The following is a 49153-nucleotide window of genomic DNA, read 5'->3' as shown; positions in this document are numbered from 1 at the left end:
TTCAGCAGCAGAGAAGCGAGATTATGAACCGTCTTTCTTCGCTCGTCAACAACTTTTTGAACTGCTTCGTTGCGACGGCGGGGGTTCAACTTCGTGTGCGCCGGGGCTCCTACAGCCTACCCTCGACCGCACCGCTTCCCTTCCCTCCCGTGCCGCGTTTCCGTTAGCGCGAAAGAGGCGTGATTGTAGGCAGCGTCCTCGAACTGCGCAAGGGGTTTGATGGATTTTTCTTCAACCCCGTCGATACGGCCTTCCGGCCATACCGGAGCACAAGGCCGCTTATGGTGCAAAGAACGGACTAGAATGTGAGGTTCTTCGCCCCTTTCTATACGTATTTAATATGCGCCAGCGAATCGCCAAACGCCTCCCCCCCGACGCCGACAAACTGGTCGGCCTGTCGCTTGCGCTCTTCGCCTCGGGCAGCCGCATCGAGGATCGCTTCTGGGAAGCGAAGCTCGACGCGCTGCTCGCCAAGATCGTTCGCAACGGCAACCAGACCACGCTCGACGCGGCACTCGACCATCTGCAGCAGAACCACCCCGATGCCTATGGCGCGCTCGCCGACATGGCCGAGACGCACAGTGAGTCGATGGTGATCGAGCACGACGGCCAGCCGTACGATGCGCTGCTGGTAGCCGTGCCCGTTCTCGCGTGGACGCGCTACATGATTCCGTCGGGCCCGCTGAAAGGCGACGTCGCCGACGCACTGCGCACGCAACTGCAGGCGCACGTGCTCGCAACCGGCACGCTCGTCGGACTCGCCCCGTTCCTGTACAGCATCGACCAGTTGCCGCGCCACCACGTCGAGACCTACCGGCTCGCCCAGCAGCTTGCGCATGCGGCAATCGGCCAGCACGCCGCCAAGCTGAGCTTCGGCGACCTGCCCGAAACCTCGCCGATCCTGGCCGACCCGCGCTTCCTGCTCGCCGTGGTTGCCGCGCCGGCCGGCGCACCGCTGTTCCGCTGGCAGGAAGAAGAGCACGGCAACCGGATCGAACGCGGCCAGTGTCTCGAGCAGTGGACCGCCCAGGGCGGCCCGAACCTGTCGGTCGCCCTCCCCGGCTGCGAGTTCGAATGCCTGCTTCCGGACGCGTACTATTCGGCCTGCCGCGATGCGGACGAGCGGATCCGTCCGCACACGGTCCGAACGGCCATCCGTTATCTTTTCGACACACTTGGTGCGGCACCGCAGGAACTGCGCGCCGTGGTCGCGGGCTTCGGCGAGCGCCGGATCGACGAGTATCGCGTCGGCTTCACGCGACGTGCCAGCAACGACGTGATCTATGGCGTCGTGTGGCCGCTCTACGGTCGCGAGAACGGCGACGTGTCGATCGACAGCGCGACGCTCGAAGGCGAAGCGCCGATCGAAGGGCCGATCGAGGAAATCGTGAGTCTGCTGAAGGAATGCGGCGTAACCGACGTCCGCCGGCACGCAGGCCGCTTCGAGCCCGAGTACTGCGACGACTGCGGCGTGCCGCTCTATGCGGATCCACTCGGCGAGATCGTCCATGCGGAAATGCCGGAAGACGCATCGCCGGCCCAGCCGCACTTTCACTGATCGCGCACCGCGGGCTCGCCGAGCCTGCCCGACAAAGCCGCTCCCGGTTCCCGCCGGAGCGGCTTTTTTCTCGCCCGCATTTTCCTCCACTCAAAATTTCGGACTTTTCCTAAGCCTTTCAGCCAAGCAGACATCGTGTAAGGTCTTTGTCATGATCAAACCCAAGACATGCCGACGGCAGATCAATGACTCACCTTATGGAGGTTGAATATGCGGTTCCTGGTGCTGAACTCAGACGCCGAACGGCGTGACGGACTGAAGGCCCTGCTTCGGCAGATCGACCGTCACGCCAGCATCAACGATGCGCCCGACGGTTTCCAGGCGCGCCGGCTGCTGCGCACCCAGCGTTTCGACCTCGTCGCAATCAACTGGCTGGACGTCGGCCGGCTCAGCGAACTGCAGGCGCTCTGCAGCGCCTGCTCGCCGACGCCCGCCGCGGTGCTGATCGACGAATCCACGCCGGAAGCCATCCAGCGCTTCTACAACTATGGCATTGCGGGCGTCATCCCGCACTCCATGCGACCGCACCTGATCGTGCGGGCACTCGAAATGGTTCTGCTGGGCGGCCACTACATCCCGCCCATCGCGCTCAGCCTGCTGCCCTCCGCTGCCGCGGCACGCCACGACGCCCATTTCCAGACGCTCGCCGGATCGCTGCCGCGCCGCCCGGCAAGCCGCCTCCTGTCGCCGAGACAGGCGCAGATCATGCGCTTCGTCCATATGGGCAACACCAACAAGATGATCGCCCGCACGCTCGGCATCAGCGAAGGCACCGTAAAGATCCACCTCGCCAGCATCTTCCAGCAGCTTGGCGCGGCAAACCGCGCCGCCGCCGTCGCAATCTACAACGGCTGGCTGTCGCCGCATCTCGAGGTGCTGCTGGCGAACCGCGAGCGTGCGGACAAGCCGGCCATCGGCGAACGCGGCCCGGTTCCTCTGCGCACGCAACGGAACAACCGTCCGTACCCGCTGCCGGACGCGAACACCGACACCGCGGACCTGCCGCTCGCGGCCGAACCGCCGGCGAGGTTTCGGCGCGAACGCTAGTCGGACTAGTATCGATATTGCGACGGTCAGCAAGTGCGGATTCCCACCTTTGATGCTCAACGAGTAATATGGACGCATGGGTTTTCTTTTCACACCGCTTCCGCTCTGGGTTGGCATCGGCGGCTGGATCGGCGCCGTGGCTCTGCTCGCGCTCGCGCTCTGGAAGCGTCCGTTCGTCCGCCTGCAGGACGCAACGCTCCAGCATGTGTGGCTCGCGCTCGTCACTGCAATCACGGTTCTGTGGGCCTCGAATGCATGGCTCGAGGACGGCATCGTCATGCACCTGCTCGGCGCGACGCTGCTCGTCACGCTGTTCGACTGGACGCTTGCGCTGATCGCGATGGGTGCCGTCACGGGCGTCGCCGCGATCGTCTTCGACGCGCCATGGCAAGGCATCGGCCTCACCTATCTGATTTACGGCGCCCTACCGGTCGCCGTGTCCGCGTTGCTGCAGCGCGCCGTGATCGCGTGGCTCCCGCATAACCTCACGTCGTTCATCACAGGCCAGGGATTCCTGTCTCCGGCCATCGCGATCGTCGCGGTTGCCGCGGCCGCGGCCGGCGTCCAGCTCGCACTCGCGGACGGCGTGCCCGTCGTGATTCCCGCCGGCTATCTGCTCAACACCGCGCTGCTCGCGCTTGGCGAAGCGTGGTTCACCGGCATGGCCACCGCGCTCATCGCAGTCTATCGTCCGGCGTGGGTCACGACGTTCGACGTGCGGCGCTATCGACTCGGCGGCCCGCGCGCCTGAGTGCGCCTGTCCCGATGCGATCGGTGCATGCGGCGATCCGATTCCGCAGCGCGGGAGAGTGTGGCATCTACTGCCGCCCAACTTTTTTACGCTAAGATTGAACTCCCGTTCTTCATCGGGCATCTATACCTGCCCGATGCCTCATTCGCTCCTCACCAATAACCAGATGGACAGCTCTCCTGCCTCGCTCCGGATTTTCCGGGCGCTCGGCAAGCTGGCGGCCTGTGTCGCGGGCCTGTCGCTTGCGCTTCCGGCACCGGTATTCGCCGACCTCCTCGACCAGCGCTCCGAACTGATCAACAAATTCGTCAACGAGATGCATGCCGATCCGATCGTCGCCGATTGTGCGGCGCACGGCAGCTTCATCGCCAGCACGTCGTCGGCCTTCGACCGCGTCGACTTCGCGCCGAACGCGTTCGAAAAAGGCAACGCGACGATCACGCCGTGGAACGACTCGTTCGATCAGGGCAAGCAGCGCGTAAAGGTCGACAACATCGTCGCCGTGGACGGCCTCGGCATCCACAGCGACGGCAGCGAGCCGACACCGCTGAAATTCCGCTGCGGCTATGTCGGTCAGCAAATGCTTGCGTTCAGCTGGAACGATCCCGTGCCGCCGCTGAAGCCGCGCGTCGAGCGCTCGTCGTCGTCGACGAAGAAGTTCAAGGGCAAGTCGCACCGCGGCAAGGTCAAGGCATCCGGCCGCACCGGCAAGAAAGCCGCCGCAACGAAGAAATCAAGCGGCCAGAAGAAAACCGTGAAGACGAAAACCGCAAAGAAGTCCTGATACGACCGAAGCTGCAACGACAGAAGCGAAAAAGCCGGCGCATCGCACGATGCACCGGCTTTTTTCATGTCGACGGTGGTGCGCTTACGCGAACGTCTCGACGTGCACCAGGATTGCCGCCAGCATCGCGGCACCCAGCGCCGCGCTGCGTTCGCCGTTCCAGCCGACCCGCTCGTCGGGCAGGTTCGCGTTGTCCTTGAACGGCATCTCGAGCGTCAGCGACAGGCAGCCGAACTGGTGGCCGATGTACTTCGATGCGAGCTTGAGCGCGTCTTCCTTGTACTTGCTCGCCGCGTAGCCATGCTCGGTCTGGAAATCCGGGCTCGCGACCTTGAACGCATCGATGAACGCGGTCTGCTCCTTGCGCTGCTGCTCGGTGAAGCTCGGCAGCATCTCCGAACCCGCGACGAACACGTACGGCAGATCCTCGTCGCCGTGAATGTCGAAGAACATGTCGCAGCCGATCGCATGGATCGCATCGCGCACGGCCAGCACTTCGGGGCTGCGCTCGGCATTGGGCTCCATCCACTCGCGGTTCAGGTTCGCGCCCGCCGCGTTGGTGCGCAGGTTGCCGTGCACGCTGCCGTCCGGGTTCATGTTCGGGACGATGTAGAACGTCGCGCGGTCGTAAAGCTTGCGCGCCACCGGATCGCCCGCCCAATCGCCCCATCCGGCCAGCCGCTTGACGAGCCCTTCGATGAACCACTCGGCCATCGTCTCGCCGGGGTGCTGCCGCGCGATGACCCATACCTTCTTCTTCGGTGCGCCGTCGACTTCCGGCGTACCGAGCGTCAGCAACGACATCGGACGGCCTTCGACCGTGCGGCCAAGCTCGACGACGCGCGCCTGCGGCAACTGCTGGACCGCGCCGAGAAACGCCGCATGGCGCTCTTCCGAATACGGCTCGAAATACGCGTAGTAGATGCTGTCGAACTCGGGCGTATGGTCGATGGTCATCGTCTTGCCGTCGAATGTCGTCGGCACGCGGAACCAGTCGACGCGGTCGTAGCTCGCGACCGCGCTGTAGTTACGCCATCCCGACGGATACGCGCATTCGGCCGCATTCTCGAACGACATCACGCAACGCTCGCCGCGCGCGCCGGTCAGGCGGTAGTAGAACCATTGTGCGAATTCCGAGCGGTTGTCGCCGCGCACGCGCAGCCGGATCGCGTCCGGGCTGTCGCACGACACGACGTCGATGGCGCCCGCGTCGAAATTGCTGGTGATCGAAAGGGTCATCTGTCTCTCCTCTGTCGACCGGAGTTGGTGCTTCAGCACTTACTCCGGTCCCATGCAAAGCTGTCGACCGGAGTTGGTGCTTCAGCACTTACTCCGGGCCCATGCAAAGCTGTCGAGCGGAACGGGCGGTTTGCCGCCTGCCCGGCCTCATGCATGCGCCGGCCGTCTCGTGAACGGCCGCCGGGGTCACTCGCCGATTCGCCGGCGATATACGTAAGTCGAATCGTTCGATGCAGCGGCGTCGAACGCGTAGTCTTCCATCGCGAAATCCTTCAGCGCCGCCGGTTCGGAGATGCGGTTCTCGACGATATAGCGCGCCATCAGGCCACGGGCTCGCTTCGCGTGGAAACTGATGATCTTGTAGCGGCCGCCCTTCCAGTCCTCGAACACCGGCGTGACGACCGGTGCGGCCAGCAGTTTCGGCTTGACCGACTTGAAGTACTCGGTCGACGCGCAGTTGACCAGCACGCGCGCCGCACCGCTGCGCGTCTCGAGCTGTTCGTTCAGCGCACGCGTGATCCGGTCGCCCCAGAACGCATACAGATCCTTGCCGCGCGCGTTCGCGAAACGGGTACCCATCTCGAGCCGGTACGGCTGCAGCAGGTCGAGCGGGCGCAGCAGCCCGTACAGGCCCGACAGCACGCGCACGTGCTGCTGCGCGTAGTCGAGATCGGCGGCCGACAGCGATTTGGCATCGAACCCTTCGTACACGTCACCGTTGAACGCGAGCACCGCCTGCTTCGCATTGGCCGGCGAGAAGGTCGGCGACCAGTCCGCGTAGCGCTGGAAGTTCAGCCGCGCGAGCGGGTCGGAGATGTCCATCAGCGTCGCGATGTCCTGCGGCGACAGCTTGCGCAGGCCGTCGATCAGTTCCGACGCATCGTCGACGAATGCAGGCTTCGTGTAAGACGGGACGTGGGCAGGCGTATCGTAGTCGAGGGATTTGGCAGGAGAGAGAACGATTATCATAGAGGCTCGCTGGCACGCCGTGCCTTGCGGTCAGACGAAAACCACCGATTGTAACGAATGACCCGCTCCTCCGCCCCGCATGTCGCACATCGCGTCGTGCTCGACTCGAACGTCTGGATCGACATACTCGTATTCGACGACCCTGCCACACGCCCGATCCGGGCTGCGCTCGAACGCGGCACGCTGGCCGCCGTGATCGACGGCCGCTGCCTGAACGAACTCGAGCTCGTGCTCGACTACCCGCAATTCCGGGAGCGCGCGATCGACAAGGCCCAAGCGCTCGCGACCGTCGCCCGCCTGACGAGCCTCGTCGAGCCGCCGCCCGTCGACGCCGACGCGCCGCCGCTGCCGAAGTGCAAGGACCGCGACGATCAGAAGTTTCTCGAGCTCGCGCGCGCCGCGCAGGCCGATTGGCTCGTGTCGAAGGACCGTGCGCTGCTCAAGCTCGCAAAGCGCACCGCACGTGACTTCGGCTTCCGGATCGCGCAGCCCGCGCCGTTTACCGAAGCCTGCGCGCTCGATGCCGCGTCGGCCATCCCCACCACGCCGGCCTGACGGGCCGACGCAACACGCTGCGACCGTATCGATGAACGCTCCTTCCGACATGCCTACGAATCCCGTTTTCCCATCGCGCCTGCCGAACGTCGGCACCACGATCTTCACGGTCATGAGCGCGCTCGCCGCCGAGAAAGGCGCCGTGAATCTCGGCCAGGGCTTCCCCGATTTCGACTGTGACCCGCGCATCGTCGACGCGGTCGCGGCCGCGATGCGTAACGGCCACAACCAGTATCCGCCGATGGCGGGCGTCGCGCCGCTGCGCGACGCGATCGCCGACAAGATCGCGCAGGTCTACGGCCGGCGCTACGACCCGGCCACCGAGATCACGGTGACGGCCGGCGCGACGCAGGCACTGCTGACGGCGATCCTGTGCGCGGTGCATCCGGGCGACGAGGTGATCGTCGTCGAGCCGACCTACGACAGCTACCTGCCGTCGATCGAACTCGCCGGCGGCAAGCCTGTGTTCGTCACGCTGGAGGCGCCCGACTACGCGATCCCGTTCGATCGTCTCGCCGCCGCGATCACGCCGAAGACGCGGATGATCATGATCAACACGCCGCACAACCCGACCGGCACCGTGTGGCGCGAGGCCGACATGCGCAAGCTCGAGGAGATCGTGCGCGGCACCAACGTGCTGATCCTGTCCGATGAAGTGTACGAGCACATGGTCTACGACGGCGCCCGGCACGAGAGCGTCGCGCGCTACCCGGAATTGGCCGAGCGCAGTTTCATCGTATCGAGCTTCGGGAAAACCTACCACGTGACGGGCTGGAAGATCGGCTATGTCGCGGCGCCCGCCGCGCTGACCGCGGAGTTCCGCAAGGTCCATCAGTTCAACGTGTTCACGGTGAACACGCCGACGCAGATCGGGCTCGCCGACTACCTGCGCGATCCGGCACCGTACCTGACGCTGCCCGACTTCTACCAGAAGAAGCGCGACTTCTTCCGCGCCGGCCTCGAACGCACGCGCTTCAAGCTGCTGCCGTGCACGGGCACGTACTTCCAGTGCGTCGACTATTCGGCGATCAGCGACCTGCCCGAAGCGGAATTCTCGAAGTGGCTCACGTCGGAGATCGGCGTGGCGGCAATTCCGGTGTCGGCGTTCTATCACGAGCCGCACGAATCGGGCGTCGTGCGCTTCTGCTTCGCGAAACAGGAAAGCACGCTCGCGTCCGCACTCGAACGGCTCGCGCGCCTGTAAGTCCGGCACGGGCGGCCAGACGCGGCCCGTGCCGTGCCCGGGCCGCGCTTACGAACGCGCGGTGCCCGTCGCCTCGACATAGGCCTTGCGATCGGCCGCCACGCGCTGTGCGGCCGGCCGCTCGCCGACCAGCTTCGCATGTGCCTTCCAGTCGATGCCGGCGTCGAGCAGGAAATCGCGGCCGAACATGGCCTTCGTCGCCATCCCGATCACCGGCAGATGGACCGATGCGGCGATGTCCGCAAGACCGAACGTGTCACCGAGCACGTAGGGCGAGAATTGCGTCATCCGCTTGAATGCATCGATCGCACGCGGCAGGCGCTTCTCGACATGCGCCTTGATCCCGTCGCTGACCTTGCCGCCGAAAAACGCTTCCGTATAGACCTCGCGCGCGGTCCATTCGAGATACAGCTCCAGCGTCTCGACGAGTTCGCGCACCTTCGCGGCCGCGAACGGCCCCGCCGGGAAAATGGCCTTGTCGGGATAACGCGCTGCCAGATACTCGATGATCACCTGCGACTCGAACAGCGCACCCTCTTCCGTCTTCAGGAACGGAATCTTGCCGAGCGGCGAATCGGCGAGCAATGCCGGATCGCCGATCGGCAACCTGCATGTCGCTTCCTCGAACGGGATGTCATGTTCGAGCAGGACGAACTTCACCTTGTTGTAGTAGTTGGACAACGGAATACCGCACAGCTGTAGCATCGGAGTCTCCTTCGTTGCTGGAGCGCGGCCGCAGCGACGCCGGCCGCACCAGGATTCGTCGCGCTGAAAAGCACGTTCGTGCTAGTCTAAAGCAGTTTCATGTCCGTCACGACAACAATGCATCCGCTGCGGCAGCGCCCTCACGGGTATGCGCACGAGCCCGCGCAACGCGCGGCGCCGCAGCCTCGCCATCCGATGGAGACACCCTCGCATGAGTGCTGAACTGCTGGCCTCGCGTCCGCCCGAGAGCGAATCGACGCTCGTCCTCACGCTGTCCAATCCCGGCGCGCGCAATGCGCTGCATCCCGACATGTATGCGGCCGGCGTCGAAGCGCTCGCCACCGCCGAGCGTGATCCCGCGATTCGCGCGGTCGTGCTCACGGGGGCCGATCGTTTCTTTTGCGCGGGCGGCAACCTGAACCGGCTGCTCGACAACCGCTCGAAGGATCCGTCCTACCAGGCCGACAGCATCGATCAGCTCGGCGCGTGGATCACGGCGATCCGAGCATCGACGAAACCCGTAATCGCGGCGGTCGAAGGTGCGGCGGCCGGCGCGGGCTTCTCGCTCGCGCTCGCGTGCGACCTGATCGTCGCCGCGCACGACGCGAAGTTCGTAATGTCGTATGCGCGCGTCGGCCTCACGCCCGACGGCGGCGGCTCGTGGTTTCTCGCACGCGCGCTGCCGCGCGCGCTGGCCGCCGAAATCCTGTTCGAAGGCAAGCCCGTCGCGGCCGAACGCCTGCATGCGCTCGGCGTCGTCAATCGGCTCGCCGTGCCCGGTGCCGCATTGTCCGATGCGCTCGCGTGGGCCGACTCGCTTGCCGGCATCTCGCCGAACGCACTCACGCGCATCAAGTCGCTGCTCGACGATGCGCCCGCGCAGCCGCTCGAAACCCATCTCGGCACCGAGCGAGATCACTTCGTCGCCTCGCTGCATCACGCGGACGCGTTCGAAGGCATTACCGCGTTTCTCGAGAAACGCCAGCCGCGCTACAAGCGCTGATCCGCGCAATCCCGCTGTTCGAACGGCCTCGCCGTCGCCGCATCGACACGCGTGCGCCGGCGCGCGGCCGCGCCTTCCCGCCGCCTGCAACGTACGTCGATCCATGCTCTAATGACCGCCTGTCGCGGCGTCCTGCCGGCGCCGTTTTCGCGCATGCAACGAAGGAGTTGACGATGATCGACGTCTACAGCTGGGCGACCCCGAACGGCCACAAGGTACACATCATGCTCGAGGAAACGGGCCTCGCGTATCGTGTGCATCCGGTCGATATTGGTGCGGGCGACCAGTTCAAGCCCGAATTCCTGAAGATCAGCCCGAACAACAAGATCCCCGCGATCGTCGACGCGGACGGCCCTGGCGGCAAACCGATCTCGCTGTTCGAATCGGGCGCGATCCTCGTGTACCTTGCGGAAAAGACCGGCAAGTTCCTGCCGACCGATCCGGCCGCGCGCTACGCGACGCTCGAATGGCTGATGTTCCAGATGGGCGGCATCGGCCCGATGCTCGGGCAGGCGCATCACTTCCGCCTCTACGCGCCGCAACAGATCGAATACGCAGTCAACCGCTACACGAACGAAGCGAAGCGCCTGTACAACGTGATGGACAAACGCCTCGGCGAATCCGAATATCTCGCGGGCGACACGTACACGATCGCGGACATTGCGACGTTCCCGTGGACGCGTTCGTGGCAGAACCAGGGCATCGTGCTCGATGAACTGCCGAACGTGAAGCGCTGGCAAGAAGCGATTGCCGCGCGTCCTGCCGTGCAGCGCGGCGTCGAAGTCCTCGCATCGCTGCGCAAGGCACTGCAGGACGACAAGGCGCGCGAGATGCTGTTCGGCGCAACGCAATACGCGAAGCACTGAAGCAGCACGCATGGGCAACGCGGCGGCATCCGTCGATGCCGCCGCGCGCATCAGAAGTAGTGCAGCGTAATGAATTCCGCCGCGCAAACAAGCAACGGCGTGTCGGGACGCTCGGCCTGCACCGACACCGACCACGTGACCTGCACGCCGCCCTGCGCGGCCTCCGCGGTTTCCTTCACCGCGAACAGCGCGCGCACACGCGTGCCGACCGGCACCGGCTTCAGGAACCGCACGCGATTCAGTCCGTAGTTCACGCCCATCTTCTGCTCGAAGCGCATCGCATCGGCCATCAGCGCGGGAATCAGCGACAGCGTGAGGAATCCGTGCGCGATCGGACCGCCGAACGGCGACTCGCGCCGCGCGCGCTCGGGATCGACGTGTATCCACTGGCGATCGCCGGTCGCGTCGGCGAAACCGTCGACCCGACGCTGGTCGATCTCGACCCAGCCGCTTGCCAGCGGTTCCGCGCCGACGCATGCATGCAGCGCCTGCGTCGACGCGATCAGCGGCAATGTCACGTCCGTCATGCGTCCGCTCCTTGCGGATGGCGCAGCCCGAAGATCACCTTGGTATGCACGGAGATCACCGTGTCGCCGGCGCCGTTGATGCCGATCCATTCCGTCGACACGATGCCGCGGTCGGGCTTGCTCGCCGACACGCGCTTGTCGTGGATCTTCTGGTGCATCGTGATCGTGTCGCCGGCACGCACGGGCTTGAGCCAACGGATCGAATCGATGCCGGGCGAACCCATGCTGGTCGAATCCGGCCCAAGCTTCTTGATGAGCAGGCTCATGAACACCGAACACGTATGCCAGCCGCTCGCGACCAGTCCGCCGAACGGCGATGCCTTGCCGGCTTCCTCGTCCAGGTGGAACGGCTGCGGATCGTAGCGTTGCGCGAACGCCTTGATGTCGTCCGGTTCGAACGTGTAGCGGCCGATTTCGGTCGTACTGCCGACTTCCAGGTCTTCGTAACTGATGCCCACAGTGTGTCTCCTCTGGCGCGCTCGCGCGTCGCCGTCATGCCGCGTCGGCCTGCGCGAAATCCGGCAGGGCCGCGATACGCGCAAGATGGTGATCGGTGTCGCCGAGTGTCGTCTCGATGATCGACAGCCGCTTGAACAGGTGCGCGGCGGCGACCTCGTTGGTCACGCCCATGCCGCCGTGCAGTTGCACGGCCTGCTGGCCGACGAAGCGCGCTGCCGCGCCGACCCGCGCCTTCGCGGCCGAAACCGCCTTGCGCCGCGCATCGGCATCGCCGCCCGCGTAACGCACCGCGGCCAGGTAGGTCAGCGAACGCGCCTGCTCCGCGTGAATCAGCATGTCGACCATTCGGTGCTGCAGCGCCTGAAAACGCGCGATCGGCACGCCGAACTGTTCGCGCGTCTTCGTGTATTCGACCGTCGCGCGGTTCAGTTCGTCGAGTGCGCCGACCGCTTCCGCACAGAGCAGGAAGGTCGCGTAATCGGCAATCTGCTCGAACGCGGCCGCGTCACGGCTGCCGCCCGTCAGTTGCCGCGCGGGCGTTTCATGCAGTTCGATCGTCGCGGCGCGCTGGCCGTCGATCGTCCGATAGTCGACGAGCTTCACTCCCGCGGCGTCGCGCTCGACGACGAACAGGCCGATGCCGCCGCCGTCGACCCGCGCGGGCACGATCCATGCGTGCGCCTGTGCGCCGTGCTGGACGACCGACTTGGTGCCGGTCAGCCGGTAAGAACCGCCCTGCTCGCGCGCCTGGGTGCCGAGTTCGTACAGGTCGTAGCGCGTCCGCGGTTCGTGAAACGCAACCGCCAGGCGCTTCTGCCCCTGTGCGACCGCTTCCAGCAGCGCGGCATCGTCGCCGGTGCCGGACCCGGCGACGCGCAGCGCCTCGATGCCGACCGCCGTCGCCCAGTACGGCTCGATCACGAGTGCGCGGCCGAGCTCCTGCATCGCGACCAGCATGTCGACCGGGCCGCCGCCGAATCCGCCCTGCGCCTCCGGCACGGGCAGCGCGGTCAGGCCCAGTTCCGCGAATGCGCTCCATTGCGCGTCCGACACGCCCGCCTCGCTGCGCACGATGGCCTGGCGTACGTCGAAACCGTACTGCTCGCCGAGATAGCGGCGCAGTGCGTCGGCGAACTGTTGCTGCTCATCGGTAAAGCTGAAATCCATGGTTGTCTCCGTTCCCTGATCACAGCCCGAGAATCATCTGCGCGATGATGTTCTTCTGAATCTCGTTCGAGCCGCCGTAGATCGACGTCTTCCGATAATTGAAGTAGTACGCTGCGAGCGGCGCGGCATCGTCGTCGCCCGCGAGGCTGTGTTCGCGCTCGCCCTCGAGGAACGGCACGTCGAATGGCGCCGCGAGCGGCCCGATCGCCTCGAACATCAGCTCGGTGAGCGCCTGCTGCACCTCGGTACCCTTGATCTTCAGCATCGACGCCTCGGGACCCGGCCCCTTGCCGCTCGTCTCGCGGCTCACGACGCGCAGCACCGTCACCTCGAGCGCCATCAGCTCGACCTCGAGCGCCGCGACCTTCGCGGCAAACACGGGATCGGCGAGCAACGGCTTGCCGTTCTTCTGCTGATTCGACGCCACGCGCTTCAGGAACACGAGCTCGCGCTTCGACGCGCCGACGCGCGCGATACCGGTGCGCTCGTGGCCCAGCAGGTATTTCGCGTAGGTCCAGCCGCGGTTTTCGTCGCCGACGAGATTCTCGACGGGCACCTTCACGTCCTCGAAGAACACTTCGTTGACCTCGTGATCCTCGTCGAGCGTGATGATCGGACGCACCGTGATGCCGGGCGTCGCCATGTCGATCAGCAGGAACGAGATGCCCTCCTGCTTCTTCGCCGCCGGATCCGTGCGCACGAGGCAGAACATCATGTCCGCGTGCTGGCCGAGCGTGGTCCAGGTCTTCTGGCCGTTGACGATGTAGTGATCGCCGTGGCGTTCGGCGCGGGTGCGCAACGAGGCGAGGTCCGACCCGGAGCCCGGTTCCGAATAACCCTGACACCACCAGTCGGTGCCGTCGAGGATGCGCGGCAGATAGTGACGCTTCTGCGCTTCGCTGCCGTATTTCATCAGCACCGGCGCGACCATCGATACGCCGAACGGCAGCACGGTCGGCGCGCCGATGCGGGCGCACTCCTCGTCCCAGATGTGCCGCTGCGTCGCGTTCCAGCCCGGGCCGCCGTATTCAGCGGGCCATGCGGGCGCGGACCAGCCGCGCTGGCCGAGAATCCGGTGCCAGCTCGCGAAATCCTCGCGGTCGAGTCGTTTGTGATCGAGTACTTTGGCGCGCAGGGCGTGAGGCAGATTGGCCTCGAGCCAAGCGCGGACGTCAACGCGGAACGCGTCGTCGGCGGGGGAATAATCCAGATCCATGCGCAGTGTCTCCTGACCGCGGCCATCCGGCCCGGCCAAGACCCACTGCGTACGTCATTGCAGCGGTTCTTTCAGCGCGGCAGGAATCGGCAGCGGCATCACGTCGATGCCTTCTTCAGCCAAGGATTGCGCATCCTCCGGCGTCGTGACGCCACGAATGCTGCGTGCCGGCGCCTCGTTGTAATGGATGCGCCGCGCTTCCTCAGCGAAGCGCTCGCCCACATTCTCAGTCTTCTCCAGCACCTCGCGCAGCGCGCGCATCACCTGCGCCTGCAGCGCACGCGGATCGGCCGGCTGCGCCTGCGTCGCGCCCGACAGGTTCAGGCGCGGCGCCGACGGCATCCGGTTGATCTCGGTCGTCCCGCACACCGGACATTCGACCAGCTTGCGGGACAACTGCGCTTCGAACTCATCGGCGGAAGCGAACCAGCCTTCGAACCGATGACCGTGCGGGCACTGTAAATCGAGGACCTTCATGCTGTGAATCAGGGCGTGTGACGAGTGTAGCGCAAAACGCGCTTTTGTGAACGATCGTGCTAAATCAGGATCGCGCAGCCGGAAAGCGGCCGCGTCACCGGATTGTAACGCGGCGCCCCACCCGCCGCTGACGCGCGGTCAGGGCTTCTGAACCGGGCCGAGCGGCCAGGTGCCGGACAGTACCTTGTCGAGCCACATCATGCCGATGATGGTCTTCACGTCGGTGATCTGGCCCGTGCGCACCCATTCCTGCAGGTCGGCTTGCGTCGCCGTGAAGGTTTCGAGGAATTCGCCTTCGTCGAGCTTGCGCTCGCCGGCCGTCAGCCCGCGCGCGAGATACAGGTCGATGAATTCGGTCGAGTAGGAAATGATCGGATGAATCCGGGCCAGGAACACGTATTCGCGTGCCGTGTAGCCAGTTTCCTCGCGCAGCTCACGCACCGCGCAGGCGAGCGCGCCTTCGTTCGGATCGAGCTTGCCGGCCGGGAACTCGGCCATGACCTTGCCGATCGGATAGCGATACTGGCTTTCCATCAGCACGCGGCCGTCGTCGAACAGCGGGATCACCATTACCGCGCCCGGGTGCTGAACGTATTCGCGCGTGGCCTGCTTGCCGTCCGGCAAACGGACGGTATCGCGCTTGAGCTTGAGGAATGAGCCTTCGAAAATCGCCTCGCTCTCGAGGCAGGTTTCGGTCAGTGCGGCGTCGTGATTGGGTAGTTCGGCCATCGGCGGCTCCGTGGATGAGCGCGACGACCAAGGGCCGGTCCGCGCTAATAACTAGCTTGCGCTGGCCGCCAGAAGGGCCGAGCGCAAGGATTGCGACGAACAGAATACTTGACGTATTCGCAACGAGCATGACGCCGCGATCGGCCGTGCTGGCGGCCAGCCCCACTACTGTGTTTTTTCAATCAGGCGAACGCGCATAGCGGGCCGCACCGCGCGTACGCAAGCTTGCGATCAGCGCGGACAGGCCCTTGTCAGCGTCGTTTGACGAGATACTGGAACGTGAAGCCGGGAAACGCGAACACGACAAAGAGACTGAAGGTGATCGCGTAAAACTGCCAGCCCTGTTCGAAGCGGTTGCCGGCGCGCGACTCGAGCCAGAAGCCGAGGGCGCCGACGACGAAATACAGCACGATCAGCTCGCCGATCCGAACCCACGCGTTCTTCTTCGTCGCGCCGAACGGCACGACGGCGAAGAGGCGTTGGTTCAGGAACGGCACGTTGGCGCATACGAGCGCCAACAGCACGATGAACCAGCCGGCTGCCGACATTACAGCGGCAGCGTATGACGGATCGCCTGCAGGCAGGCCGTCAGCAGCGGGCTCGGGATCATGCCGAGCACGACGACCGCGATGCCGTTCAGCACGAGGATCGTGCGCTTGCAGAAATCGCCGGTGACCGGGGTCGTGTCTTGCGGGGCATCGAAGTACATCAGCTTGACGATGCGCAGGTAGTAGAACGCGCCGAACAGCGACGTGATCACGGCCAGCACGGCCAGCCACGTGAGGCCCGCGTTGACGGTCGCCTCGAGCACCGCGAGCTTCGCGTAGAAGCCGACGGTCGGCGGGATACCGGCCAGCGAGAACATCATGACCATCATCACGAACGCGAACACGGGGCTGCGCTTGTTGAGGCCCTTGAAGTCGTCGATCGTCTCCGCTTCGAAATCGCGGCGCGCGAGCAGCATCACCACGCCGAACGAGCCGAGCGTCGTGATCAGGTAGACGATCGCGTAGAACATCGCCGAGCTGTACGCGTTCGCCGGTGCGGCCGCGTCGCCCTTCACGATGCCTGCGAGCAGGCCGAGCAGCACGAAGCCCATGTTCGAGATCGCCGAGTACGCGAGCATCCGCTTGATGTTGCGCTGAACGATACCGGTGATGTTACCGACGATCAGCGACAGCGCGGCGAGGATCACGAGCGCGGTCTGCCAGTTCTGTGCGAGCGGCAGCAGGCCCATCACCAGGAAGCGCAGACCCCACGCAAACGCGGCAACCTTCGGGCCGCCGCCGACGAACAGCGTCATCGCGGTCGGTGCGCCCTGGTAGACGTCCGGCACCCACATATGGAACGGCACGGCGCCGAGCTTGAACGCGATACCGGCGACGATGAAGACCACGCCGAACATCAGCACGGCTGCGTCGGTGTTGCCGCCGACTGCCTTGTACACCTCGCCCAGCTCGAGCGAGCCGGTCGCGCCGTAGAGCATCGAGATGCCGTACAGCACGAAGCCCGACGCGAGCGCGCCCAGCACGTAGTACTTCATCGCGGCTTCGCTCGACTGCGGGGCATCGCGGCGCAGCGCGATGACCGCGTACAGCGACAGCGACATCAGTTCGAGGCCAAGGTACAGCGTCAGGAAGTTGTTGCCCGACACCATCACCAACTGACCGAGCAGCGAGAACATGCCCAGCAGGAATACGTCGCCGCGGAACATGTCGCGGTCTTCGAGGTACTTGCGCGAATAGACGAGCGAGACCGCGAAGCCGATCGACACGACGGCCTTCATCATGCTCGCGAACGAGTCGACGACGACCATCCGCGAGAAGAAGTAGTACTGGTGCGGGTCCAACGCCTGCACCGCGAACCACACGCCGGCGACGACCGACGAAACCACCGCGATCAGATAGGTCAGGCGACGGCCGGCGGCACCGGTAAAGGTGTCGTTCAGCCATGCGACGACGATGGCGACCATCACCAGCGCGTCAGGCAACAGGACATTCATAGGTGCGTTCATGATCTTGATTTCCTCCGCTCGCGATTACTGGGCCAGCGGCAGTTTCGACTGCGCGACATGGGAGAGGAGGTTTTCCACGGAAACGTGCATCACGTCGGTGAAAGGCTTCGGATACAGGCCCATCAGCATCGTGAACGCGGCCAGCACGGCCAGCATCAGGAATTCGCGACGGCCGATGTCCTTCAGCTTGGCAACGTGATCGTTCGCGACCGCGCCGAAGTACACGCGCTTGTACATCCACAGCGTGTAGGCGGCGCCGAGGATCAGCGTGAATGCCGCGCCGAATGCGATCCAGAAGTTGTACTGGACGGCCGCGAGAATCACCATGAACTCGCCGACGAAACCCGAGGTACCCGGCAGGCCGCAGTTGGCCATCGAGAACAGCATCGCGAATGCCGCGAACTTCGGCATCACGTTCACGACGCCGCCGTAGTCGGCGATCTGGCGCGAGTGCACACGGTCGTACAGCACGCCGATGCACAGGAACATCGCACCCGACACGAAGCCGTGCGAGATCATCTGGATGATCGCACCTTCGACGCCGAGCTGGTTGAAGATGAAGAATCCGAGCGTCACGAAGCCCATGTGCGCGATCGACGAATACGCGACCAGCTTCTTCATGTCGGCCTGCACCATCGCGACAAGGCCGATGTAGATCACCGCGATCAGCGACAGCGTGATCACGACCGGTGCCAGGAAGTGGCTTGCGTCAGGCGTGATCGGCAGCGAGAAACGCAGGAAACCGTACGCGCCCAGCTTCAGCATGATCGCCGCCAGCACGACCGAGCCGCCCGTCGGCGCTTCCACGTGCGCGTCCGGCAGCCAGGTATGCACCGGCCACATCGGCACCTTCACCGCGAACGCGAGGAAGAATGCAATGAACAGCAAGATCTGCGGCGTCATCGCGATCTTGGCGTTCTGCCACGTCGCGAGGTCGAACGAATGCGTCTGCGTGTACAGGTAGATCAGCGCGACCAGCATCAGCAGCGAGCCGGCCAGCGTGTACAGGAAGAACTTGAATGCCGCATACACGCGGTTCGGGCCGCCCCACACACCGATGATGATGTACATCGGGATCAGGGTCGCCTCGAAGAACACGTAGAACAGCAGGCCGTCGGCCGCCGAGAACACGCCGATCATGATCCCGGACAGGATCAGGAAGGCCGCGAGGTACTGCGCGACGTTCTCGGTGATCACTTCCCACGCGGCGATCACGACGATCACCGTGATCAGCGCGGTCAGCACGACGAACCACATCGAAATGCCGTCGACGCCGAGGTGGTACGAGATGTCGAAGCGTTCGATCCAGGTCGACTTCTCCACGAACTGCAGCGCGGCCGTGCTCGAGTCGAAGTCCGTGATCAGCGGGATCGTGACCACGAGACCGAGCAGCGAACCGATCAGCGCGACCCAGCGGGCCGTCCCCGGATTTTTGTCGTTACCCACCGCGAGCACGAGGAGGCCGAAAACGATCGGCAGCCAGATCGCGGTACTGAGAATCGGAAAAGCGTGCATTAGTGTTGTCTCCCCGCCTTATTTGCCGCCGAGCGTTACAAACAGGGTCAGGAGCCCCAGCATGCCGATGATCATGGCGAACGCGTAGTGATAGATGTAACCGGATTGGAGGAAGCGGATCACGCCGGCGAACCAGCCGATGAACCGGGCGCTGCCGTTGACGAGGCCGTCGATCACCACGACGTCACCCTCCTTCCACAGGCCGCGGCCGATCGCCACCGAACCACGGGCGAACACCACTTCGTTGATCTTGTCCATGTAGTACTTGTTGTCCAGCAGCGTGTAGATCGGGCCGAACGCGCGGCGGATCACGGCAGGCAGCTCAGGACGCTTCAGGTACAGGAACCACGCGACCACGACGCCGGCGATCGCGAGCCACAACGGCAGCGTCGTCAGCGAGTGCAGGCCCATCGCGGCCCAGCCATGGAATTCCTTGCCCAGCTCTTCGAGGCCCGGATGGTTTTCGCCGATGAAGATCACCTTGTCGAATGCCACGCCATGTTCGAAGAAGCTGCCGTACAGCATCGGGCCGATCGCGATCGCACCGACGATGACCGACGGAATCGCGAGCAGCACGAGCGGCAGCCACACGACCCACGGGGTCTCGTGCGGTTCGTGCGCGTGGTCGTCGTGACCATGGCCGTGGCCGTGATCGTCGTGACCGTGCGCGGCCGCCATGCCCATCGGCGATTCGGGATGCTTCGGTTTGCGGAAGCGCTCTTCGCCGTGGAACACCAGGAAGTACATGCGGAACGAGTACAGCGCCGTCACGAACACGCTCGCGACCACCGCGAAGTACGCGAAGCCCGAACCCGCGAGATGCGATTCCTTCACGGCCTCGATGATCGAATCCTTCGAGTAGAAGCCCGAGAAGAACGGCGTGCCGATCAGCGCGAGCGAGCCGATCAGCGACGTAATCCACGTGATCGGCATGTACTTGCGCAGGCCGCCCATGTTGCGGATGTCCTGGTCGTGGTGCATGCCCATAATGACCGAGCCCGCGCCGAGGAACAGCAGCGCCTTGAAGAACGCGTGCGTCATCAGGTGGAACAGCGCGACCGGGTACGCGGACACGCCGAGCGCGACCGTCATGTAGCCGAGCTGCGACAGCGTCGAATACGCGACGACGCGCTTGATGTCGTTCTGGATGATGCCGAGGAAGCCCATGAACAGTGCCGTGATCGCGCCGATCACCGTGATGAACGACAGCGCGGTATCCGACAGTTCGAACAGCGGCGACATGCGCGACACCATGAAGATGCCGGCCGTCACCATCGTCGCCGCGTGAATCAGCGCGGAGATCGGGGTCGGGCCTTCCATCGAGTCAGGCAGCCACACGTGCAGCGGGAACTGTGCCGACTTGCCCATCGCGCCGATGAACAGGCAGATACAGGCGACTGTCAGCAGGCCCCAGTCGGTGCCCGGGAAGTGCAGGCTTGCAAGCTCGGCACGCTTCGCGAACACTTCGCCGTAGTTCATCGAACCCGCGAACGCGAGCAGCAGGCCGATGCCCAGCAGGAAGCCGAAGTCGCCCACTCGGTTCACGAGGAACGCCTTCATGTTCGCGTAGATCGCGCTCTCACGCGTGAAGTAGAAGCCGATCAGCAGGTACGACACCAGACCCACCGCTTCCCAGCCGAAGAACAGCTGCAGGAAGTTGTTGCTCATCACGAGCATCAGCATCGAGAACGTGAACAGCGAGATGTACGAGAAGAAGCGCTGGTAGCCGTCTTCCTCCGACATGTAGCCGATCGTGTACACGTGCACCATCAGCGAGACGAAGGTCACGACGACCATCATCATCGCGGTCAGCGAATCGACGAGGAAGCCGATTTCGAGTTTCAGCGAGCCGACGTTCATCCATTCATAGACGGTCGCGTTGAAGCTCGCGCCGCCCATCACGTCGAGGAAGACTTTCGCCGACAGGAGGAACGCGATCAATACGCCGAGGATCGTGATCCGGTGTGCGCCCTTGCGCCCCACTGCGTTCCCGAACAGCCCCGCAATCAGCGAGCCGGCCAGCGGAGCGAGCGGAATCGCCAGCAGCAGGTTTTCATTGAGTGTCATTGACATAACAGCGTTGCCTGAAATTAACCTTTGAGCTGATCGAGATCCTCGACATTGATCGTGTCGAGCTTACGGAACAGGGTCACCAGAATCGCGAGACCGATCGCGGCTTCCGCTGCGGCGACGGTCAGCACGAAGAACACGAAGATCTGGCCGTGCACATCGCCGAGGTAGTGCGAGAACGCGACGAAGTTGGTGTTCACCGCCAGCAGCATCAGTTCGATCGCCATCAGGATGATGATGATGTTGCGGCGGTTCAGGAAAATCCCGACGATCGCGATCGCAAAGAGGATCGCGCCGAGTACGAGGTAGTGAGCAAGAGTCAGCATGGTTTCTTTTCCTCCGCTTAGCCGTTGGTGCTCGTACCGGATTCGCTCTGCGCCGTTTCCGGCTGCGGCTTTTCCGCTTCCATCTTCACGAGGCGCACGCGGTCGTTGCGGCGCACCTTGACCTGATCCGACACGCGCTGGCGCTTGCTGTCCTTGCCCTTGCGCTCGGTGAGCCCGATCGCGGCGATGATCGCGACCAGCAGCACCAGGCCGGCGATTTCAAACGCGAAGATGTAGTCGGTGTAGATCACCTTGCCGATCAGTCGCGTGTTCGACCAGTCGGCCATCGCGCCCGTCGCCATTGCGTGCACCGTGTGCGTGTCGCCGTAGCCGCGCCACAGGATCAGCGCGGTCTCGACCACGATGATCGCGCCGACCACCGTTGCCATCGGCACGAAACGCTTGAAGTCGCGGCGCAGGTAATCGATGTTGATGTCCAGCATCATCACGACGAACAGGAACAGCACCATCACGGCGCCCACGTACACCAGCACCAGCAGGATCGCGAGGAACTCCGCTTCCAGCAGCATCCAGATCGCGGCGGCGTTGAAGAACGCCAGCACAAGGAAAAGCGCAGACGCCACCGGGTTGCGCGAAGTGATCACCTTCAGCCCTGATACCACCAGGAGCAGCGCGAAGATGTAGAACAGTACGGTCGTGAATTCCATGATTACCGGTTCATCGTTAGGCCATAGTCAGGCGCGGCTTGCGGGACGCTCTCGCGTGCCGCACCCGTCGCGGCGGCTCGACCCGTTCATGCCGGGCCGGCACTGCAAACACAATCAACGATACGGCGCGTCGGCGGCCTTCGCCGCAGCGATGTCCTTCTCGTAGCGATCGCCCACCGCGAGCAGCATTTCCTTCGTGAAATACAGGTCGCCGCGCTTTTCGCCGTGGTACTCGAGAATCTGCGTCTCGACGATCGAATCGACCGGGCAGCTCTCTTCGCAGAAACCGCAGAAGATGCACTTCGTCAGGTCGATGTCATAGCGCGTCGTGCGGCGCGTGTTGTCCGCACGCGTTTCCGATTCGATCGTGATCGCCAGTGCGGGGCACACGGCCTCGCACAGCTTGCACGCGATGCAGCGCTCTTCGCCGTTCTCGTAGCGGCGCAGCGCATGCAGCCCGCGAAAGCGCGGCGAAATCGGAGTCTTCTCTTCCGGGAACTGCACGGTGAACTTGCGCCGGAACGTGTAGCGACCGGTCAGCGCGAGCCCCTTCAGCAGCTCCGTCAGGAAGAAGGTCTTAAAGAAGTGTTGGATTGCCGTCATGATTTCGTCCGATCTTTACTTCACCCAGATGTTGAGCGGCGACATCATCCAGAAGCCGACCACGACCACCCAGATCACCGTGACGGGCAGGAACACCTTCCAGCCCAGACGCATGATCTGGTCGTAACGGTAGCGCGGGAACGTCGCGCGAACCCAGATGAACACCGACAGCAGCGCGAACACCTTCAGCACCAGCCAGAAGATGCCCGGAATGAACGACAGGAATTCGAACGGTGCATCCCAGCCGCCGAGGAACAGCGTCGCGGCGAGCGCCGAGATCACGATCATGTTGATGTACTCGGCGAGGAAGAACAGCGCGAACGCCATGCCCGAGTAATCGATCATGTGACCCGCGACGATCTCCGACTCCCCTTCCACCACGTCGAACGGGTGACGGTTCGTTTCGGCGATGCCGGACACGAAGTAGACGACGAACGCCGGCAGGAGCGGCAGCCAGTTCCACGACAGGAAATTCACGCCGTGGCCGGCGAAGAAGCCGTGCTGCTGCGAGCCGACGATTTCCGACAGGTTCAGGCTGCCGGCCGTCATCAGCACGAGCACCAGCGCGAAGCCCATCGAGATTTCATACGACACCATCTGCGCAGCCGCGCGCATCGCACCGAGGAACGCGTACTTCGAGTTCGACGCCCAGCCGGCGAGAATCACCGCGTACACGCCGATCGACGAGATCGCCATCGCATACAGCAGGCCGGCGTTCACGTTCGCGAGCACGGCTTCGGCCTGGAACGGGATCACCGCCCAGACGGCGAACGCCGGCACGACGGTCATGACCGGCGCGATCAGGTACAGCCAGCGGCTGGCGGCGCTCGGCTGAATGACTTCCTTCAGCAGCAGCTTCAGCACGTCGGCGATCGGCTGCAGCAGGCCGGCGGGGCCGACGCGGTTCGGGCCGAGACGCACGTGCATCCAGCCGATCAGCTTGCGTTCCCACAGAATCAGGTACGCGACGCACAGCAGGATCACGACGGCGACGACGAGGATGCGCACGATGGCCCACACCGTCGGCCATGCGATGCCGAGAAGCTGGGCTCCGCCCGCGTTGATCGTATCGAACAAGCTCATTTACGCCTTCTCCACCACCAGTTCACCGGACAGGCCGCCGAGCGCTGCGCCGGCAGGCGTCGCCGCCGACACGCGAACGACCGTCTCCGCAAGATTCGCGTCGCGCACGGCCGGCAACTGCACCGCACGCTCGCCCTGGCGCACGCGCACTGCGTCGCCTTCCTTCAAGCCCAGCTTGTCGAACAGCGCGGCCGGCAGGGCTGCGGCGTTCGCCACCTTCGCGGCGGCCGTCAGGTGCAGCGCACCTGCGCGGCGCACGAGTGCGTCGGCGTGATAGATCGGCACATCGGCGAGGCGCTCGAAACCGCCGTTCGCGGCAGTCGCCGCGACGCGTGCCGGCGCGACCGACGCCTGGTTCGACAGACGGCTCGCGACACCTGCGTCGCCGAGCGCCGCAAGACGCACTTCTTCAGCGGTCTCGTATTCGAAGTTCGGCAGGCCGAGCAGGCTGCCGAGCACGCGCAGCACCTTCCAGGCCGGACGCGTGTCGCCGAGCGGGCGCACGACACCGTTGAAGCTCTGCACCGAGCCTTCCGCGTTCACGTACGTACCGGCCGTTTCCGTGAACGGCGCGACCGGCAGCAGCACGTCGGCGTAATCGAGGCCGTGCTTGAACGGCGACATCACGACGACCATTTCAGCCTGGTTCAGCGCGGCAAGCGCCTGCGCCGGATCGGCGGTGTCGAATTCCGGTTCGACGTTCAGCAGCACGTAGCCCTTGCGCGGCTGCGCGAACGCTTCGCGGGCGTTCAGGCCGCCTTCGCCCGGCAGCGCACCGACGACGTGCGCGCCGACCGTGTTCGCCGCTTCCGTCAGGAAGCCGAACGTCGCACCGGTGTTGTCGGCGATCCACTGGGCGACGGCGTGCAGCTGCGCGAATTGCGGATGACGGACGGCCACGTTGCCGAGCAGCACCGCACGGCGCTCGCCGTTCGCGAGCGACTGGGCGACCGCTTGCGCGGCCGGCGAGGCAGTGACGCCCGCGAGCGTGTCCGGCAGTGCGACGCCGCGCAGTTGCGCGACGGCCGCGGCGACGCCGGCCAGTTCGTCGAGCCATGCCGACGGCGCAGCGACGATGCGCTTCGCGGTCGGGATCAGCGAGTCGTCTGCGGTCGCGTGCAGGAAGTGCAGCTTCGCGCCGTTCTTCGCGGCCTGACGCAGGCGTGCGGCGAACAGCGGGTGGTCGCGGCGCAGGAACGAACCGACGACGAACGCGGCATCCACGTTCGACAGGTCGGCGATCGGCATGCCGAGCCACGGTGCGCCCTGGACCGGCGCCGAGAAATCCTGCTGACGCAGACGGAAGTCGACGTTCGGCGTCTTCAGTTCGTTGGCGAGCTGCTTCACGAGGAACAGCTCTTCAGCGGTGCTGTGCGCGCTCGCGAGCATCGCCAGCGCGTTCGCGCCGTGATCCGCGGCGATGCCCTTCAGGCCCTTCGCGACATACTCGAGCGCGGTCTGCCAGTCGGTTTCGATCCACTGGCCGCCCTGCTTCAGCATCGGCTTCGTCAGGCGCTCTTCGCTGTTCAGGCCTTCGTACGAGAAACGATCCTTGTCCGAGATCCAGCATTCGTTGATCGCTTCGTTCTCGAACGGCAGCACGCGCATCACGCGGTTGTTCTTCACCTGCACGACGAGGTTCGCGCCGACGGAATCGTGCGGGCTCACCGACTTGCGGCGCGACAGTTCCCACGTACGGGCGCTGTAGCGGAACGGCTTGCTGGTCAGCGCGCCGACCGGGCACAGGTCGATCATGTTGCCCGACAGCTCGGAGTCGACCGTCTTGCCGACGAACGTCGTGATTTCCGAGTGCTCGCCGCGACCCAGCATGCCGAGCTCCATCACGCCGGCGATTTCCTGGCCGAAGCGGACGCAGCGCGTGCAGTGGATGCAGCGCGACATCTCTTCCATCGAGATCAGCGGGCCCACGTTCTTGTGGAACACCACACGCTTTTCTTCCGAGTAGCGCGACGACGACTTGCCGTAGCCGACCGCCAGATCCTGCAGCTGGCATTCGCCGCCCTGATCGCAGATCGGGCAGTCGAGCGGGTGATTGATGAGGAGGAATTCCATCACCGACTGCTGCGCCTTCACGGCCTTGTCGGACTGCGTGTGCACGATCATGCCGGCCGACACGGGCGTCGCGCAGGCAGGCACGGCCTTCGGCATCTTCTCGACTTCGACGAGACACATCCGGCAGTTGGCCGCAACCGACAGTTTCTTGTGATAGCAGAAGTGAGGAATGTACGTATCTGCCTTGTGCGCAGCCTGGATCACCATGCTGCCTTCGGGCACCTCGACCTTCTTGCCGTCTATTTCAAGTTCAACCATGATGGTGAATGGTCCTTAACCTATTTCCGCCCGTTCGCGCCTTCGCCCGACCGTGCGCTCAAATTCCGCAACCGGTGCTTCGCTTCAGGCTGCCGCCGCGTGCGCGTGGCCGCCGACCATGCAGTGCTTGTGCTCGACGTGGTACGCGAATTCATCCCAGTAATGCTTGAGCATCCCGCGCACCGGCATCGCCGCCGCATCGCCGAGCGCGCAGATCGTGCGGCCCATGATGTTCTCGGCAACCGAGTTCAGCAGGTCCAGATCTTCCTGGCGGCCTTCGCCGTGCTCGATACGATTCACGACGCGATACAGCCAGCCGGTGCCCTCGCGGCACGGCGTGCACTGGCCGCACGATTCCTCGTAGTAGAAGTACGACAGGCGCAGCAGCGAACGCACCATGCAGCGCGTCTCGTCCATCACGATCACCGCGCCGGAGCCGAGCATCGAGCCCGCCTTCGCGATCGAGTCGTAATCGAGATCGGTCTGCATCATGATGTCGCCCGGGATCACCGGCGCCGACGACCCGCCCGGAATCACGGCCTTGATCTTGCGACCGCCGCGCATCCCGCCGGCGAGCTCCATCAGCGTCGCGAACGGCGTGCCGAGCGGCACTTCGTAATTGCCCGGACGCTCGACGTCGCCCGATACCGAGAAGATCTTCGTACCGCCGTTGTTCGGCTTGCCGATCTCGAGGTAATTCTGCGGCCCGATGGACAGCAGGAACGGCACCGCGGCGAACGTCTCGGTGTTGTTGATCGTGGTCGGCTTGCCGTACACGCCGAAGCTCGCCGGGAACGGCGGCTTGAAGCGCGGCTGGCCCTTCTTGCCTTCGAGCGACTCGAGCAGCGCCGTTTCCTCGCCGCAGATGTACGCGCCGTAACCGTGGTGCGCGTGCAGCTGGAACGAGAATTCCGAGCCCATGATGTTGTCGCCGAGGAAACCCGCGGCACGCGCTTCATCGAGCGCGGCCTCGAAGCGTCGATACACTTCGAAGATTTCGCCGTGGATGTAGTTGTAGCCGACGGTGATGCCCATCGCGTACGCACCGATGGCCATGCCTTCGATCAGCGCATGCGGGTTCCAGCGCAGGATGTCGCGATCCTTGAACGTGCCCGGTTCGCCTTCGTCCGAGTTGCAGACGAGGTACTTCTGCCCCGGGAACTGGCGCGGCATGAAGCTCCACTTCAGGCCGGTCGGGAAGCCCGCACCGCCACGGCCACGCAGGCCCGACGCCTTCACGTCGGCGATCACCTGCTCCGGCGGAATCTTTTCTTCGAGAATGCGGCGCAGCTGCTTGTAGCCGCCGCGCGCAACGTAATCTTCGAGATGCCAGTTCTCGCCGTTCAGACCAGCGAGGATCAGCGGTTTGATGTGACGGTCGTGAAGGGACGTCATTTCGAAAGCTCCTCAAGCAGCTGGTCGATCTTCTCGCGGCTCATGAAGCTGCACATTCTGTGATTGTTCACCAGCAGCACCGGCGCATCGCCGCACGAGCCCATGCATTCGCCTTCCTTCAGCGTGAACTTGCCGTCGGGCGTGGTCTCGCCGAAGCCGATGCCCAGCTTCTGTTTCAGGTAGTCGGCCGTCGCCTCGGCGCCGCCGTCCGGACCAAGCTGGCACGGGAGGTTCGTGCAGAGCGTGATCTTGTGCTTGCCGACCGGGTTGAGCTCGTACATCGTGTAGAACGTCGCGACTTCCTGCACGGCGACGGCCGGCATGCCGAGATAGTCCGCGACGAACTGCATCAGTTCGGGCGACAGCCAGCCGTGCTCTTCCTGAGCAACGGCCAACGCCGACATCACGGCGGACTGTTTCTGATCGGCGGGATACTTCGTCAACGCTCGATCGATTTCCTTCAGGCCTTCAGCTGAGATCATTTTCAGACACGACTCTTTCAATTCCTACCGAACGAACAACCTGCCGCACTGCTGTGCATGGACGGCAGACCTGGCGCTCACTGTTGACAGCTTGCGAAGCCGCGCCGGCTCAGCGCGCATCGCGTGTGACTTACTGCTCGCCGCCCGCACGCGCAGGCGGCGCAACCATTAGCGATCGATTTCGCCGAACACGATGTCCTGCGTACCGATGATCGTGACGGCGTCGGCAATCATGTGGCCGCGCGCCATTTCGTCGAGCGACGCGAGATGCGCGAAGCCCGGGGCGCGAATCTTGAGGCGATACGGCTTGTTGGCACCGTCCGACACGAGGTAGATGCCGAATTCGCCCTTCGGATGCTCGACTGCTGCGTACGCTTCGCCTTCCGGCACGTGAAAACCTTCGGTGAAGAGCTTGAAGTGGTGAATCAAGTCTTCCATGTTGGTCTTCATGCCAACGCGCGACGGCGGCGCAACCTTGTGATTGTCCGTCATCACCGGGCCCGGATTCTTGCGGAGCCACTCAATACACTGTTTCGCGATGCGGATCGATTGGCGCATTTCTTCGACGCGCACCAGATAGCGGTCGTAGCAATCGCCGTTCACCCCGACCGGCACGTCGAAATCCATGCGGTCGTACACTTCGTACGGCTGCTTCTTGCGCAGATCCCATGCGATACCCGAACCACGCAGCATCGGGCCCGTCAGGCCCATCTGCAGCGCGCGTTCCGGGCTGACGACACCGATCCCGACCAGACGCTGTTTCCAGATCCGGTTGTCGGTCAGCAGCGTTTCGTATTCGTCGACGCACTTCGGGAAGCGCGTGAAGAAGTCGTCGATGAAGTCGAGCACCGAGCCGCTGCGCGCTTCGTTCATCTTCGCGAGCGCCTTCTCGTTGCGAATCTTCGACGCCTTGTATTGCGGCATTGCGTCAGGCAGGTCGCGGTAGACACCGCCCGGACGGTAGTACGCCGCGTGCATCCGAGCACCGGACACCGCTTCGTACACGTCCATCAGGTCTTCGCGCTCGCGGAATGCGTACAGGAACACCGCCATCGCGCCGACGTCGAGTGCGTGCGCGCCGATCCACATCAGGTGGTTCAGCACGCGCGTGATTTCGTCGAACAGCACGCGGATGTACTGCGCGCGCTCCGGCACGTCGATGCCGAGCAGACGCTCGATCGCGAGCACGTAGCCGTGCTCGTTGACCATCATCGACACGTAGTCGAGACGGTCCATGTACGGCACGGACTGGATGAAGGTCTTGCTTTCCGCGAGCTTTTCAGTCGCGCGGTGCAACAGGCCGATGTGCGGATCGGCGCGCTGGATGACTTCGCCGTCGAGCTCGAGCACCAGGCGCAGCACGCCGTGCGCTGCCGGGTGCTGCGGGCCGAAGTTGAGGGTGTAGTTCTTGATTTCTGCCATGACGCCCCCTTAATGTTTCAGACCGCCATAGCGATCCTCGCGGATCACGCGCGGGGTGATTTCGCGCGGCTCGATCGTCACCGGCTGGTAGACGACCCGCTTCTCTTCCGGGTCGTAACGCATTTCGACATAGCCCGACACCGGGAAGTCCTTGCGGAACGGGTGGCCGATGAAGCCGTAGTCGGTGAGGATGCGGCGCAGGTCGGGGTGCCCTTCGAACACGAGGCCGTACAGGTCGAACGCTTCGCGCTCGTACCAGTTTGCGGAGGTCCAGATGTCGACGAGCGACGCCACGATCGGCAGATCGTCGTCCGGCGCGAACACGCGCAGGCGCAGGCGCCAGTTGTTCGTGATCGACAGCAGCTGCGACACGGCCGCGAAACGCGGGCCGTCGTACGCACCGTCGCCGTACGCCTGGTAGTCGACGCCGCAGAGGTCGATCAGCTGCTCGAAACAGAGCTTCGGATCGTCGCGCAGCGTCTTTGCGACTTCGAGGTAATCGCTCGCCTTCACGACGAGCGTCAGTTCACCGATCGCTTCGGTGAGGCTCACCACGCGCGCGCCGAGCGCGGCTTCGAGGTTTGCCTTGAGGATCTCGATTTTGCTTGCCATATTGAGGGGACGCTCGGGGCTTTATTGACGGGCGATGGTGTTGGTGCGGCGGATCTTCGCCTGAAGCTGGATCACGCCGTAGACCAGCGCCTCGGCCGTGGGCGGACAGCCCGGCACGTAGACGTCGACCGGCACGATCCGGTCGCAGCCGCGGACCACCGAGTACGAGTAGTGGTAGTAGCCACCACCGTTCGCGCACGACCCCATCGAGATCACCCAGCGCGGCTCGGCCATCTGGTCGTATACGCGGCGCAGTGCGGGCGCCATCTTGTTGCACAGCGTGCCGGCGACGATCATCACGTCCGACTGACGCGGGCTCGGACGGAACACGACCCCGAACCGGTCCAGATCGTAACGGGCCGCGCCCGCATGCATCATCTCGACGGCGCAACATGCGAGCCCGAACGTCATCGGCCACAGCGAGCCGGTACGCGTCCAGTTGATCAGCTTGTCAGCCGTCGTGGTGACAAACCCTTCCTTCAAGACCCCTTCGATACTCATTTGCTTTCCACTCCAGACGAGCGACCCAGCGTGGCCGCCCATGCAAACCGGCGATTAACCCCATCACTCCCAGTCGAGACCGCCTTTCTTCCAGATATAGGCAAAGCCCAGCAGGAATTCGAGCAGAAAAATCATCATTGCGATGAAACCCGGCCAGCCGATGTCCCGCAGCGCGACGCCCCACGGAAACAGGAATGCGGTTTCGAGATCGAAGATGATGAACAGGATGGCGACGAGGTAGTACCGGACGTCGAATTTCATCCGGGCGTCTTCAAAGGCTTCGAAGCCGCACTCGTATGGTGCGTTCTTCTCGACGTCCGGCTTGTTGGGACCAAGGAGCTTGCCGATGCTGACCAGCGCTATACCTAAACCAGTGCCCACGAGGAGGAACAACAAGACGGGGTAATAGGCTGCGAGGTTCAAGGCAATCCTCTATCGGTTGGTTCTGAGCGTCCGGAGAATACCACTTCCGGCGGAAGGAATCATTTCGGAGTGCATGCGATCACAAGACAATCGCAAGACATACCCCACAAATGAAAAATGCCAGCCACTAGAAGCGGCTGGCATTGAGTAACTTTGGTGCCGACGGCGAGACTCGAACTCGCACAGCTTTCGCCACTACCCCCTCAAGATAGCGTGTCTACCAATTTCACCACGTCGGCACTGCATGCAACTCGGGTTGTGCTGCTTGTTCCCGCGAATCGCTTCAAGAATTAAATTCTAACCCGAGTTCCAGATTTGTTCAACGCACAAACGCAAAAAATTCGACTTTTTATTTCGGGACATCCTGGCCCGGCGCGCTCGCGGCCGAACCGGCTGCAGCGGACGCCGCGACAGCCGGCGCCGACGCTGCGGGCGCCGATGCCGGCGCGGTCGCAGCCGCGCCCAGCACGCCTGCCGACGGCGTCGACTTGTACGAGCCGAGGTACGTCAGCGCGAGCGTCGCGACAAAGAAGATCGTGGCCAGCACGCCCGTCGTGCGCGACAGGAAGTTCGCCGAGCCCGTCGCACCGAACAGGCTGCCCGACGCGCCGCTGCCGAATGCAGCGCCCATGTCGGCACCCTTGCCGTGCTGCAGCAGCACGAGCCCAATCACACCGAGTGCAGACAGCACCTGCACGACAATAATCAGCGTCTTGAATAACAGCATCACACCCACCCGATTGGATCAGGCGACCGGACCAACCGGCCGCCATCATGTTTCAATTCGACCCCGGACCGCTCAACGTGCGGCCCGGCAGATCGCCAGGAAATCTTCCGCCTTCAGCGACGCGCCGCCGATCAGGCCGCCGTCGATGTCCGGCTGCGCGAACAGCTCTTCCGCGTTGTCCGGCTTCACGCTGCCGCCGTACAGCACCGACACGTCCGCCGCACCCTTCGTCGCGAGACGCGCACGCAGGAACGCGTGCACATCCTGCGCCTGCGCCGACGTCGCGCTCTTGCCCGTACCGATCGCCCAGACCGGCTCGTACGCGACGACGATGCGGGCCGCCTCGTCAGCCGTCAGCACGGCCAGCACGGCGTCAAGCTGAGCACCGACCACCTGCTCGGTCGCGCCCGCTTCACGCTCGTCGAGCGTTTCGCCGACGCACACGACGGGCGTGAGGCCTGCCGCGAGCGCGCGCTGCGTCTTCGCCGCGACGATCTCGTTGCGCTCGCCGTGATACGCGCGACGCTCCGAGTGACCGACGATCGCATAATGCGCGCCGAACTCCGCCACCATCGCGGCAGCCACTTCGCCGGTGAACGCGCCCTGCTCGTGCGCGGACACGTCCTGCGCGCCGAACGCGACACGGCCAGCGCCGAGCTGCGCCTGAACCTGCGCGAGGTACGGGAACGGCACGCACACGCCGATCGACGTTTCAGCCGCCACCGCGCCCGCGCCCTGCACCACTTCATTCAGCAACGCCTGGTTGCCGGCCAGCCGGCCGTGCATCTTCCAGTTGCCGATCACTCGCTTTGTTCGTTGTTTCGACATCGTGTCTGTCTCGTCACTATCGTGTCATTAACGTACCGGAAACCGGCCGTCAGGTTGGATCTGGCGAAGCAAACCCGCGATTTTACTGCGCGCGGCTTGAACCGGTCAAACCGCTCATGTCAAGTCCGGCCGCACGGACCGTCAGGCGGTCGTACCCCAATCGAGCACGATCTTGCCGATATGCTCGCCGCTCTCCATCAGCGCATGCGCCTGCGCGGCCTCGCCGGCCGGCAGCACGCGGTAGATGACGGGTTTGATACGGCCGTCCGCGAGCAGCGGCCAGACGCGCGCCTTCAGCTGGGCGGCGATGCGCGCCTTGAACTCGACCGGACGCGGACGCAGCGTCGAACCCGTCACCGTCAGCCGGCGACGCAGGATCTCATTCAGGTTGACCTCGGCCTTCGCGCCGCCGAGCAGCGCGATCAGCACGAGGCGGCCGCCATCCGCGAGCGCGGACAGCTCGCGCGGCACGTACGAACCGGCCACCATGTCGAGAATCACGTCGACGCCGCGATCGTGCGTCAGCGACTTCACGACTTCGACGAAGTCTTCGGTCTTGTAGTTGATCGCGCGTTCGGCGCCGAGCGCCTCGCACGCACGGCACTTGTCGGCGGTGCCGGCCGTCGCGAACACGCGAAAGCCGAGCGCGTGCGCGATCTGGATCGCCGTCACGCCGATCCCGCTCGAGCCGCCCTGCACGAGCAGCGTTTCCTGCTCGCCGCCCTCGCCCGCGCCCAGCAACGCACGGTCGAACACATTGCTCCACACGGTGAAGAACGTTTCGGGCAACGATGCGGCTTCGATGTCGGTCAGCCCGTCAGGCACCGGCAGACACTGCGGCAACGGCGCGACCGCATATTCGGCGTAGCCGCCGCCCGCGAGCAGCGCGCAGACGCGGTCACCGAGCTTCAGGCCGAACGGGTTCAGCGCGGCATCCGACAGGTCGCCGCCGACGATCTCGCCCGCGACCTCGAGGCCCGGCAGATCGGAGGCGCCCGGCGGCGGCGCATACGCGCCCTTGCGCTGGAAGACATCCGGCCGATTCACGCCGGAAGCCGCCACCTTGATCAGCACTTCGCCGCGCTTCGGTTCGGGGCGCGGACGCTCCGCGAGCTTCAGCACGTCGGGGGCGCCGAATTCGGTGATTTCGATGGCTTTCATGGTGGTCGCTCCAGGATCGGAATCGGGGGCGCATCCGTGCGCGGCACGGGCGCCTCGCCGGCGCTGCTGCGCCGCACAACGATGCTACAGAAAAAACGGCCGGCGCGCTTTCGCACAGCCGGCCGTTCTCACGCCTTTGCGCTTACTGCTGCGGCGGCGTATCCGACTGCGACGCCGCTGCTTCGTTCAGCAGCGCCTTCGCCGACAGACGCACGCGACCCTTCTCGTCCGTCTGGATCACCTTGACCTTCACCTGCTGGCCTTCCTTCAGGTAGTCGTTGATGTCCTTCACGCGCTCGTTGACGATTTCCGAGATGTGCAGCAGGCCATCCTTGCCCGGCAGCAGGTTCACGATCGCGCCGAAATCGAGCAGCTTGAGCACCGTGCCTTCGTACACCTGGCCGACTTCGATCTCGACCGTGATGTTTTCGATGCGCTTCTTCGCTTCGGCCATGCCTTCGCTGCTCGTGCTCGCGATCGTCACGACGCCGTCATCCGAGATGTCGATGGTCGTACCCGTTTCTTCCGTCAGCGCGCGGATCACCGAACCGCCCTTGCCGATCACGTCGCGGATCTTTTCCGGGTTGATCTTGATCGTGATCATGCGCGGCGCGAATTCCGACAGCTGCGTGTTCGCACCCGAGACCGCCGACGTCATCTTGCCGAGGATGTGCATGCGGCCTTCCTTCGCCTGCGCGAGCGCGACCTGCATGATTTCCTTCGTGATGCCCTGGATCTTGATGTCCATCTGCAGCGCCGTCACGCCTTGCTCCGTGCCGGCCACCTTGAAGTCCATGTCGCCGAGGTGATCTTCGTCGCCGAGGATGTCGGTCAGCACCGCGAACTTGTTGCCTTCGAGGATCAGGCCCATCGCGATACCCGCGACGTGCGCCTTCATCGGCACGCCGGCGTCCATCAGCGCGAGGCAGCCGCCGCACACCGACGCCATCGACGACGAACCGTTCGATTCGGTGATTTCCGACACGACGCGGATCGAGTAGCCGAATTCGTCGGCGCTCGGCAGGCACTTGACCAGTGCGCGCTTCGCGAGACGGCCGTGACCGATTTCGCGGCGCTTCGGCGAGCCGACGCGGCCCGTTTCGCCGGTCGCGAACGGGGGCATGTTGTAGTGGAGCATGAAGCGCTCGCGGTATTCGCCCTCGAGCGCGTCGATGATCTGCTCGTCACCCTTCGTGCCGAGCGTCGCGACGACGAGCGCCTGCGTTTCGCCACGCGTGAACAGCGCCGAACCGTGGGTGCGCGGCAGCACGCCGGTGCGGATCTCGATCGGACGCACGGTGCGCGTGTCGCGACCGTCGATGCGCGGCTCGCCGTTCAGGATCTGCGAACGGACGATCTTCGCTTCGATGTCGAACAGGACGTTGCCGACGGTGGCCTTGTCGGCCGCGACCGTGCCGGCCGCCAGTGCGTCTTCCTCGAGCTTCGCCGAGGTCGCCGCGTAGACTTCCTTCAGCTTCGTCGAACGCGCTTGCTTGTCGCGCAGTTGGTAAGCGGCGAGCAGGTCGCCGTGCGCCAGTTCCGTCACGCGCGCGATCAGCGCCTCGTTCTTCGGTGCCGGCTGCCAGTCCCACTCGGGCTTGCCGCCTTCGCGCACGAGTTCGTGGATCGCGTCGATCGCCGTCTGCATCTGCTCGTGGCCGAACACGACCGCGCCCAGCATCACGTCTTCCGGCAGCTGGTCGGCTTCCGATTCGACCATCAGCACCGCGCGCTCCGTACCGGCGACGACGAGGTCGAGGCTCGATGCCTTGAGCTGGTCACGCGTCGGGTTCAGCACGTACGCGTTGTCGATGTACGCAACGCGCGCGGCACCGACCGGACCGTTGAACGGCAGGCCCGACACGGCAAGCGCGGCCGACGCGCCGATCAGCGCGGGGATGTCCGCCGGGATTTCCGGGTTCACGGACAGCACGTGGATCACGACCTGCACTTCGTTGTAGAAGCCTTCCGGGAACAGCGGACGCAGCGGACGGTCGATCAGGCGCGACGTCAGCGTCTCGTGTTCCGACGGACGGCCTTCGCGACGGAAGAAGCCGCCCGGGATCTTGCCGGCCGAGTAGGTCTTTTCGAGGTAGTCGACGGTCAGCGGGAAGAAATCCTGGCCCGGCTTCGCCGACTTCGCGCCGACGACGGTTGCCAGCACGACGGTGTCTTCCACGTCGACGATCACGGCACCGCTCGCCTGGCGGGCGACTTCACCGGTTTCGAGGCGCACCTTGTGCTGGCCCCACTGGAATTCCTTCACGACCTTGTTGAACATGGACATGGTTGCTCCTTTGAATTCATTCATTTCATTCGCCGTGCGGGCCATCCCGCGCGGCGGCGTCCCGACCGAATCACCCGGAGCAAGGTGTGTTTTTTATGCCATTCCAGCGCGACGCTCATCGAGCGACGCGCTGGAATGACACAAATCCCGACCCCGGCATCAGCCGTTCCGGCAGTCCGGCAAGCACGTGCCGAACAACCTGCGGTGCGCGTGACGCTACGCACCGCGCAAAAACAAAATGCCTGCATCAGCGGACTGACACAGGCATCTTGCTGGCGGCAATCGCCTCGATTACTTACGCAGACCCAGCTTCTCGATCAGCGCGCGGTAACGGTCGGCATCCTTGCCCTTGAGGTAGTCGAGCAGCTTGCGGCGGCGGCTCACCATACGCAGCAGGCCGCGACGGCTGTGGTGATCCTTCGCGTGGGTCTTGAAGTGACCCGTCAGTTCGACGATACGTGCGGTCAGCAGTGCGACCTGGACTTCGGGCGAACCCGTGTCGTTGGTACCACGGGCGAACTGAGCAACGACTTCCGACTTCTTGATATCTGCAACAGACATGTGATTTCCTTGGTTTCCTACTTGCTAACTGAACAGGCGGACACGGAAGAATGGCCGTGCCGTGACTTACAACCGGCGGGCATTGTAACACAACTGCACACCGTTCTACCGCCTCCTGTCACGGGCGCGTCATCGAGCAGGTCGACGGCATCTGCGTCCGCTGGGCGGGCACCGCGAGGACCGTCCGGAAGCCGTAGCCCGAGCCCTCGTTGTCGAAGCGCACGCCCGGCGTGCCGGCCTTGTCCATTTCCATCACATAAAGGGGCTGGATCAACTGGTGATCCTGCGCGCGCATCGTCGACGCGTGGAAGCCGTCGTCGAACGACAGCCCCTCCAGCGCATGCGCCACCGCGACCGGGTCGGCCGAACCGGCCCGAGTCATCGCCATCGCGAGCATTTCGATCATCAGGCTCATGCGCCGCACCGGATAGTCGTCCTGCGCCGCGGGGAAACGGGTCCGGAACGCGCGGTAGAACGCATCCGACTTCGCGCCGCCGGCGTTCGGATGCCAGTCCGCAACGGCGATCACCCGCCCGACGCCGGCGTCGCCGAGCGCGGCCGGCGCGCCGAGGCTGTTGCCGTAGAACGTATAGAACTTCGCGTTCAGCCCCTGCTCGCGCGCCGCCTTCACGAGCAGCGTGAGATCGTTGCCCCAGTTGCCGGTCACGACGGCGTCCGCGCCGCTCGCCCGAATCTTCGCGATGTACGGCGAGAAATCCTTGATGCGGCCGATCGGGTGGAATTCGTCGCCGGCGATCGTCACGTCGGGGCGCCGTCCGGCCAGCGCCTGCCGCGCGAGCGTGCTGACGTCGTGGCCGAAGCTGTAGTCCTGGTTCAGCAGATAGACCTTGCGCAGCGCGCGGTCGCGCGCCATCACGTCCGCCAGCGCAGCCATCCGCATCCCCGCGTGCGCATCGAAACGGAAATGCCAGAAGCTGCAGCGCGCGCCGGTCAGCGCCGGATCGTCGGCCGAATAGTTCACGAACAGCATCCGGCTGTCCGGGTTACGCGCGTTCAGTTTGTCGAGCGCCGCGACGAGCGCGGCCGCGACCGCCGAGCTGTTGCCCTGCGCGACGAAGCCGATGTGCCGGTCCGCCGCCGCGCGCAACTGCACGAGCGCCTCTTCCGGGCTGCCCTTGCTGTCGAGCACGACGAGTTCGAGCGGATGCGCGCCATCGCGCAGCTTCACGCCGCCCGCCGCATTGACCTGCTCGACGCCGAAGCGCAGGTTGCGCTCGACCGCCGCGCCCGCATTCGCGAACGGGCCCGACATTCCTTCGATCAGCGCGATCCGCACCGGCTCGCCTGCCGCGAATGCGGACGACACCAGCATCCACCCCGCGCTCAATGCGAGCGCGCACCGTTTCCACTGCTGCATCGGCTACCTGCCCTTCAATCTGTCCGAGAAGCGCGGATCATAGGCCGCGGGCGCTGCCGGCCGCAAGCGCGGTGCGACACCGCGTCCCGACGGCACACTGCCGGCGATCCGCACCGATTTTTTCGGCACGACGCGCCGGCGCGCGCCGTCCGTGATACAACTGAACGGTCAGAGAGTTCTGGAGAATCCGATGCGCATTCGCATTCCCGTGCGCCTGCCGGTGCTGGTCGCCTGCGCGGCGGCGCTGCTCGCCGGCTGCGCGCAACCGTGGCAGCAATACCAGTCCGGCCAGGACGAGTCGGCGATCGTGGCGCGCATGGGCCCGCCGCGCGAAATCTACGACCTGCCGGGCGGCGGCAAGCGCCTGATGTGGCCGACCCAGCCGATGGGCGAGATCACCGTCGCGGCCGATGTCGACGCGGCCCACCGGATCGTCAACGTGCGCCAGGTGCTGCAGCCGAGCGAGTTCTATCGCGCGGAAATCGGCAAGTGGACCAAGACCGACGTGCTCGTGAATTTCGGCCGTCCGGTCGAGACGTCCTACTTCCCGCTGATGAAGCGCGAGGTGTGGACCTACCGCTATCTCGAAGACAACGTCTGGTACATGATGTACAGCTTCTACTTCGATCCGCAGGGCATCCTGCGCACGACGCAGAAAACACCGGACCCGCTGCACGATCCCGACCGCCGCAATCTGTTCTGACCGATTACGCATTTATCTGCAATTTTCGCAATGGCCATTCACGCATTATTGCGTGAATGGCCATTTCATTTTTTCCACCATATTCGATTAACTCATCAATCGCGCGGCAATCCTTTCCGATTGACGGCGTTCGGCAAGCGATCTCGCGAAACACCGCGCCACGCGGCCGCCAGCGGGAAACAGGCACGCGCGATGCATCTCATGCGTCGCAATGGTGCATTTAGTGCACCTCGCCCGATCCAGTTGAAACAATTTGTATCAGTGGCACCCGGCGTTAGGGCATACCCCTAATATCAGTCGAAATTGAACCTTTCAGTTCAGAAAGGATCCTATTGCTCCACTTCGTCCCGTATTCGTTTGCCATTTGTTTTCCTTTATCGGAAAGGAGTCCTTATGAACCGCCCCAAGAGCATGCTGGTTGCCAACATCGCCTGGGCCCGCGAGACGCGCGAACACACGCCCGGCTTCTTCGACGCGCTTGCGCGCGGCCAGAACCCGCGCGTGCTGTGGATCGGCTGCGCCGACAGCCGGGTGCCGGCCGAAACCATCACGCACAGCGTGCCCGGCGAGCTGTTCGTCCATCGCAACATCGCCAACCTGTTCCATCCCGACGATGACAATTCCGCCAGCGTGCTCGAGTACGCCGTGCGCGTGCTCGAAGTCGACCACGTGATCGTGTGCGGCCACTACGGGTGCGGCGGTGTGCGCGCGTCGCTGCTGCCGCCGCCCGCCGACCTGCCGCACGTCGCGCGCCGCATCGCGCCGCTTTGCGCGCTCGCGCGACGCCATCGCGACACGCTCGACGGACTCGACGACACGGCCGCCGCCGACCGCCTGGCCGAGCTGAACGTGCTCGAACAGGTGCGGCTGCTGCGCGCGTCGCCGATCGTGCAAGGCCGGAAGCGGCCGCCGCTCGTACACGGCTGGATCTTCTCGCTCGCCGACGGCCTCCTGAAGGAACTCGACTCCGGCTATGCGGCGCCGCCGGCCGAAACCGAACCGGAGCATGCCGCCACGGCCGCCGCGGCCGCCTGACCCGTGCCCTTCCCCAACGCTACGAAATCGCCCCAACCATGAAACTGAACGAGCGCCTGTCCACCCTGCCGCGCGACATCGTCGCCGGCATCGTCGTTTTCCTCGTCGCGCTGCCGCTGTGTCTCGGCATCGCCAATGCATCCGGTGTCGAGCCATTCGCCGGGCTCGTGTCCGGCATCGTCGGCGGCATCGTCGTCGCGCTGCTGAGCGGCTCGTCGCTGTCGGTCAGCGGGCCTGCCGCCGGCCTCGTCGTAATCGTCGTCGAAGGGATCGCGCAACTCGGCAGCTTCTCCGCGTTCCTGCTCGCGGTGCTGCTGTCCGGCGTGCTGCAGTTCGGCTTCGGCATGCTGCGCGCCGGCCGCTTCGCCGCCTATGTGCCGTCGCCCGTCATCAAGGGCATGCTCGCGGCGATCGGCCTGCTGCTGATCCTGAAGCAGATTCCGTTCGCGTTCGGCCTTGGCGGCTCGGCCGCGCAATCGTTTGCATCGTGGCCGGGCCTGCCGACCGCCTGGGCCGCCACGGCCATCGCGCTCGCCTCGCTCGGGTTGCTGATCGCCTGGGACACGCCGGCGCTCAAGCGCTTTGCCTGGGTGCGCTCGGTGCCCGCGCCGCTCGCGGTCGTCGTGTTCGGCATCGGCGCCACGCTGGTGCTCGGCGCCTTCATGCCGTCGGTCGCGCTGGGCGCCGCGCATCGCGTCACGTTGCCCGAGCTCGAATCGTTCGCGGCGCTCGCGGCATCGCTGAAGCACGCCGAGCTCGGCCCGAACTTCGCGCAGCTCGTCAATCCGGACGTATGGCGCGTGGCGATCACGCTCGCGGTCGTCGCGAGCCTCGAAACGCTGCTGAGCCTGGAAGCGGTCGAACAGATCGATCCGAAGCGCCGGCCGACCCAGCCGGACCGCGAACTGAAGGCCCAGGGCGTCGGCAATCTCGTCGCGGGCGCGGTCGGCGGGCTGCCGATCACGTCGGTGATCGTGCGCAGCTCGGTCAACGTGAACGCGGGGGCGCAGAGCCGGATGTCGGCGATCGTGCACGGGATCCTGCTGCTCGCCAGCGTGTTCGCGCTCACCGGGCTGATCAACCTGATCCCGCTCGCGAGCCTCGCGGCCATCCTGATCCACACCGGCTTCAAGCTCGCGAAACCGGCGCTGTTCCGCTCGGTGCTGAAGCAGGGTCCGGCCGCGTTCGTGCCGTTCGCCGCGACGATCGCGGGCGTGCTGGCGGTCGACCTGCTGTTCGGCATCGCGCTCGGCCTCGCATGCAGCGTGCTGGCGGTCGCGGTGGCGAACCTGAAGAGCCCCGTCACGCTCGCACAGCACGACGATCACTTCCTGCTGTCGTTCCGCAAGGACGTGTCGTTCCTCGGCAAGGTGCAGGTCAAGCATCACCTGCGGCACATTCCGGACCGCGCGGCCGTGATCATCGACGCGACGCGCGCCGACTACATCGATCACGACGTGCTCGAACTGCTCGATGCATTCGTCGCCGATGCGCCGCGGCGCGGGATCACGGTGGAATTCCGCCGCCGCAGCCCGGCGCCCCGCCCGGCCGCGCGCCGCTGGCTGTTCCGCGCCCCGGCCGCCGAATGAGCGACGCATGAAAAAACGCCCCGGGCGGCACAGGGCCGCACGGGGCGTTTCGGGCGCTCGACGCGCAGCGCTTACGAGCGCTGCGGGTTGACCTTGTCGTCCTTCGAGTGCAGCTTGTTCAGCGCGGCGATGTACGCCTTCGCGGAAGCCGCGACGATATCCGGGTCGGTGCCGACGCCATTGACGATCCGCCCGCTCTTCGACAACCGCACCGTCACTTCGCCCTGCGCCTGCGTACCGGTCGTGATCGCGTTCACCGAGTACAGCAGCAGTTCCGAACCGCTGCCGACTTCGCTCTCGATCGCGTTGAACGTCGCGTCGACGGGGCCATTGCCACGTGCCTCGCCGGTCACTTCCTTGCCCTCGAGCGCGAACACGACCTTGGCCTGCGGCTGCTCGCCGGTTTCCGAGCGCTGCGACAGCGACACGAACTTGTAGTGCTCCTGCTCATGCGCGAACGCCGACTCCTCGGAGACGATCGCGATGATGTCTTCGTCGAAAATCTCGGACTTGCGGTCGGCCAGATCCTTGAAGCGCATGAACGCGGCGTTCAGTTCGGCTTCGCTGTCGAGCGACACGCCGAGCTCCTGCAGGCGCTGCTTGAACGCATTGCGGCCCGACAGCTTGCCGAGCACGATCTTGTTCGCGGTCCAGCCCACGTCTTCCGCGCGCATGATCTCGTACGTGTCGCGCGCCTTCAGCACGCCGTCCTGATGGATCCCCGACGCGTGCGCAAAGGCGTTCGCGCCGACCACGGCCTTGTTCGGCTGCACGACGAAACCGGTGATTTGCGACACGAGCTTCGACGTCGGGACGATCTGCGTGGTGTCGATACCGACGTCGAGGCCGAAATAGTCCTTGCGGGTCCTCACGGCCATCACGATTTCCTCGAGCGACGTGTTGCCCGCGCGCTCGCCGAGACCGTTGATCGTGCACTCCACCTGCCGCGCTCCGCCGATCTTCACGCCGGCGAGCGAGTTCGCCACCGCCATCCCGAGGTCGTTGTGGCAATGCACGGAGAAGATCGCCTTGTCCGAGTTCGGAATGCGTTCGCGCAGCGTCTTCACGAGGTTGCCGTAGAGTTCCGGCACGCCGTAGCCGACCGTATCGGCGATGTTGATCGTCGTCGCCCCTTCTGCGATCACGGCTTCCAGCACGCGGCACAGGAAGTCGAGATCCGAACGGCTGCCGTCTTCCGGCGAGAATTCGACGTTGTCGGTGAACTTGCGCGCGAAGCGCACCGCGAGGCGTGCCTGCTCGAACACCTGGTCCGGCGTCATCCGCAGCTTCTTCTCCATGTGCAGCGGCGACGTCGCGATGAACGTGTGGATCCGCGCACTATTGGCCGGCTTCAGCGCGTCGGCCGCGCGCTGGATGTCCTTGTCGTTGGCGCGCGCCAGCGAGCAGATCGTGCTGTCCTTCACGAGACCGGCGATCGTGTGAATCGCGTCGAAGTCGCCGTTCGAGCTGGCTGCGAAGCCGGCCTCGATCACGTCGACCTTCATCCGCTCGAGATGCTTCGCGATGCGGATTTTCTCTTCCTTCGTCATCGACGCGCCGGGCGATTGTTCACCGTCACGCAACGTCGTATCGAAAATGATCAGCTTGTCTGTCATGGGGGGCTCCAGGGCTCTTTATACGGGAATCAAACGTAATGAGATCGCGCCACCGCTGGCGACGCTCAACAACAGACGAGGCTTGACGGAGGGCGAGAACGGTCAGCGCGGCAGGCGCGCCAAAGCTAGCGCGCGTAGCGGCGCACCGGCTAGAAGGAGGGAGAGGCGGGAAAATGCAGTCATGCCAAAGACTATAGCGGCATTCCGCAAGGTGCGCAATCGGACGGCACCCGCGAGACCGGGCCGCGCAATGCGCAAAAGGGGCACATGGAAACGGCGGCCGCGAGGCCGCCGTTTCCGGGCAGGTTGCGCGTCAGTGATCGCGCTGAGACGAGCGTGCCGGATTCGCCCGCCCGCGGATGGCCATGTAGGCCCAGAACACGTAGCCGGACAGCCCGTACAGCACGAACAGGCAGAACAGCATCAGCGGCGGATCGGACGACACGAGCACGAACGCGACGACGACCAGCAGGATCGCCGCGAACGGCACGCGGTGCCGCACGTCGAGCGCCTTGCCGCTGTAGAACGGCGCGTTCGATACCATCGTCACGCCCGCGTAGATCGTCAGCACGAACGCGACCCACGGCAGCCAGCCGAGCTTCATCGGCACGCGGTTGTCGGTCGCGAGCCAGACGAAGCCGGCGATCAGCGCGGCGGCGGCCGGGCTCGGCAGCCCCTGGAAGAAGCGCTTGTCGACGACGCCGATGTTGGTGTTGAAGCGCGCGAGGCGCAGCGCGGCGCCCGAGCAGTAGACGAACGCGGCGAGCCAGCCCCAGCGGCCGAGATCCTTCAGCACCCATTCGTACATCACGAGCGCGGGCGCGACGCCGAACGACACCATGTCCGACAGGCTGTCGAACTGTTCGCCGAACGCGCTTTGCGTATGCGTCATGCGCGCGACGCGCCCGTCCATCCCGTCGAGCACCATCGCGACGAAGATCGCGATCGCGGCGATCTCGAAGCGCACGTTCATCGCCTGCACGACCGCGAAGAAACCGCAGAACAGCGCGGCGGTCGTGAACGCGTTCGGCAGCAGGTAGATGCCGCGTGTCTTCAGGAACCGCTGGCGCGCGGCGCGGCGGCTTTCGGGCACCGGATCGGGCGCCATTATCTTGTTGCGGCGGAACGGGCGTGGCGTCTGGCTGGACCCGTTGCGCGGCCGGCGCGGTTTGAATGCGGCCATCGTGGGCTCCGCCGGTTACTGTTCGAGCTCGGCGAGGATCGTCGACGACGCGTAGACCTTCTCGCCGATCGACACCTTCGCGCGGCTGCCGAGCGGCAGGTACACGTCGACGCGCGAACCGAAGCGGATGAAACCGTAGCGCTGGCCGCGCGACAGCGGCTCGCCGGCGCGCACGTAGCAGAGGATCCGGCGGGCGACGAGGCCGGCGATCTGCACGGCGGTGACGGTCTTGCCGCTCGCCGTCTGGATCACGACCGCATTGCGCTCGTTCTCGGTCGATGCCTTGTCGATTGCCGCGTTCAGGAACGCGCCCGGGAAGTACTCGACCTTGGTGACCGCGCCGTCGACCGGCGAACGCTGCGAATGGACGTTGAAGACATTCATGAACACGCTGATCTTCAGCGCTTCGCGGTTCGCGTACGGATCCTGCGTGGTCTCGACCGCGACGATGCGGCCGTCCGCCGGACACAGCACCGCGTTCGGCTGCGCCGGAATCGGGCGCTGCGGATCGCGGAAGAACTGGACGACGAAGACAAGCAGCAGCCAGAACGGCCACGCGAAGCCGAAGCCCCCGACGGCATGGATCAACAGCGCGATGACGGCAGCAATCGCGATGAACGGCCAGCCTTCGCGCGCGATGATCGGATGAGGATAGTTCATGGATTCGTTCTGTGTTCGGTGAATTGCAAAGCCCGTAGGATAGCAAAAGCCGCCCGGGGCACTACTGCCTTCGGGCGGCTTTTTGATGCCGACCCTCCACTCGAAGGGCCGGAACGGCGCGCAATGCTTAGTTCTTCGTCTGGTCGACGAGCTTGTTCTTCGCGATCCACGGCATCATCGCACGCAGCTTCGCGCCGACTTGCTCGATCTGGTGCTCGGCCGTCAGGCGGCGACGCGACTGCAGCGTCGGGGCGCCTGCCTTGTTCTCGAGGATGAAGCTCTTCGCGTACTCGCCCGTCTGGATGTCGGTCAGGCACTGCTTCATCGCCTTCTTCGTCTCTTCCGTGACGACGCGCGGGCCCGTCACGTACTCGCCGTACTCGGCGTTGTTCGAGATCGAGTAGTTCATGTTCGCGATGCCGCCTTCGTAGATCAGGTCGACGATCAGCTTCAGCTCGTGCAGGCACTCGAAGTACGCCATTTCCGGCGCGTAGCCGGCTTCAACCAGCGTCTCGAAACCTGCCTTGATCAGCTCGACGGTACCGCCGCACAGCACGGCCTGCTCGCCGAACAGGTCGGTTTCGGTCTCTTCACGGAAGTTCGTCTCGATGATGCCGGCACGGCCGCCGCCGTTCGCTGCCGCGTACGACAGCGCGATGTCGCGTGCCGCGCCCGACTTGTTCTGCGCAACCGCGATCAGGTGCGGCACGCCGCCACCTTGCGAGTACGTGCCGCGCACGGTGTGGCCCGGTGCCTTCGGCGCGATCATGATCACGTCGAGGTCGGCACGCGGGATCACCTGGCCGTAGTGGACGTTGAAGCCGTGTGCGAATGCCAGCGCCGCGCCCTGCTTGATGTTCGCGTGCACTTCCTTCGCATACACGTCGGCGATCTGCTCGTCTGGCAGCAGCATCATGACGACGTCCGCGCCCTTCACCGCTTCAGCGACTTCCTTGACCGACAGGCCTGCGTTTTCGGCCTTGCTCCACGACGCGCCGTCCTTGCGAAGGCCGACCGTCACGTTTACGCCGCTGTCCTTCAGGTTCAGTGCGTGCGCATGGCCTTGCGAGCCGTAGCCGATGATCGTGACTTGCTTGCCCTTGATGAGGGAGAGGTCGGCGTCTTTGTCGTAGAAAACGTTCATGATGGTTCCTTCGCTAATTCAAAAATTCAACAATTCGTTCGGATTGGGTACTGCGGGCCGGGCCATGACGGCACACCCGGCGTGCCTCTTCGGCATTACACCTTCAGGATGCGCTCGCCGCGTCCGATGCCGGAGCTGCCGGTACGCACGGTCTCCAGGATCGCGGTGGCGTCCAGCCCCTGGATGAATGCGTCGAGCTTGTCGCTCGCGCCCGTCAATTCGATCGTGTAGGTCTTTTCGGTCACGTCGATGATGCGGCCGCGGAAAATGTCCGACATCCGCTTCATTTCTTCGCGCTCCTTGCCCACTGCACGTACCTTGATCAGCATCAGCTCGCGTTCGATGTGTGCACCGTCGGTCAGGTCCACCACTTTCACCACCTCGATCAGGCGGTTCAGATGCTTCGTGATCTGTTCGATCACGTCGTCCGAGCCAATGGAAACGATGGTCAGCCGCGACAGCGATTGGTCTTCGGTCGGCGCCACCGTCAAGGTTTCGATGTTGTAGCCGCGTGCGGAAAACAGACCGACCACGCGCGACAGCGCGCCCGGTTCGTTTTCCAGCAGGACGGAAATGATGTGTCTCATGTTCGCTTCTTCCAGAATGTGTCCGTGTCGATTCACTCGCGCCGCGCGCCGCCCGGTGCCGCACCGCCCTTCGTGAAGGCGGCCGCACGGCCCACGCGCGCGTCGCGCCGTTACAGATCTTCCGATCCGAGCAGCATCTCGGTGATGCCCTTGCCGGCCTGTACCATCGGCCAGACGTTTTCGGTCGGATCGGTCTGGAAATCGAGAAACACGGTGCGGTCCTTCAGGCGCAGCGCTTCCTTCAGCGCCGGCTCCACATCCGAGGTCTTTTCGATCCGCATGCCGACATGGCCGTACGCTTCGGCGAGCTTCACGAAATCCGGCAGCGCATCCATGTACGAATGCGAATAGCGCTTGCTGTATTCGATCTGCTGCCACTGGCGGACCATGCCGAGATAGCGGTTGTTCAGCGAAATGATCTTCACGGGCGTGTCGTACTGCAGGCAGGTCGACAGTTCCTGGATGCACATCTGGATCGAGCCTTCGCCCGTGATGCACAGCACGTCGTCGTCCGGGTGCGCCATCTTGACGCCCATCGCTGCCGGCAGGCCGAAGCCCATGGTGCCGAGGCCGCCGGAGTTGATCCAGCGACGCGGCTTGTTGAAACGGTAGAACTGCGCGGCCCACATCTGGTGCTGGCCGACATCCGAGCACACGAACGCGTTGCCGTCCGTCAGCTCCCACGCCTTCTCGACCACGTACTGCGGCTTGATGATCTCGCTTTCGCGGTCGAACTTCAGGCAGTCTTTCGAGCGCCAGCCCTCGATGTCCTTCCACCATTGCGCGAGCGCGTCGGTGTCGGGGCCATGCTCGGCCGTCTGCAGCTGCTCGATCAGCTCCTTCAGCACTTCCTTCACGTCGCCGACGATCGGGATGTCGACCTTCACGCGCTTCGAGATCGACGACGGGTCGATGTCGATGTGGATGATCTTGCGCGGACGCGACGCGAAGTGCGCCGGGTCGCCGATCACGCGGTCGTCGAAGCGGGCGCCGATCGCGATCAGCACGTCACAGTGCTGCATCGCCATGTTCGCTTCGTAGGTGCCGTGCATGCCGAGCATGCCGAGGAATTTCTTGTCCGACGCGCGATAGCCGCCGAGGCCCATCAGCGTGTTCGTGACCGGGTAGCCGAGCAGGTCGGCGAACTGGTTCAGCTCGCGCGCCGCGTCGGCGAGGATGATGCCGCCGCCCGTATAGATGTACGGACGCTTCGCCGACAGCAGCAACGACACGGCCTTGCGGATCTGGCCCGAATGGCCTTTCGTGACGGGGTTGTACGAGCGCAGCGACACGCTCTTGACCGGCTCGTACTGGCACGGCGTCTTCGAGATGTCTTTCGGGATGTCGATCAGCACCGGGCCCGGACGGCCGGTGCGGGCGATGTAGAACGCCTTCTTGACGGTTTCCGCGAGGTCGCGCACGTCCTTCACGAGGAAGTTGTGCTTCACGCACGGACGCGTGATGCCGACGGTGTCGCATTCCTGGAACGCGTCCTGGCCAATCGCGGCAGTCGGCACCTGGCCGCTGATCACGACCATCGGGATCGAATCCATATAGGCCGTCGCGATGCCGGTCACCGCATTGGTGACACCGGGGCCGGACGTCACGAGACAGACGCCGACGTTGCCGGTGGAACGCGCATACGCATCGGCTGCGTGCACGGCCGCCTGTTCGTGGCGCACCAGCACGTGCTGAATCTTGTCCTGCTTGTAAAGCTCGTCGTAGATGTAGAGTACCGAGCCGCCGGGATAGCCCCAGATGAATTCGACGTTCTCGTCGGCCAGTGCCTTCATGAGCACGGTGGCGCCGATGGAGTCGCTATCGGGAGGGGAAAGGGGTTCCGACGTGGAGAATTCCGCGCTGGGCATGTTCATTTTGACCTTTCGAATTTTCGGCAAAAAATTGATCGGGTGCTCTCTGCCGGGCTTGTGGCTCGGGTTCAAGCGGCGCGTCCAGTTTGAAGGGCGGGCTTCTTGGGCCAGCCTCAAATGAGACCATCACTTCATGTTGCGAATCGTTGACGATAGCGGCTCATGATTGGGTCGTCAAGCAAAATATCCCGCAGCGCATCATGGCCCCCGCCCGGCGGCCCGCGGACGCGGCTCGCGCGCAACGTGGCGCGCCGTAACCGGTGCCAAGTTGCGCGAAAATTTGTTAGCATCCGCGGGTTTTACGAAATTTTTCGACCTTTTCACACGCCGCAGTCCGCAGCGCATACCTTTACGGAATGGCATCAGACAAGGAACTCGCCGACTTTCTGGCGGGCGTCGAAAGGCGCGCGTTCAAGCAGGCTGCGTACGCCGTGCGTGACGACGATGCGTCGCTGGACATCGTGCAGGACGCGATGATCAAGCTGGCGGAGAAATATGGCGACCGGCCGGCGGCCGAGCTGCCGCTGCTGTTCCAGCGGATCCTGCAGAACACCATCCACGACTGGTTCCGCCGGCAGAAGGTCCGCAATACGTGGGTCACGCTCTTCTCGTCGCTCAACAATACCGACGACGACGACTTCGATCCGCTGGAAACACTCGAATCCGCGGACGACAATGCTGGTGTCGAGAGCACAGAGCACCGCCTCGAGCGGGAACAGGTTCTGGCCCTGATCGACGAAGAAATCCAGAAACTTCCGGCGCGTCAACGGGAAGCGTTCCTGATGCGTTATTGGGAAGATATGGATGTCGCCGAGACTGCCGCCGCAATGGGGTGCTCCGAAGGCAGCGTCAAGACGCACTGCTCGCGAGCCACTCACACCCTGGCACACGCGCTCAAGGCCAAAGGAATCACGCTATGAGCTCCGCTCCCGTAAATCGAGAATACGAATTCGCGCTGAAGGTCCGCCGCGCGCTGGACGAACGTGCCGCGGCGCTGCCTGACGCGACCACCGACCGTCTGGCCGTCGCGCGCCGGGCCGCGCTCGCGCGCAAGAAGCCGGAACCCGCGAACGCGCCGGTGTTCGTGCCCGCCTTCGCCGGTGCGGCCGGCGCATACGGCAT

49 protein-coding genes and 1 tRNA gene are annotated in these 49153 nt (G+C 64.6%); 13 read left to right on the top strand and 37 right to left on the bottom strand.

What is annotated here, in order from left to right:
• Positions 1-340 precede the first annotated feature (340 nt).
• The 4 genes from F3J14_RS15100 (at position 341) to F3J14_RS15085 (ending at position 4140) form a co-directional block, all read left to right on the top strand.
• Positions 341-1558 carry a DUF2863 family protein gene (locus tag F3J14_RS15100; protein ID WP_166723667.1) on the top strand — a complete coding sequence of 406 codons (1218 nt, stop codon included), beginning with the start codon at positions 341-343 and terminating at the stop codon, positions 1556-1558.
• 210 nt (positions 1559-1768) lie between these two features.
• A complete protein-coding gene (locus F3J14_RS15095) occupies positions 1769-2605 on the top strand; it encodes a response regulator transcription factor (RefSeq protein WP_166723666.1) in 837 nt (278 codons plus the stop codon).
• A 76-nt stretch (positions 2606-2681) separates the two neighbouring features.
• Complete coding sequence (locus F3J14_RS15090) at positions 2682-3356, top strand: energy-coupling factor ABC transporter permease (RefSeq protein ID WP_166723665.1); 675 nt, start codon at positions 2682-2684, stop codon at positions 3354-3356.
• Between the two features lie 136 nt (positions 3357-3492).
• Positions 3493-4140, top strand: a complete 648-nt coding sequence (locus F3J14_RS15085; RefSeq protein WP_166723668.1) for a hypothetical protein — start codon at positions 3493-3495, stop codon at positions 4138-4140.
• A gap of 84 nt (positions 4141-4224) precedes the next feature.
• Here the strand turns inward: F3J14_RS15085 and F3J14_RS15080 are convergent, their stop codons facing one another.
• Together F3J14_RS15080 and yaaA are read right to left on the bottom strand one after the other, a co-directional pair.
• Positions 4225-5379 carry a M14-type cytosolic carboxypeptidase gene (locus F3J14_RS15080; protein WP_166723664.1) on the bottom strand — a complete coding sequence of 385 codons (1155 nt, stop codon included), beginning with the start codon at positions 5377-5379 and terminating at the stop codon, positions 4225-4227.
• A gap of 186 nt (positions 5380-5565) precedes the next feature.
• Positions 5566-6348, bottom strand: a complete 783-nt coding sequence (yaaA, locus tag F3J14_RS15075; RefSeq protein WP_166723663.1) for a peroxide stress protein YaaA — start codon at positions 6346-6348, stop codon at positions 5566-5568.
• A gap of 57 nt (positions 6349-6405) precedes the next feature.
• On the opposite strand from yaaA, the gene F3J14_RS15070 reads away from it, so the two are divergent.
• Together F3J14_RS15070 and F3J14_RS15065 are read left to right on the top strand one after the other, a co-directional pair.
• Positions 6406-6903 (top strand): putative toxin-antitoxin system toxin component, PIN family, encoded by a 498-nt coding sequence (locus F3J14_RS15070; protein WP_166723662.1) that lies wholly within the window; start codon positions 6406-6408, stop codon positions 6901-6903.
• A 31-nt stretch (positions 6904-6934) separates the two neighbouring features.
• A complete protein-coding gene (locus F3J14_RS15065; protein ID WP_166723661.1) occupies positions 6935-8107 on the top strand; it encodes a pyridoxal phosphate-dependent aminotransferase in 1173 nt (390 codons plus the stop codon).
• Between the two features lie 48 nt (positions 8108-8155).
• Here F3J14_RS15065 and F3J14_RS15060 read toward each other — a convergent pair whose 3' ends face one another.
• Positions 8156-8812: a glutathione S-transferase gene (locus F3J14_RS15060; RefSeq protein ID WP_166723660.1), complete on the bottom strand. Its 657-nt coding sequence runs from the start codon at positions 8810-8812 to the stop codon at positions 8156-8158.
• A 211-nt stretch (positions 8813-9023) separates the two neighbouring features.
• Here F3J14_RS15060 and F3J14_RS15055 point away from each other — a divergent pair, with 211 nt between their 5' ends.
• Positions 9024-9815: an enoyl-CoA hydratase gene (locus F3J14_RS15055; protein WP_166723659.1), complete on the top strand. Its 792-nt coding sequence runs from the start codon at positions 9024-9026 to the stop codon at positions 9813-9815.
• A gap of 173 nt (positions 9816-9988) precedes the next feature.
• Complete coding sequence (locus F3J14_RS15050) at positions 9989-10681, top strand: glutathione binding-like protein (RefSeq protein ID WP_166723658.1); 693 nt, start codon at positions 9989-9991, stop codon at positions 10679-10681.
• Positions 10682-10731: 50 nt separating this feature from the next.
• Here the strand turns inward: F3J14_RS15050 and F3J14_RS15045 are convergent, their stop codons facing one another.
• The 28 genes from F3J14_RS15045 to F3J14_RS14910 form a co-directional block, all read right to left on the bottom strand.
• A complete protein-coding gene (locus F3J14_RS15045; RefSeq protein ID WP_166723657.1) occupies positions 10732-11208 on the bottom strand; it encodes a MaoC family dehydratase in 477 nt (158 codons plus the stop codon).
• Positions 11205-11666: a MaoC family dehydratase gene (locus F3J14_RS15040; RefSeq protein ID WP_006750473.1), complete on the bottom strand. Its 462-nt coding sequence runs from the start codon at positions 11664-11666 to the stop codon at positions 11205-11207. Before F3J14_RS15040 ends, F3J14_RS15045 begins: the two co-directional genes overlap by 4 nt.
• 34 nt (positions 11667-11700) lie before the next feature.
• The gene (locus tag F3J14_RS15035) at positions 11701-12834 is read right to left on the bottom strand and encodes an acyl-CoA dehydrogenase (RefSeq protein WP_166723656.1); all 1134 of its coding nucleotides are present in this window, start codon (positions 12832-12834) and stop codon (positions 11701-11703) included.
• 19 nt (positions 12835-12853) lie between these two features.
• The gene (locus tag F3J14_RS15030; protein ID WP_166723655.1) at positions 12854-14050 is read right to left on the bottom strand and encodes an acyl-CoA dehydrogenase family protein; all 1197 of its coding nucleotides are present in this window, start codon (positions 14048-14050) and stop codon (positions 12854-12856) included.
• 54 nt (positions 14051-14104) lie between these two features.
• A complete protein-coding gene (locus F3J14_RS15025; protein WP_006756910.1) occupies positions 14105-14527 on the bottom strand; it encodes a DUF1178 family protein in 423 nt (140 codons plus the stop codon).
• Between the two features lie 138 nt (positions 14528-14665).
• Positions 14666-15256, bottom strand: coding sequence for an NUDIX hydrolase (locus tag F3J14_RS15020; RefSeq protein WP_006750469.1), 591 nt, complete (start codon positions 15254-15256; stop codon positions 14666-14668).
• 251 nt (positions 15257-15507) lie between these two features.
• A complete protein-coding gene (locus tag F3J14_RS15015; RefSeq protein WP_006756909.1) occupies positions 15508-15804 on the bottom strand; it encodes a DUF2818 family protein in 297 nt (98 codons plus the stop codon).
• Positions 15804-17258, bottom strand: a complete 1455-nt coding sequence (gene nuoN, locus F3J14_RS15010; protein ID WP_211080356.1) for an NADH-quinone oxidoreductase subunit NuoN — start codon at positions 17256-17258, stop codon at positions 15804-15806. The genes F3J14_RS15015 and nuoN overlap by 1 nt, the downstream gene beginning before the upstream one ends.
• Positions 17259-17294: 36 nt before the next feature.
• Positions 17295-18785, bottom strand: a complete 1491-nt coding sequence (locus F3J14_RS15005; protein ID WP_166723653.1) for an NADH-quinone oxidoreductase subunit M — start codon at positions 18783-18785, stop codon at positions 17295-17297.
• 18 nt (positions 18786-18803) lie between these two features.
• Positions 18804-20858: an NADH-quinone oxidoreductase subunit L gene (gene nuoL / locus F3J14_RS15000; RefSeq protein WP_166723652.1), complete on the bottom strand. Its 2055-nt coding sequence runs from the start codon at positions 20856-20858 to the stop codon at positions 18804-18806.
• Between the two features lie 17 nt (positions 20859-20875).
• Entirely contained in the window at positions 20876-21181 is a 306-nt protein-coding gene (gene nuoK, locus F3J14_RS14995; protein WP_004185739.1) for an NADH-quinone oxidoreductase subunit NuoK, read from the bottom strand.
• 17 nt (positions 21182-21198) lie between these two features.
• Positions 21199-21849 (bottom strand): NADH-quinone oxidoreductase subunit J, encoded by a 651-nt coding sequence (locus tag F3J14_RS14990; RefSeq protein WP_166723651.1) that lies wholly within the window; start codon positions 21847-21849, stop codon positions 21199-21201.
• A 114-nt stretch (positions 21850-21963) separates the two neighbouring features.
• A complete protein-coding gene (nuoI, locus tag F3J14_RS14985; RefSeq protein ID WP_006398806.1) occupies positions 21964-22452 on the bottom strand; it encodes an NADH-quinone oxidoreductase subunit NuoI in 489 nt (162 codons plus the stop codon).
• A 15-nt stretch (positions 22453-22467) separates the two neighbouring features.
• Entirely contained in the window at positions 22468-23535 is a 1068-nt protein-coding gene (gene nuoH / locus F3J14_RS14980) for an NADH-quinone oxidoreductase subunit NuoH (protein ID WP_166723650.1), read from the bottom strand.
• A complete protein-coding gene (gene nuoG, locus F3J14_RS14975; RefSeq protein ID WP_166723649.1) occupies positions 23536-25866 on the bottom strand; it encodes an NADH-quinone oxidoreductase subunit NuoG in 2331 nt (776 codons plus the stop codon).
• 84 nt (positions 25867-25950) lie between these two features.
• A complete protein-coding gene (gene nuoF, locus F3J14_RS14970) occupies positions 25951-27261 on the bottom strand; it encodes an NADH-quinone oxidoreductase subunit NuoF (RefSeq protein ID WP_006756904.1) in 1311 nt (436 codons plus the stop codon).
• Positions 27258-27743 carry an NADH-quinone oxidoreductase subunit NuoE gene (gene nuoE / locus F3J14_RS14965; RefSeq protein WP_006750460.1) on the bottom strand — a complete coding sequence of 162 codons (486 nt, stop codon included), beginning with the start codon at positions 27741-27743 and terminating at the stop codon, positions 27258-27260. The genes nuoF and nuoE overlap by 4 nt, the downstream gene beginning before the upstream one ends.
• Before the next feature lie 168 nt (positions 27744-27911).
• Positions 27912-29165, bottom strand: coding sequence for an NADH-quinone oxidoreductase subunit D (locus F3J14_RS14960; protein ID WP_006750459.1), 1254 nt, complete (start codon positions 29163-29165; stop codon positions 27912-27914).
• A gap of 9 nt (positions 29166-29174) precedes the next feature.
• A complete protein-coding gene (locus F3J14_RS14955) occupies positions 29175-29777 on the bottom strand; it encodes an NADH-quinone oxidoreductase subunit C (protein ID WP_166723648.1) in 603 nt (200 codons plus the stop codon).
• Between the two features lie 21 nt (positions 29778-29798).
• Positions 29799-30278, bottom strand: coding sequence for an NADH-quinone oxidoreductase subunit B (locus F3J14_RS14950; RefSeq protein WP_006398799.1), 480 nt, complete (start codon positions 30276-30278; stop codon positions 29799-29801).
• Positions 30279-30341: 63 nt separating this feature from the next.
• Positions 30342-30701 carry an NADH-quinone oxidoreductase subunit A gene (locus tag F3J14_RS14945; protein WP_006398798.1) on the bottom strand — a complete coding sequence of 120 codons (360 nt, stop codon included), beginning with the start codon at positions 30699-30701 and terminating at the stop codon, positions 30342-30344.
• A gap of 154 nt (positions 30702-30855) precedes the next feature.
• A tRNA-Leu gene (locus F3J14_RS14940) sits at positions 30856-30940 on the bottom strand.
• A 110-nt stretch (positions 30941-31050) separates the two neighbouring features.
• The gene (secG, locus tag F3J14_RS14935; RefSeq protein ID WP_114177584.1) at positions 31051-31428 is read right to left on the bottom strand and encodes a preprotein translocase subunit SecG; all 378 of its coding nucleotides are present in this window, start codon (positions 31426-31428) and stop codon (positions 31051-31053) included.
• A 72-nt stretch (positions 31429-31500) separates the two neighbouring features.
• The gene (gene tpiA, locus F3J14_RS14930) at positions 31501-32256 is read right to left on the bottom strand and encodes a triose-phosphate isomerase (protein ID WP_166723647.1); all 756 of its coding nucleotides are present in this window, start codon (positions 32254-32256) and stop codon (positions 31501-31503) included.
• Positions 32257-32397: 141 nt separating this feature from the next.
• Positions 32398-33417 (bottom strand): NAD(P)H-quinone oxidoreductase, encoded by a 1020-nt coding sequence (locus tag F3J14_RS14925; protein ID WP_166723646.1) that lies wholly within the window; start codon positions 33415-33417, stop codon positions 32398-32400.
• Positions 33418-33559: 142 nt separating this feature from the next.
• Positions 33560-35704: a polyribonucleotide nucleotidyltransferase gene (pnp, locus tag F3J14_RS14920; protein WP_138847411.1), complete on the bottom strand. Its 2145-nt coding sequence runs from the start codon at positions 35702-35704 to the stop codon at positions 33560-33562.
• 291 nt (positions 35705-35995) lie between these two features.
• Entirely contained in the window at positions 35996-36265 is a 270-nt protein-coding gene (gene rpsO / locus F3J14_RS14915; RefSeq protein ID WP_006398792.1) for a 30S ribosomal protein S15, read from the bottom strand.
• 118 nt (positions 36266-36383) lie between these two features.
• Entirely contained in the window at positions 36384-37643 is a 1260-nt protein-coding gene (locus F3J14_RS14910) for a branched-chain amino acid ABC transporter substrate-binding protein (RefSeq protein WP_166723645.1), read from the bottom strand.
• A gap of 190 nt (positions 37644-37833) precedes the next feature.
• Here F3J14_RS14910 and F3J14_RS14905 point away from each other — a divergent pair, with 190 nt between their 5' ends.
• The 3 genes from F3J14_RS14905 to F3J14_RS14895 all read left to right on the top strand — a co-directional run bounded on the left by F3J14_RS14905 (position 37834) and on the right by F3J14_RS14895 (position 40970).
• Positions 37834-38346: a hypothetical protein gene (locus tag F3J14_RS14905; protein WP_166723644.1), complete on the top strand. Its 513-nt coding sequence runs from the start codon at positions 37834-37836 to the stop codon at positions 38344-38346.
• Positions 38347-38739: 393 nt separating this feature from the next.
• On the top strand, positions 38740-39381 hold the full coding sequence (locus tag F3J14_RS14900) for a carbonic anhydrase (RefSeq protein ID WP_166723643.1): 642 nt from the start codon (positions 38740-38742) through the stop codon (positions 39379-39381).
• A 38-nt stretch (positions 39382-39419) separates the two neighbouring features.
• Positions 39420-40970, top strand: a complete 1551-nt coding sequence (locus F3J14_RS14895) for a SulP family inorganic anion transporter (RefSeq protein ID WP_166723642.1) — start codon at positions 39420-39422, stop codon at positions 40968-40970.
• A 71-nt stretch (positions 40971-41041) separates the two neighbouring features.
• Here the strand turns inward: F3J14_RS14895 and F3J14_RS14890 are convergent, their stop codons facing one another.
• The 6 genes from F3J14_RS14890 to F3J14_RS14865 all read right to left on the bottom strand — a co-directional run bounded on the left by F3J14_RS14890 (position 41042) and on the right by F3J14_RS14865 (position 48034).
• Complete coding sequence (locus F3J14_RS14890) at positions 41042-42586, bottom strand: 2-isopropylmalate synthase (RefSeq protein ID WP_166723641.1); 1545 nt, start codon at positions 42584-42586, stop codon at positions 41042-41044.
• A 313-nt stretch (positions 42587-42899) separates the two neighbouring features.
• Positions 42900-43769 (bottom strand): CDP-diacylglycerol--serine O-phosphatidyltransferase, encoded by an 870-nt coding sequence (pssA, locus tag F3J14_RS14885; protein ID WP_006750448.1) that lies wholly within the window; start codon positions 43767-43769, stop codon positions 42900-42902.
• Between the two features lie 15 nt (positions 43770-43784).
• The gene (locus tag F3J14_RS14880; RefSeq protein WP_059468119.1) at positions 43785-44429 is read right to left on the bottom strand and encodes a phosphatidylserine decarboxylase; all 645 of its coding nucleotides are present in this window, start codon (positions 44427-44429) and stop codon (positions 43785-43787) included.
• Between the two features lie 127 nt (positions 44430-44556).
• A complete protein-coding gene (ilvC, locus tag F3J14_RS14875) occupies positions 44557-45573 on the bottom strand; it encodes a ketol-acid reductoisomerase (RefSeq protein ID WP_006750446.1) in 1017 nt (338 codons plus the stop codon).
• A 95-nt stretch (positions 45574-45668) separates the two neighbouring features.
• On the bottom strand, positions 45669-46160 hold the full coding sequence (ilvN, locus tag F3J14_RS14870) for an acetolactate synthase small subunit (RefSeq protein ID WP_034207977.1): 492 nt from the start codon (positions 46158-46160) through the stop codon (positions 45669-45671).
• Between the two features lie 110 nt (positions 46161-46270).
• Entirely contained in the window at positions 46271-48034 is a 1764-nt protein-coding gene (locus tag F3J14_RS14865) for an acetolactate synthase 3 catalytic subunit (protein WP_006750444.1), read from the bottom strand.
• A 353-nt stretch (positions 48035-48387) separates the two neighbouring features.
• Here F3J14_RS14865 and F3J14_RS14860 point away from each other — a divergent pair, with 353 nt between their 5' ends.
• Together F3J14_RS14860 and F3J14_RS14855 are read left to right on the top strand one after the other, a co-directional pair.
• Positions 48388-48951, top strand: coding sequence for an RNA polymerase sigma factor (locus F3J14_RS14860; RefSeq protein WP_166723640.1), 564 nt, complete (start codon positions 48388-48390; stop codon positions 48949-48951).
• Positions 48948-49153, top strand: a 206-nt coding sequence (locus tag F3J14_RS14855; RefSeq protein WP_166723639.1) for a DUF3619 family protein, incomplete at its 3' end; no start/stop codon positions are given. The genes F3J14_RS14860 and F3J14_RS14855, both read left to right, overlap by 4 nt.

Origin of the sequence: Burkholderia sp. Tr-862 (assembly GCF_011753085.1) — a bacterium.
Lineage (GTDB): Bacteria > Pseudomonadota > Gammaproteobacteria > Burkholderiales > Burkholderiaceae > Burkholderia > Burkholderia ambifaria.
Note: the sequence above shows the minus strand (reverse complement) of the source record. Positions and strands in the feature narration are given on the sequence as shown.

What these genes read in the sequence shown, in the direction of transcription:
- F3J14_RS15100 (WP_166723667.1), top strand. Translation starts at nt 341, where the DNA reads ATGCGCCAGCGAATCGCCAAACGCCTCCCCCCCGACGCCGACAAACTG.
- F3J14_RS15095 (WP_166723666.1), top strand. Translation starts at nt 1,769, where the DNA reads ATGCGGTTCCTGGTGCTGAACTCAGACGCCGAACGGCGTGACGGACTG.
- F3J14_RS15090 (WP_166723665.1), top strand. Translation starts at nt 2,682, where the DNA reads ATGGGTTTTCTTTTCACACCGCTTCCGCTCTGGGTTGGCATCGGCGGC.
- F3J14_RS15085 (WP_166723668.1), top strand. Translation starts at nt 3,493, where the DNA reads ATGCCTCATTCGCTCCTCACCAATAACCAGATGGACAGCTCTCCTGCC.
- F3J14_RS15080 (WP_166723664.1), bottom strand. Translation starts at nt 5,379, where the DNA reads ATGACCCTTTCGATCACCAGCAATTTCGACGCGGGCGCCATCGACGTC.
- yaaA (WP_166723663.1), bottom strand. Translation starts at nt 6,348, where the DNA reads ATGATAATCGTTCTCTCTCCTGCCAAATCCCTCGACTACGATACGCCT.
- F3J14_RS15070 (WP_166723662.1), top strand. Translation starts at nt 6,406, where the DNA reads ATGACCCGCTCCTCCGCCCCGCATGTCGCACATCGCGTCGTGCTCGAC.
- F3J14_RS15065 (WP_166723661.1), top strand. Translation starts at nt 6,935, where the DNA reads ATGAACGCTCCTTCCGACATGCCTACGAATCCCGTTTTCCCATCGCGC.
- F3J14_RS15060 (WP_166723660.1), bottom strand. Translation starts at nt 8,812, where the DNA reads ATGCTACAGCTGTGCGGTATTCCGTTGTCCAACTACTACAACAAGGTG.
- F3J14_RS15055 (WP_166723659.1), top strand. Translation starts at nt 9,024, where the DNA reads ATGAGTGCTGAACTGCTGGCCTCGCGTCCGCCCGAGAGCGAATCGACG.
- F3J14_RS15050 (WP_166723658.1), top strand. Translation starts at nt 9,989, where the DNA reads ATGATCGACGTCTACAGCTGGGCGACCCCGAACGGCCACAAGGTACAC.
- F3J14_RS15045 (WP_166723657.1), bottom strand. Translation starts at nt 11,208, where the DNA reads ATGACGGACGTGACATTGCCGCTGATCGCGTCGACGCAGGCGCTGCAT.
- F3J14_RS15035 (WP_166723656.1), bottom strand. Translation starts at nt 12,834, where the DNA reads ATGGATTTCAGCTTTACCGATGAGCAGCAACAGTTCGCCGACGCACTG.
- F3J14_RS15030 (WP_166723655.1), bottom strand. Translation starts at nt 14,050, where the DNA reads ATGGATCTGGATTATTCCCCCGCCGACGACGCGTTCCGCGTTGACGTC.
- F3J14_RS15025 (WP_006756910.1), bottom strand. Translation starts at nt 14,527, where the DNA reads ATGAAGGTCCTCGATTTACAGTGCCCGCACGGTCATCGGTTCGAAGGC.
- F3J14_RS15020 (WP_006750469.1), bottom strand. Translation starts at nt 15,256, where the DNA reads ATGGCCGAACTACCCAATCACGACGCCGCACTGACCGAAACCTGCCTC.
- F3J14_RS15015 (WP_006756909.1), bottom strand. Translation starts at nt 15,804, where the DNA reads ATGTCGGCAGCCGGCTGGTTCATCGTGCTGTTGGCGCTCGTATGCGCC.
- nuoN (WP_211080356.1), bottom strand. Translation starts at nt 17,258, where the DNA reads ATGAATGTCCTGTTGCCTGACGCGCTGGTGATGGTCGCCATCGTCGTC.
- F3J14_RS15005 (WP_166723653.1), bottom strand. Translation starts at nt 18,785, where the DNA reads ATGCACGCTTTTCCGATTCTCAGTACCGCGATCTGGCTGCCGATCGTT.
- nuoL (WP_166723652.1), bottom strand. Translation starts at nt 20,858, where the DNA reads ATGTCAATGACACTCAATGAAAACCTGCTGCTGGCGATTCCGCTCGCT.
- nuoK (WP_004185739.1), bottom strand. Translation starts at nt 21,181, where the DNA reads ATGCTGACTCTTGCTCACTACCTCGTACTCGGCGCGATCCTCTTTGCG.
- F3J14_RS14990 (WP_166723651.1), bottom strand. Translation starts at nt 21,849, where the DNA reads ATGGAATTCACGACCGTACTGTTCTACATCTTCGCGCTGCTCCTGGTG.
- nuoI (WP_006398806.1), bottom strand. Translation starts at nt 22,452, where the DNA reads ATGACGGCAATCCAACACTTCTTTAAGACCTTCTTCCTGACGGAGCTG.
- nuoH (WP_166723650.1), bottom strand. Translation starts at nt 23,535, where the DNA reads ATGAGCTTGTTCGATACGATCAACGCGGGCGGAGCCCAGCTTCTCGGC.
- nuoG (WP_166723649.1), bottom strand. Translation starts at nt 25,866, where the DNA reads ATGGTTGAACTTGAAATAGACGGCAAGAAGGTCGAGGTGCCCGAAGGC.
- nuoF (WP_006756904.1), bottom strand. Translation starts at nt 27,261, where the DNA reads ATGACGTCCCTTCACGACCGTCACATCAAACCGCTGATCCTCGCTGGT.
- nuoE (WP_006750460.1), bottom strand. Translation starts at nt 27,743, where the DNA reads ATGATCTCAGCTGAAGGCCTGAAGGAAATCGATCGAGCGTTGACGAAG.
- F3J14_RS14960 (WP_006750459.1), bottom strand. Translation starts at nt 29,165, where the DNA reads ATGGCAGAAATCAAGAACTACACCCTCAACTTCGGCCCGCAGCACCCG.
- F3J14_RS14955 (WP_166723648.1), bottom strand. Translation starts at nt 29,777, where the DNA reads ATGGCAAGCAAAATCGAGATCCTCAAGGCAAACCTCGAAGCCGCGCTC.
- F3J14_RS14950 (WP_006398799.1), bottom strand. Translation starts at nt 30,278, where the DNA reads ATGAGTATCGAAGGGGTCTTGAAGGAAGGGTTTGTCACCACGACGGCT.
- secG (WP_114177584.1), bottom strand. Translation starts at nt 31,428, where the DNA reads ATGCTGTTATTCAAGACGCTGATTATTGTCGTGCAGGTGCTGTCTGCA.
- tpiA (WP_166723647.1), bottom strand. Translation starts at nt 32,256, where the DNA reads ATGTCGAAACAACGAACAAAGCGAGTGATCGGCAACTGGAAGATGCAC.
- F3J14_RS14925 (WP_166723646.1), bottom strand. Translation starts at nt 33,417, where the DNA reads ATGAAAGCCATCGAAATCACCGAATTCGGCGCCCCCGACGTGCTGAAG.
- pnp (WP_138847411.1), bottom strand. Translation starts at nt 35,704, where the DNA reads ATGTCCATGTTCAACAAGGTCGTGAAGGAATTCCAGTGGGGCCAGCAC.
- rpsO (WP_006398792.1), bottom strand. Translation starts at nt 36,265, where the DNA reads ATGTCTGTTGCAGATATCAAGAAGTCGGAAGTCGTTGCTCAGTTCGCC.
- F3J14_RS14910 (WP_166723645.1), bottom strand. Translation starts at nt 37,643, where the DNA reads ATGCAGCAGTGGAAACGGTGCGCGCTCGCATTGAGCGCGGGGTGGATG.
- F3J14_RS14905 (WP_166723644.1), top strand. Translation starts at nt 37,834, where the DNA reads ATGCGCATTCGCATTCCCGTGCGCCTGCCGGTGCTGGTCGCCTGCGCG.
- F3J14_RS14900 (WP_166723643.1), top strand. Translation starts at nt 38,740, where the DNA reads ATGAACCGCCCCAAGAGCATGCTGGTTGCCAACATCGCCTGGGCCCGC.
- F3J14_RS14895 (WP_166723642.1), top strand. Translation starts at nt 39,420, where the DNA reads ATGAAACTGAACGAGCGCCTGTCCACCCTGCCGCGCGACATCGTCGCC.
- F3J14_RS14890 (WP_166723641.1), bottom strand. Translation starts at nt 42,586, where the DNA reads ATGACAGACAAGCTGATCATTTTCGATACGACGTTGCGTGACGGTGAA.
- pssA (WP_006750448.1), bottom strand. Translation starts at nt 43,769, where the DNA reads ATGGCCGCATTCAAACCGCGCCGGCCGCGCAACGGGTCCAGCCAGACG.
- F3J14_RS14880 (WP_059468119.1), bottom strand. Translation starts at nt 44,429, where the DNA reads ATGAACTATCCTCATCCGATCATCGCGCGCGAAGGCTGGCCGTTCATC.
- ilvC (WP_006750446.1), bottom strand. Translation starts at nt 45,573, where the DNA reads ATGAACGTTTTCTACGACAAAGACGCCGACCTCTCCCTCATCAAGGGC.
- ilvN (WP_034207977.1), bottom strand. Translation starts at nt 46,160, where the DNA reads ATGAGACACATCATTTCCGTCCTGCTGGAAAACGAACCGGGCGCGCTG.
- F3J14_RS14865 (WP_006750444.1), bottom strand. Translation starts at nt 48,034, where the DNA reads ATGAACATGCCCAGCGCGGAATTCTCCACGTCGGAACCCCTTTCCCCT.
- F3J14_RS14860 (WP_166723640.1), top strand. Translation starts at nt 48,388, where the DNA reads ATGGCATCAGACAAGGAACTCGCCGACTTTCTGGCGGGCGTCGAAAGG.